Below are 56869 nucleotides of genomic sequence, written 5' to 3'. Positions count from 1 at the left end.
GCCGCCCGCGAGGTACGGCGTCATCGAGCCGCCGCCCGTCTCCGCGAGGCCCGCCTCCGCCGGTGCCCCCTGGGGCTTCACGTCCGGTGCCGGTGTGGGCGTCGCCGCCCGCGTCGTCGGCGCCTCGCACGTCGCCTTCGCCAAGGTCACCGTCCCCTCGACCTCCGCCACATTCAGGTCCAACGGGTTGACGGACACCTTGAGTTCGAGCGCGGTCGCGGCCGCCGTACGTGTCGTCGTCTCCGTCTGGGACAGGGCCAGCGTGACCTCGCCGACAGCCGGCACCTTCACCTCCACCGGCCCGCTCGGCGTCAACGTCACCTTCTTGCCCAGAGCCGTCACCGAGCCCAGGAGGTTGGCCGTGGCGACCGGCTTCTCCCCCGCCACGCAGGTCGCCTTCGACGTGACCTGCTCGACCTCGATCAGGGAGAGGAGCGGGAGGCCCGGGACGTGGAGTTTCGCGTGTGCGAGGGTCGTCGAAGCCTCTGACCTCCCCTCCGTCACCTTCGCCTTCGCCTCCGCGACCTCCGCCCCCAGCACCGTGAACGGCTTCCCCCCGTCCACGCCGTCCAACTTCGCGGTCAGCGCCGTCTGTTCGGCGCTCCGGGGTGCCTGCACCTCGTTGAGGGCGACCTCCAGCGGGACGTTCACACTCTTGTTGAGGAGGGACACGTTCAGCCCGGTGCGGAGGACGACCGCGCTCGCGCTGCCCTGGTCCTCCGTCGCGTGGGCCAGGCTCGCGGGACCGGCGGCCAGGGCCGTGGCCGCCGCGACGACGGCCAGACGGCGTGCGGGCAGGCGGAAGTTGTTGGCGTTCAAGGTTCGGGGACCCCTCGGAAGAGACACGCTTGGGACCCGGTAAGAATTACGTACAGGCGGTCAACGGTCAGCAATCTGACGGGACTTCACTCCTACGTGAGGTTTCCGCGCAGATCTTCGAATCGCACGGCACGTACGTTCTCCACATTCACCCCGGTGGCCGGTGTCACTCCCCGGCGTCAGCTCACGATCCGCCCGTTCAGGACCACCCTCAGCGGCGCCCCCAGCACCCGTACATCCGCCCGCGGATCACTCTCGTACACCACCAGGTCCGCCGCCGCCCCCTCCGCCAGCCCGGGCCGGCCCAGCCACTCCCGCGCACCCCACGTCGTCGCCGAGAGGGCCGCCCGCGCCGGAATGCCCGCCGTCACCAGCTCCGCGACCTCCGCCGCGACCAGCCCGTGCGGCAGTGTGCCGCCGGCGTCCGTGCCGACGTACACCGGGATGCCCGCGTCGTACGCGGAACGCACCGTGTCGTGGCGGCGTTCGTGGAGGCGGCGCATATGGGCCGACCAGTCGGGGAACTTGGCCTCGCCGGACGCCGCCAGGTTCGGGAACGTCGCGATGTTCACCAGGGTCGGGACGATCGCCACGCCGCGTGCCGCGAACAGGGGGATCGTGTCCTCCGTGAGGCCCGTCGCGTGCTCGATACAGTCGATGCCCGCCTCCACCAGGTCCCGCAGCGAGTCCTCCGCGAAGCAGTGGGCCGTGACGCGCGCGCCCAGCCGGTGGGCCTCCGTGATCGCCGCCTCCACGGCCTCGCGCGGCCAGCAGGCGGCGAGGTCGCCGGTACCCCGGTCCAGCCAGTCGCCCACCAGCTTGACCCAGCCGTCGCCGCGCCTGGCCTCCTGGGCGACGTACGCCACCAGGTCATCGGGCTCGATCTCGTGGGCGTAGCCCCGGATGTAGCGGCGGGTGCGGGCGATGTGCCGGCCGGCTCGGATGATCTTCGGCAGGTCCTCGCGGTCGTCGACCCACCGCGTGTCGGAGGGGGAACCCGCGTCGCGGATCAGCAGGGTGCCGGCCTCCCGGTCCGTCAGCGCCTGTTTCTCGGCGACATCGACGTCGACCGCGCCGTGCGGGCCCAGGCCCACATGGCAGTGCGCGTCGACCAGCCCGGGCAGCGCCCAGCCCGTCACCGTACGGATGTCACGGGCGCCGGGCGGACGGTCGTACGAGATCCGCCCGCCGACCACCCACAGTTCGTCCCGGATCTCCTCCGGGCCGACCAGCACCCGCCCCTTCACATGCAGCACCGTCTGCGTCTGCTCGCTCATGGACGGCACCCTAGTTCGGCCCCTCGGCTCGACCCTCCCCCGACTCCTCCTCCACCTCCGCCATCGCCGGGTCCAGCAGGCGGGAGAGGAAGTGGCGGGTGCGTTCGTGGCTCGGGGCGGTGATGACCCGGGCCGGGGTGCCCTCCTCGACGATCACTCCGCCGTCCATGAAGACGACCCGGTCGGCGACCTCGCGGGCGAACGTCATCTCGTGCGTGACGACCATCATCGTCATGCCCTCGTTCGCCAGTCTGCGCATCACCGCCAGGACGTCGCCGACCAGCTCGGGGTCGAGCGCCGACGTCGGCTCGTCGAACAGCATGACCTCCGGGCCCATCGCCAACGCCCTCGCGATGGCGACGCGTTGCTGCTGGCCGCCGGAGAGGGACGCCGGGTACGCGGTCGCCTTCTCGGACAGGCCCACGCGTTCCAGGTTCTCGGCGGCCACCTTCGCCGCCTCCGCCTTGTCCCGCTTCAGCACCCTGCGCTGGGGCAGCGTGAGGTTCTCCGTCACCGTCAGGTGCGGGAAGAGGTTGAACTGCTGGAAGACCATGCCGATCCGGCGGCGGACCGCGTCGATGTCGACGTCCGGGTGCGTGATCTCCGTACCGCCGACGAAGACCTGGCCCTTCGTCGGCTCCTCCAGCAGGTTCACACAGCGCAGGAGGGTCGACTTGCCGGAGCCGGACGGGCCGATGACGCACACGACCTCGCCCTGCCCGATCTCCAGGTCGATGCCGCGCAGCACCTCGTTGTCGCCGAACGACTTGTACAGGTCTCGGACCTGGATCTCCGGAACGATCGTGTCCTTCGTACCGTCGCTCATCTCGTCGCCTCCCCCGCCTTCGTCTCCAGCCGTCGTACGACGAAGCCCAGCGGCACCGTCACCAGCAGATAGCACAGGCCCGCCACCAGGATCGGCGTCGAGTTGGCGGTCTGGCTCGCCAAGTCGCGGCCGTACTTGGCCAGTTCGCGTTCGTCCAGGGTGACGCCGAGGAACAGCACCAGCGAGGAGTCCTTGAACAGGAGCACCAACTCGTTGGTGAGCGGCGGGATCACGATCCGGAACGCCTGCGGGATGATGATCGAGACCATGGCCCGCGCGTGCGAGAAGCCCAGTGAACGGGCCGCCTCCATCTGGCCCTTGGGCACCGCCTGGATGCCCGCGCGGATCGTCTCCGCCATGTACGCCGCCGACACCAGACCGAGGGCGAGGGCCACCTTGCCGTAAGTGCCGCCGGGGATCTCCGTGCCCGGGAAGGCGAGCGGTACCGCCACGCCCACGAAGATGAAGATCAGCAGGGCCGGCAGGCCACGGAAGATCTCGATGTAGATTCCCGCGACCCAGCGGTAGGGGCCCACCGGCGACAACCGCATCAGGGCGATGACCATCCCCAGCACCAGGCCGAAGACAAAGCCCGACAGGGTGTAGAGGACGGTGTTCTTGAGCGCCAGCGTGATGATGTCCGGGAACATCTGCTCGGCCAGGTCCGCCTGCGCGAACTGGTTCTGCAGCCGGTCCCAGTCGGCCGAGACCGCGAAGGCGACCACCGCCGCGACGAACAGCGCGTACTGGACGCCACGGGACAGCGCCCGCTTCTGGGTTCGGCTCAACCCCTGCTTGCGGGGCTGGAGTTGCTCGTCGGCGGTCCCGGTCATGACGCCGACGGGGAGGCCGCGGACTCGTCGTACGGGCCGATCCACTGCTCGTACAGCTTCTTGTACGTGCCGTCGGCCTTCGCGTCGGTGATCGCCTTGTCGATGGCGGCGAGCAGCTTGGTGTTGCCCTTCTTCACCGTGAAGCCGTACTGCTCACCGGTGTTGAGGTTGTCCACGACCGTGAAGGCGTCGGCGTTGGCCTTGTCCTTGAGCCAGCCCTGGACGACCGGGTAGTCGATGATCACGGCCTCGACCTGTCCGGTGCGCAGGCCGTTGAGGACGGCGTCGGAGGACTCGAAGGAGACCGGGTCGAGGCCCTTCTCCTTGGCGTAGTCCTCACCGGTCGTCTGCGCCTGGGCGCCGACCTTCTTGCCCTTGAGGCCGTCGAAGGAGGTGATGCCGCTCTTCTTGTCGACGAGGACGGCCTGGGTGGCGTCGAAATAGGGGTCGGAGAAGTCGACGTTCTTCTTGCGTTCCTCGGTGATGGTCATTCCGGCCGCACCGAGATCGCACTGGTCGGAGTTGAGGAAGGCGCCCGTCTTGAAGTTCTCGAAGGGGGTGTCGAGGATCTCCTGCTTCACGCCGAGGTTCTTGGCGACGAGGTCGACGAGCGACACGTCGAAGCCCTGCACCTTTCCGTCGATCTCCGACTGGAAGGGCGGGTAGGGCAGGTGGGTGCAGACGGTCAACTGCCCGGCCTTGACGACCTCGACCCCGCCTGCGGCGGTCTTGGCGGCACTGCCGCCGTCGTCGTCCGAGGAGCAGCCGGCCACGAGCAGGAGCCCGGCCGTCGCGGTGGTGGCGGCCAGGATGCGGGACCGTCGTCCGAGCACCGTGTTCACGGGGACCTCCTGTGGGGGGACTGTGGGTTCTGATTATAAGGAGACGTTTGACTCTCTCAAACCATTTCCATGGTCGTGGTGCCGTGCCACCTGTGGTTTCGAGGCCGGTCGGCCTCTCATCCCGCCAGGACGAGGGTCAGGGAGCTCTCCGGCCGGACAGGCCCTAGTCTCGACTCGGCTTACCTACCCCGCTATGCGAAGAGAGCACCACCGTGACCACGCATCCCTTCCTGGACCTGGCGCCCCTGACGGCCGCCCGCTTCGCGTCGATCGAGGACCGCGTGGCGCGGCTGCTCGGTACCGAGCAGGACGTCGTGATCATGCAGGGCGAGGCGCTGCTGCCGCTGGAAGGTGCCATCAGGGGTACCGCGGGTCCGGGCACGACGGCCCTCAACATCATCACGGGCCCCTACGGGCAGACCTTCGGCGACTGGCTGCGGGACTGCGGCGCGACGGTCGTGGATCTCGCGGTGCCGTTCCACGCGGCGGTCACGGCCGCGCAGGTCCGGGAGGCGTTCGCCGAGCACCCGGAGATCGACTTCGTCTCGCTGGTGCACGCGGAGGCGGCGACCGGCAACACCAACCCGGTCGCGGAGATCGGCGAGGCGGTACGGGAACAGGGCGCCCTCTTCTATCTCGACGCCGTCGCGTCGGTCGGCGCCGAGCCGGTGCTGCCGGACGCGTGGGGTGTCGACCTGTGTGTGATCGGGGCGCAGAAGGCGATGGGCGGGCCGGCCGGGGTGTCGGCGGTGTCCGTGAGCGAGCGGGCGTGGGCGCGGATGGCGGCGAATCCGGGGGCGCCGCGACGGTCGTACCTCTCGCTCCTCGACTGGAAGGAGCGGTGGATCGACGGCGGCCGACGGACACTCCTGCATGCTCCCGCCCAGCTGGAGATGCTCGCGCTGGAGGCGTGCGTCGAGCGGATCGAGGCGGCGGGCCTCGACGCGGTGATCGCCCGGCACACCGCCGCGGCGGCGGCCACCCGGGCGGGCGCGCTCGCGCTGGGAGGCGGTCTTGAGCCGTATGTGTACGAGGCGGCGGACGCGGCGCCGGTCGCCACGACCCTGCGGGTTCCCTCCGGGTTCGTCGCGTCGGAACTGGTGGTGAGCGCGCTGGCCGCCGATCCGACGCTGCCGCTGGCGGCGGGCGGGGGTGCGCTGGCCAAGGAGATGATCCGGGTCAACCACTACGGGGCCGACGCGACGCCCGAGGTGGTGCGACGGAGTCTGGCCGCACTGGGTGCGGCGCTTACCGATGCCGAAAATCGGTAATTGAATTCAGATTAGCTTCCCGTTTTCTTCTGCCCGGTTTTTCTCGACCTAAACACAAGGTTTTGCGAACGAATTAAGCAAATTTAACGAGTGTGATTCAACCAACAACAGAAAACCGCTTACGGCCATGCATTTTTGATTCTCGCTCGGTAAGTTTCATTTGCATGAGTGCCGCACTGACAGACCTGCAAATAGACCGCCCGGTGGTGGCCGACGGGGCCGCGCTGTGGCGGATCGCCAGGGACTCGAAAGTTCTCGACCTCAACTCGTCGTACAGCTATCTGCTGTGGTGCCGGGACTTCGCCGCCACCTCGGCCGTCGCGCGCGGCGCGGACGGGGTGCCGGTCGGCTTCGTCACCGGGTATGTCCGGCCGGACCTCCCGCACACCCTGCTCGTCTGGCAGGTGGCCGTCGACGCCGGCCACCAGGGGCGCGGGCTCGCCGGCACCCTGCTCGACGGACTGACCCGGCGGGTCGCCGGCGAGCAGGGGATCACCGCCGTCGAGACCACCATCACGCCGGGCAACACCGCCTCGGAGCGGCTGTTCACCTCGTTCGCGGAGCGCCACAGCGCCTACGTCGAACGCGAGGTGCTGTTCGACACGGGCCAGTTCCCGAAGGACGGGTCCCACGACCCCGAGGTCCTGTACCGCATCGGCCCCCTCTCCGGCTGACCCGCCGCCTCGCCGACTCTCCCCCCACCGCAAGGAGTTCACCGCCGTGACCATCACCCAGCCCGACCTGAGCGTGTTCGAGACCGTCGAGTCGGAGGTCCGCAGCTACTGCCGCAGCTGGCCCGCCGTGTTCGACCGTGCGCAGGGCAGCCGTATGTACGACGAGGACGGCCACGCCTACCTCGACTTCTTCGCGGGCGCCGGATCACTCAACTACGGCCACAACAACCCCGTACTCAAACGGGCGTTGATCGACTATCTGGAACGGGACGGCGTCACCCACGGGCTCGACATGTCGACCGCCGCCAAGCGCGCCTTTCTGGAGTCCTTCCAGGAGCTGGTGCTGCGGCCCCGTGAACTGCCGTACAAGGTCATGTTCCCGGGCCCGACGGGCACCAACGCCGTTGAAGCGGCACTGAAGTTGGCGCGGAAGGTGAAGGGGCGGGAGGCCATCGTCTCCTTCACCAACGCCTTCCACGGCATGTCCCTCGGGTCGCTCGCGGTGACCGGCAACGCCTTCAAGCGGGCCGGCGCGGGCATTCCCCTGGTGCACGGGACGCCGATGCCGTTCGACAACTACTTCGAGGGGACCGTCCCCGACTTCCTGTGGTTCGAGCGGCTGTTGGAGGACCAGGGCTCCGGTCTCAACAAGCCGGCCGCCGTGATCGTGGAGACCGTGCAGGGCGAGGGCGGCATCAACGTGGCGCGCCCGGAGTGGCTGCGGGCGCTGGCCGAGCTGTGCGCACGGCAGGACATGCTGCTGATCGTCGACGACATCCAGATGGGCTGCGGGCGGACCGGCGCCTTCTTCTCCTTCGAGGAGGCGGGCATCGTGCCCGACATCGTCACCGTCTCGAAGTCCATCAGCGGCTACGGACTCCCCATGTCCCTCTGCCTGTTCAGGCCCGAGCTGGACATCTGGGAGCCGGGCGAGCACAACGGCACGTTCCGCGGCAACAACCCGGCGTTCGTGACGGCCGCCGCCGCGCTGGAGACGTACTGGGCCGACGGCTCCGCCATGGAGAAGCAGACCCGCGCCCGTGGTGAGCAGGTCGAGGAGGCGTTGATCTCGATCACCGAGGAGAACCTCGCCGACATCAGGGAGTACCGGGGCCGCGGGCTGGTGTGGGGCATGGAGTTCCACGAGAAGGCGCGCGCCGAGCGGGTCGCGCGGCGGGCCTTCGAACTCGGGCTGCTCATCGAGACGTCCGGCCCGGAGAGCGAGGTCATGAAGCTGCTGCCGGCCCTCACGATCACGCCCGAGGAGCTGGACGAGGGGCTGCGGATCGTGGCCCGCGCCGTACGAGAAACCATTTGAGAGAGGGGTTGTTCAGCACCGTGATCGTCCGTTCGTTCAAGGACATCGAGGGCACCGACCGGCATGTGAGGTCGGCGTCCGGCACCTGGGAGAGCAAGCGGATCGTCCTCGCCCGGGAGCGGGTCGGTTTCTCGCTCCACGAGACGGTTCTGTACGCGGGTACGGAGACGTCGATGTGGTACGCGAACCATGTCGAGGCCGTCGTGTGCACCGAGGGCGAGGCCGAACTGACCGACGACGAGACCGGGATGACGTACACGATCACCCCGGGGACCATGTACCTCCTCGACGGGCACGAGCGGCACACGATGCGGATCAAGGAGGACTTCCGCTGCATCTGTGTCTTCAACCCACCCGTGACCGGCCGCGAGGACCACGACGAGAACGGCGTTTACCCCCTGCTCACCGAGGAGGCGTGATCCAGTGATGACCACTCTCACCGATCTGTACCCCACCCGTGGCGCCGCCGAGGTGTCCGTCCCTCGGCAGGACCCGGTGATCTGGGGTGCGCCGGACCAACCCGGACCGTTCGCCAAGGCAGAACTCATGGCGTACGAGCGTGATGGTTTCCGGGCGCTCGACCGGCTCCTCGACGATGACGAAGTCGCCCTCTACCGCGCCGAGTTGGAGCGGCTGATCGCCGATCCGGCGGTCCGGGCCGACGAGCGGTCGATCATCGAGCCGAAGTCGAAGGAGATCCGGTCGGTCTTCGAGGTCCACCGGATCAGCGAGGTGTTCGCACAGCTCGTGCGGGACGAGCGGGTCGTCGGGCGGGCCCGGCAGCTGCTCGGCTCCGACGTGTACGTCCACCAGTCGCGGATCAACGTCAAGCCGGGGTTCGGGGCGGGTGGCTTCTACTGGCACTCCGACTTCGAGACCTGGCACGCGGAGGACGGTCTGCCGAACATGCGGACGGTGTCCGTGTCGATCGCGCTGACCGAGAACTTCGACACCAACGGCGGCCTCATGATCATGCCGGGCTCGCACCGCACGTTCCTCGGCTGTGCGGGGGCGACACCCGAGGACAACTACAAGAAGTCGCTCCAGATGCAGGACGCGGGCACTCCGTCCGACGAGGCGCTGACCTCGCTGGCCGACGAGCACGGCATCAAGTTGTTCACGGGCGGGGCGGGTTCGGCGACCTGGTTCGACTGCAACTGCATGCACGGCTCCGGGGACAACATCACGCCGTTCCCGCGCAGCAACGTGTTCATCGTCTTCAACAGTGTCGAGAACGAGGCGGTGGAGCCGTTCGCGGCGCCGGTGCGCAGGCCCGAGTTCATCGGGGCGAGGGACTTCACTCCGGTGAGGTGACTCGCCTGAAACGGCTCATTCAGCTTCAGAGCCACGACAGGGAGGCCGCGCGCTCCAGTACGTTGCGTGCGGCCTCTCTGTCGCCGGTCTCGCCGCGCGGCACCTCGTCGGGTGCGTAGCGGCCGCCGACCAGCAGGCAGAAGTCGACCGGGTCCAGGACGAGTTCGGCCCGTACGGGCTCGTCCTCGGAGCCCAGCACCCACTCCTCCGCTCCGCCGGCGACGGCGAAGAGGACCGGGGGCGCGTCGGGCCCCAGGGCCGTGCCGAGGATACGGACGGCCAGGTGGACGAGCCGCCACAGGTGCGGCTCCGGCGGTGGCGGTACGGCGAGGCCGAGGGCGCGGCCGATGTCGTCGGTGTGGATCCACACCTCGAAGGCGCGGACCGTGAAGTGGTCGGCGACGGGCAGCCGGGCGCCCATCAACGTCGTTGCGATGGAGGCGAGTTCGGGGTCGCGGGCCTCGGGCGTGGCGAGCAGCGCGGCGGCCTGCGCGGCCCAGGCGGCGACGGTCTCCCGGGGTCCGCGGCGCTGTTCGTGGGCGATCACCTCGGCGGTGCGCACGGCCCAGGCGTCCGCCCAGTCGGCGTCCTCCGCGGCCGACGCGGCCGCCCCGGGGACGCGCGGGTCGAGGCCGAGCCGCAGCGCCAACGGCTCGTCGGCGGCGAGGAGATGGGCGACGGTGTCGTGCACGTCCCAGTCGTGGACGACGGGCGTGCCCCAGGCGCTGTTCCTGTGGCCGTCCTCTCCGTCCCCTCCGTCCAGTTCGCGCAGAAGTGCCTGGAGCCCGGAGACGGCGGCGGCGTAGGGGGCTGCGTACGGGGCGATGCCGGGCGCGGCGGCCGGGCGGCGGGAGCGGAGGGCGAGGGCGAGCACGCCGCCCGTCTCGGGCGCCCGGGCGGGGGCGTTCCCGTTCAGGGACACGGCGGAACCCTCCGACGGGACACCTTCGGACGAGACCCCTGAGGACGGCCCGTCCAGCAACCGCACGGTCTCTCTCAGCCGTTCCGCCTCCGCCGCGCAGCCGGCGCACTCGGCGAGATGCGGCCGGACCGCCTGCTCGTCGCCCGGTTGCAGGGCGCCGAAGGCCCAGGCGGCCAGCAACTCCCGTACACCCTCATGATCCGTGGTCACCCCGCACCTCCTCCTTCGCCCGCCATTGCCATCATGCGCCTCTTTCCAGTGCCGGATCGGGCGGCTCGGCCAAAGTCTCCGCCAAGGTACGAAGGGCCGTGCGCAGGCGGGTCTTGGCCGTGCCCTCGGGGATGCCGAGCTCGACGGCGGCCTGCCGGTAGGTGCGGCCGGCGAAGTAGGCGAGGTGCACGACCTCCCTCTGGGGCTGCGGGAGTTCGGCGAGGGCGGTGTGCAGCTGCAGGGCGCGCTCGCGGTGGACGACGGTCTCGTCGGGGCCGGGCGAGGCGTCCGGGATGGCGTGCAGCGCGGAGTCGTCGGCGCCGGCGTCCTTGCGGTGCCGGGCCTCGCTGCGCACCCAGTCGACGGCGCGCCGGTGGGCGAGCATCGACAGCCAGGTGCGCAGTGAGCCGCGGCCCGCGTCGAAGGCGTACGGCCTGGTCCAGAGCTGGGCGAAGACCTCCTGGGCGACGTCCTCGGCGGCGGCCGTGCTGTGCGTGACGCGTGCGGCGACGGCGCGCACCAGTCCGCCGTACGCCGTGTACGCCTCGGCCAGCGCGGACTCGTCCCCGTACACCAGCCGCCGATGCAGTTCCGCGTCGGCGGGCGGTCTCACGGACCTGACGGTCCTGTCTGGCGTCGACTCCACCGGCACCACCACCCCTTGGTGACTTTCCTAGCGCCCCTGGGGATCTCGCGCCACCGGTTCAGCCGGACAGGACGTCCAGAAGTCGGTCGACGTCCGAGGTCGTGTTGTAGAGATGGAAGGCGGCGCGCAGATTTCCGGCCCGGTCGGAGACCTCGACCCCGGCGCGGCTCAACTCGGGCTGGAGGTGGCCGAGTTGCGGAACGGACACGATGGCCGAGCCGGGTGCGGGTACGGGCTGGTGGCCGAGCCGGTCGAGTCCGGCGCGGAACCGGTCGGCGAGGGCGAGGTCATGGGCGCGTACGGCATCCACGCCCAACTCCTCGATGAGGGCGAGGGAGTGGCGGGCGCCGGCGTAGGAGAACAGGCTCGGGCTCTCGTCGAACCGGCGGGCGGAGTGGGCGAGTTCGCGCACCGGGCCGTAACAGCTGTCCCAGGGCTCCTCGCCCGCTACCCAGCCGGCGAACACCGGTGTCAGTCCGCCCAGGTCCTCCGGTACGACGAGGAAGGCCACGCCTCGTGGGCAGACGAGCCACTTGAAGGCGACGGAGGAGACGTAGTCGTAGGCGTCCGCGTCGACGGTCAGCCAGCCGGTGGCCTGGGAGGCGTCGACGTAGGTACGGGCCCCGTGTTCGCGCGCGGCCTCGCGGAGTGCGGGCAGGTCGACGATGCGGCCGTCGGCGGACTGGGCGGCGCTGACGGCGACGAGCGCGGTGCCGGGCCGGACGGATTCGGGGATCCGCTCCAGGGGCACGGTCCGTACCTTCAGGTCCCCTCGTACGTGGAACGGGTTGAGGACGGAGGTGAAGTCGTCCTCGGCGGTGAGGACTTCGGCGCCCGCGGGCAGCGAGGCGGCGATCAGCCCGCTGTAGACGGCGACCGAGGCGCCGGCCGCGACCCTGCGGTCGGAGACCCCGACGATCCGCGCGAAGGCGGAGCGCGAGGCCTCCACGTCGGCGAACATGTCCTGCGACTGGCCGTCGGCCACGGACTGTACGGCGGAGTGCATGGCGGCCACGGCGCGGGCGGGGAGGAGGCCGGTGCTCGCGGTGTTCAGATAGGTGTTCTTCGGGGCGAACTCGGCGCGGACGAGGTTGCGGAGGTTCTCGGAGGTCTCCATGCCACTACTGTGCGGCCGGAAGATCCCCTCGTCCATCGCCGAATTCTGCACGGCACTACGAAGGGCTGCTTATACATAAGCCCTGACCTGCGGTTTCTCGGTAGGCCCTACTTCTGGGGTACGGCACACCCGTCGGGTCCGCAGACCTCGGCGGCGCCATCGCCCTCTTCCGCCTGGACGATCTTGAGGGGTGCGGGTCGCTCGCCCCAGGCCTGGGTGAGGGCCTGGGCGAAGACCTCTGCGGGCTGGGCGCCGGAGACGCCGTACTTCCGGTCGAGGACGAAGAACGGCACGCCGTTGGCGCCCAGTTCGGCGGCCTCGCGCTCGTCGGCGCGCACGGCGTCGGCGTACGCGTCCGGGTCGGCGAGGACGCCCCGGGCGTCGTCGGCGTCGAGCCCGGCGGCGACGGCCAGCTCGACGAGCCGCTCGTCGTCACCGAAGACGGACTGCTCCTCGGCGAAGTTCGCCTGGTAGAAGAGCTGGATCAGCTCGTCCTGGCGGCCCTTGTCCTTGGCGAGGTGGAGCAGCCGGTGCATGTCGAAGGTGTTGCCGTGATCACGGTCCCGGGTCCGGTAGGCGAGCCCTTCGGCGGCGGCCTGCGCCCCCAGGTTCTCCTCACCGGCCTGCGCCTGCGCCTCGCTCATGCCGTACTTCTTGGTGAGCATCTTGAGCACGGGCTGGATGTCACCCTTGGCACGCCCCGGGTCCAGCTCGAACGACCGGTGCACCACCTCGACCCCGTCCCGATGCGGAAAGGCGCCGAGCGCCTTCTCGAAGCGGGCCTTGCCGACGTAGCACCAGGGGCAGGCGATATCGCTCCAGATCTCGACGCGCATGTCTTCGGCTCTCCAGGTCGTACGGGTACGGAAACAGGTGCGGAGACGCCCTCCGCATGAGTACGTGAACGTTCAAGCGGCCGTTTTGATTCCGTACCGCAGAAAGAGGTGGTGATCGCCCTCGGCGGGCGGGTTCTCCGGGTCCGGGACCCACCCGAGACGGCGGTAGAAGGCCTGGGCCCGCTGGTTGTCGACGTGCACGTCGAGGGTCGCGGCCAACTTGCCGTCGGCCCGCCACCGCTCGACACAGGCGGCGTGCAGGTCGGTGCCGATGCGAGCTCGCCAGCGGTCGGGATCGACGTGGAACTGGAAGAGCTTGACCGTGTCCGCGGGGGCGCCTTCGGCCGTACGGAAGGAAGCCACGCCGATGATGCGGTCCCCCTCGACGACGCACAGGACCTGGGCGTCGGGGCGCCCGATGACACCCTGCCAGAGCGCGACGTAGTCGATGTCGCCGCCCGGCACCCCGTCCGGGTAGTACGTGGACCGTGCGCGAACGTGCAGCTCCGCGACAGCGGCGGCCTCGGCGGGCAGCGCGGCCCTGATCACCCGGCTTCCGGTCGCATGGTCATTGATCATGCACCGGAAGACGTGGCGGGCGGCCGGAACGGTTCCGGCTCAGCTCCCGTCCCGCAGATCCTTGGGCCACTCCGGGCGGAATTCGATGTGGTCGTACGTCACCACGCACCCCTCCCCCATCGGGGACTGGGTCATGAAGCCGACCAGGGCCGCGTCCGTCTCCTTCTCGTCGCCGAGGGTGAACAGGCGGATGAAGGTCCACTTCTCGCCGTCTCGGGAGGCGTGGAAGGCGAAGGCTCGGCCGGTGCGGCTGATTCGGAGCCAGACGGAACTGCCGTCCACCGTGAAGGAGTTGGCGTCGTCGGAGTGTCCCCGGGTGACCACCGTGCAGACGGTGGCCACATCCGGGGAGTACTCCAGACAGAGCTTGGCCCAGGCCCGTTCGCCCACGTGGACGTACAGCACGCCCGCGTCGAAGGAGGCCGCGAACCCGACCGTGACCCGGGCGATCAGCTGAAAGTCCCCGTGCGGCGCGCCCAGGAGGCGCGGTGCGTCGGCCGCGGGGTCCAGCGCCTCCCCGGTGGGCGGCACGAACCGGTCCTGCCGGGGCCCGGCCCACCCGGTGAGCACCTCGTCCTCGTACGACCAGTGCCCATCGGGCCCATAAGTACGGAGGGGAAAGGGCAGCGGGGAAAGCTCCAAGTCCATTGCCTGATTATCGCAGCCCCAGAAGGGCGCGCCCCGACAGGGGCGGCCCTGATAGGGGCGCGGGGAACTGCGCGACAAGCCACAACGGACCCGCAGCCGCGAAATGCCACCGCACCCCAACGACGCTAGCGCTCCAGGCGACCATTGAACCGCCGGGGCAACCCCAGCGAATTCTCGTCCCGCAGCTCCACCGGCAGCAGCGCGACAGGCGTGTTCTGATAAGCCACCGGCCGCAACCACCGCTCGATGGCCGTCCCGCCGACCGACGTCGACGTCGACGTCGTGGCCGGGTACGGCCCCCCGTGCTGCTGGGCCGCGGCCACGGCAACCCCGGTCGGCCACGCGTTCACCAGCACACGCCCCGCGAGCGGCGTCAGCTCGGCCAGGATCTCCGCCCCACGCCCCTCCCCCGCGGCTTCCTCCGCCGAGAGGTGAACCGTCGCCGTCAGGTTCCCCGGCAGCCGCGAGAGCACCGCGTTCGCTTCCGCGTCGTCCGTGTAGCGGGCCACGACAGTGACCGGGCCGAAGCACTCCTCCAGGAGCAGGTCGTACGCCCCCTCCACCGCCAGCTTCTCCGCCGCCACCGTGAGGAACCCCGCGCTGACCGTGTGCTCCCCGCCCGAGCCCGGCGTCACCGGGGTCTCGACCTCGGGCAGCTCGGCGCGCTCGGCGACCCCGGCGACGAAGTTGTCGCGCATCCGGTGGTCCAGGAGGACACCGGCGTCCGTGTTGCTCACGGCGTCCGTGAGGGACTTCAGCAGGCGGTCGCCCGCCGCGCCCTCCGGCGCCAGCACCAGACCCGGCTTCACACAGAACTGGCCGACGCCCAGCGTCATGGAGCCCGCGAGCCCCGTACCGATCGCCTCGGCCCGCTCGGCGGCCGCCGCCTCCGTGATCACCACCGGGTTCAGGGAACCCAGCTCGCCATGGAACGGGATCGGCGTCGGCCGGGCCGCCGCCGCGTCGAAGAGGGCACGGCCACCGCGTACGGAACCGGTGAAGCCGGCCGCCGCCACCAGCGGGTGCTTGACCAGCTCGACGCCCGCCTCGAAGCCGTGGACCAGGCCGAGGACGCCGTCGGGGATGTCGTGCTGGGCCGCGGCCCGGCGCAGGACGGACGCGACCAGCTCGGACAGGCCCGGGTGGTCCGGGTGTGCCTTGACGACGACCGGGCAGCCGGCCGCGAGCGCGCTCGCGGTGTCGCCGCCGGGGACGGAGAAGGCGAAGGGGAAGTTGGAGGCCGAGTAGACGGCCACGACACCCAGCGGGATCTTGTAGCGGCGCAGGTCGGGGATGGGCGGGGTCGCGGTGTCGTCGGGGTGGTTGATGACGACGCCGAGGTAGTCGCCCTCGTCGACGATGTCCGCGAAGGCCCGCAGCTGGTAGCAGGTGCGGGCGAGTTCGCCGGTCAGCCGGACCGGGCCGAGCGCGGTCTCCGCGTCGGCGGCCTCGACGAGGTGGTCCTTGGCCGCTTCGAGCTGCTCGGCGGCGCTGCGCAGGAAGGCCGCGCGGACCGTGCGGTCGGCGAGGGCCGGGCGGGCGGCGTGCGCCGCGCGGACGGCGGCGTCCACCTCCTGGGCTGTGGCCTCGACCGCGACCTGCTCCCGCTGCTTCCCGGTACGGGGGTCGACACTCCAGACTGGTGCTGCTGCCACCGGGGGTCCCTCCAGATTGTGTTGCCATTGGTGATGCCGTTTTGTGATGCCGTTTGTGATGTGCATTCCCGCGTCATTCACCAGGCGCGTTCGATATGCTGAACAGCGTCTCTGATGATGAATATGCTGTTGGAGACTATTTCCCGTCGAACGAAGGGGTCAAGGGCGATGTCGGCAGCCGAGACAGGCGGCGGGGCGCAGGTCAAGTCCGCGGTACGGACCGTTGAACTGCTGGAATACTTCGCCGGACGTCCCGGCATGCACTCCCTGGCGGCGGTCCAGGAGGCCGTCGGTTACCCCAAGTCCAGTCTTTACATGCTGCTGCGCACTCTTGTCGACCTCGGCTGGGTGGAGACGGACGCCACGGGCACGCGGTACGGCATCGGCGTACGGGCACTGCTGGTCGGTACGTCGTACATCGACGGCGACGAGGTCGTCGCGGTGGCCCGCCCGACCCTGGACCGGCTCTCCGACGACACGACGGAGACCATCCACCTGGCCCGGCTCGACGGCACGAACGTCGTCTATCTCGCCACCCGCCAGTCGCAGCACTATCTGCGCCCCTTCACCCGCGTCGGCCGCCGGCTGCCCGCCCACTCGACCTCCCTCGGCAAGGCGCTGCTGGCCACCCACACCGACGAGCAGGTCCGCAAGCTGCTCCCGGAGACGCTGCCCGCGCTGACCGAACACACGATCACCGACCGGGAGAAGCTCATCGAGGAGCTTCGCCTGGTGCGCGAGCAGGGCTTCGCGGTGGACCGCGAGGAGAACACGCTGGGACTGCGCTGCTTCGGCGTGGCGATCCCGTACCGCACTCCCGCGCGGGACGCGATCAGCTGCTCGGTGCCGGTCGCCCGGCTCACCCCGGCCCATGAACAGATGGTCAAGGACGCCCTGTTCGACGCCCGCGACCGGCTGACCCTGGCCACCCGGAGGCTCTGAGCGATGCGCTACTCGGCTTCCACGGACGTGGAACTCCGCGAGGTCCACGACAGCGACCTGCCCGTCTTCTTCCGCCAGACCAACGACCCCGAGTCGCTGTGGATGGCCGCGTTCACGGCGAAGGACCCGACCGACCGGGACGCCTTCGACGCCCACTGGGAGCGGATCCGCGCCGCACCGGGCGTACTGAACCGCACGGTCCTCGTCGACGGCGACGTGGTGGGCAGTGCGGCGGTGTACGGCGAACCGGGCGAGCGCGAGGTGACGTACTGGATCGACCGCGCCTACTGGGGGCGCGGTATCGCGACGGCCGCGCTGCGGGCGCTCGTCGCCGAGGTCACGGAACGTCCGCTGCACGCGCGTGCCGCCGCCGACAACGCGGGCTCGCTGCGGGTCCTGGAGAAGTGCGGCTTCCGCGTCTCGGGGCACGACCGGGGGTACGCGAACGCCCGCCGGGCGGAGATCGACGAGGTCGTGCTGACGCTGGAGGCCTGAACCCCTAAGGGGCTCCATGAACGGCCCATGAGAAATCGGGCGGCGGGGAACGCACCTTCCAGTGCCGTTCGTCCTTCAGAGAGATGAACAAGACGATCAGGCGCGCCTCCGTCTTCTCGCTGCTGCTCGTGCTCTCTCTGCTGGTCAGGGCGACATGGGTGCAGTTCTACGACGGCCAGGCGCTCGCGGACGACAGCAAGAACCGGCGGAACGCGATCGCGTTGTACGCGAACCCGCTCGGGAACATCATCGTGGCCGGCGAGTCGGTCACCGGCTCGAAGGAGACGACCAGCGGGGATCTCAAGTACCAGCGGACGTATACGGACGGCAAGCTCTACGCGGCCGTGACCGGGTACAGCTCGCCCCTGTTCGCGCCGACGCAGTTGGAGGGTATATACAAGGACGTCCTCGACGGCTCGGACAGCAGACTGACGACCGTCATGGACACCGTCACCAACGAGCACACCACTCCGGGGAACGTGATCACGACGATCGACCCGGACGTGCAGAAGGCGGCCTACGCGGCGCTCGGCGACAAGAAGGGCGCGGCCGTCGCCATCGACCCGAAGACCGGCCGGATCCTCGCCATGGTCTCCACGCCGTCCTACGACCCGTCGACGATCACCGGGGCGAGCGACGGCGACACGTGGACCGCACTCAACAAGGACCCCGACAAACCGCTGGTCAACCGGGCGATACGGCAGCCGCTGCCGCCGGGTTCGACGTTCAAGCTGGTGGTCGCGGCGGCGGCTCTGGAGGACGGGCTGTACGGGTCGGTGGACGACCGTACGGACAGCCCGGACCCGTACACGCTGCCGGGTACGACCCGTGAGCTGTCGAACGAGAACCCGAACGCGCCCTGTGAGAACGCGACGATCAGGGTGGCGCTCCAGTACTCCTGCAACAACGTCTTCGCGAAGATGGCCGTCGACCTCGGGCAGGACAAGGTGAAGGCGATGGCGGAGAAGTTCGGCTTCAACGACGAGTCGCAGGACGTGCCGGTGCGGGCGTATCCGAGCGTGTATCCGTCGGACATGGAGAAGTCGCAGACCGCGCTGACGGGGATCGGGCAGTTCGATGTCACGGCGACGCCGTTGCAGATGGCGATGGTGTCGGCGGCGATAGCCAATGGCGGCAAGTTGGTGTCGCCGCACATGGTGTCGCAGGTGGTTACCTCCGGTGGGGATGCGTTGGAGGATCTTGACAGTTCGGCGTCGACCAAGGAGGTCATCAGTTCCGGGACTGCTGAGCAGTTGCAGTCGGCGATGCAGACGGTTGTCTCCGACGGTACGGGGACGAACGCGCAGATATCGGGCGCCACGGTGGGGGGTAAGACGGGGACGGCTCAGCATGGGGAGAACAACAGTCAGACGCCCTATGCCTGGTTCACCTCCTATGCGAAGTCTGAGACCAATGGGAAGGAAGTTGCGGTGACTGTTCTCGTTGAGCAGTCAGGGGCAGCCCGGTCCGAGGTGAGTGGGAATGGGCTGGCGGCGCCCGTTGCCAAAGCGATGATGCAGGCTGCGTTGGCTGGGTGAGTTGGTTGGGTGCTGCGCCGTCGTGGCTGATCGCGCAGTTCCCCGCGCCCCTAAAAAGACAAAAGCGGCGCGGGGAACCTCAGCCCCCGTCTACTTCGTACCGAAGAGCTGCTGAATCGGGTCGATCGCGAAGTAGATCAGGAACAACGCGCTTGTGCCCCACAGGAGCCAGTGGACCTCCTTCGCCTTGCCCACGACCGTCTTGATGAGGACGTAGGCAAGGAAGCCGGCGCCGATGCCGTTGGTGATGGAGTACGTGAAGGGCATCACGGCGATCGTCAGGAACGCGGGGATGGCTATCTCGTACTTGTCCCAGTCGATGTGCTTGACCTGGGTCATCATCAGGAAGCCGACCGCGACCAGGGCGGGGGCGGCGGCCTGCATCGGGACGATCGTCAGGATCGGGGTCAGGAAGAGCGCGCAGGCGAACAGGCCGCCGGTGATCAGGTTCGCGAAGCCGGTGCGCGCGCCCTCGCCGACGCCCGCCGCCGACTCGATGTACGAGGTCGCCGAAGAGGACGAACTCGCGCCGCCCGCCACCGCCGCCGCGCCGTCGATGAGCAGGACGCGGCCGAGGTTGGGGACGTTGCCGTCCTTGTCGAGCAGGCCGGCCTCGGCGGTGATGCCGACGACCGTGCCCATGGTGTCGAAGAAGTCCGACAGGATCAGGGTGAAGATCAGCAGGACGACGGTGATCACCGTGGTCTCGCCGAACGCGCCGAACAGGCTGAAGTTGCCGATCAGCCCGAAGTCGGGGGTGTCCGCTATCTTGTCGGGCCAGGCCGGTGTGGTCAGGCCCCAGCTCTTGATGTCGGCGATCGAGTTGATGATCAGCGCGACGAGCGTCATCGTGACGATGCTGATCAGGATCGCGCCCTTCACCTTGCGCGCGATGAGGCCGATGGTCAGCAGGACGCCGAGACAGAAGACCAGGACCGGCCAGCCGCTGAGCGTGCCGGTGCCACCGAGCTGCACGGGGACCGTCGTGCTCGCGACGTCCGGGATACGGGTGACGAAGCCCGCGTCGACGAAGCCGATGAACGCGATGAACAGGCCGATGCCCACGCCGATCGCCGCCTTGAGCGGCCCCGGGATCGCGTGCATGATCGCTTCTCTGAGGCCGGTCACCACAAGGACGCAGATCAGCAGGCCCTCCAGGACGACCAGGCCCATCGCGTCGTCCCAGCTCATCAGCGGGGCGATCTGGAAGGCGACCACCGCGTTGAGGCCGAGGCCCGCGGCGAGGGCGAGCGGGAGGTTGCCGCCGACACCCATGATGATCGTCATCACCGCGGCCACCAGGGCGGTGGCGGTGACGAGTTGGACGCTGTCGAGCTGGTGCCCGAACTTGTCCTTGGCGCTGCCCAGGATGATGGGATTCAGGACAAGGATGTAGGCCATCGTGAAGAACGTGGCGAAGCCGCCGCGTATTTCACGAGCGAAGGTGGATCCCCGCTCGGAGATCTTGAAGAAGCCGTCGACGCTGTTCGCCGCGGGGGGCGCGGCGCTCGGCTGGTCGGCCACCTTCTGTGGTTCGGACATGGCGGTTACTCCTCGTTGCCTGAATGATCTGTGTGCGGATGCAGGCTGGATTGTTCCTGCGTTGAACGGTTTTCAGGTTTTCTCCGTGTTACAGAATCGGGCTCGACCTGTCGTACGACACTCGAAGGGCCGTGCGCATGCCTGATACTCTCTCGGCTCTCGCGCCAAACGATCACCACCTCTTCACCGGCGCACCACAGTGGCCGTATACGCAGACGCCCGGCTTCGGTCGGCAGCCGCCGCTGGCCAGGGAAAACTCAGCGAACGTAAGGGGGAGAGGTCGCCCGTGGGCACTGTTGTCGACGACGCAGCCTCCGTCGAGTTCCATGCCTTCTTCGAGCGGCACTACGCCGAACTCGCGCGCCTGGCCCACCTGCTGACGGGTGAGGCGGACGCCGCCGACGACCTGGCGGCCGACGCGTTGCTCGCGCTGTGGCACCGCTGGGACCGGGTACGGGCCGCCGATCATCCGGTGGCGTACGCACGTGGCGTGGTGGCGAATCTGGCCAAGACCCGTATCCGCAGCGCGGTTCGGGAGCGCCGAAGAATCACCTTGTTCTGGTCGCAGAGAGAAGAAAAGACGGAGAATCCCGACATACCTGGCGTCATAGATGTCCAGGAGGCCTTGCGTCGGCTGCCGTTCCGTAAACGGGCGTGTGTGGTGCTGCGGCACGCTTTCGACCTCTCGGAGAAGGACACCGCGCTCGCGCTGGGAGTTACTGTCGGTACGGTGAAGAGCCAGACGTCCAAGGGAATGGCCGAACTGCAGCGGCTCCTTGGCACCGACGAGGCCCCGCTTCGAATGCGTACCCCTGTGCGTACCCCTGGCGGAGCGGGAGGAACGAACCGATGAGGACGCCGCACGACGAGCTGCGTGCCGGGCTGCGCGAAGCGGCCGAGGCGTACGAGCCCGACCGCGCGCGCATCCTCGCGCGGGTCGAGCGCGGTATGGCCGCCGGCACCGAGAAGAAGCGCGCCCGGCGCCGGGCCACGCTCCCTCCGCTAGTGGGCTGGGCGCGGGTCGCCGGTGCGACCGCCGCGGTCTCCGGGATTCTCGCGATGGGCGGGTACGCGCTGGCCTCGGTGGTGAAGAGCGACGAGACCCCGGCCGATCCGACCGTCTCGGTCTCGCCCCTGCCGACCCCGTCGCCGGACGCGACGAGCCGCGCGCCGATCGTGCCGGCCCCGGAGCCCTCGGGCGACAACGCCCAGAACGAGAAGCCGAGTTCGACGCCGACCCCGACGCCCACTCCGACACCGAAGGCCTCGAACACGGTCGCGGCGCCGGTCGCCGAGGGCACCGAGGACGGGCCGCTGTGGTCGGACGGCTCGGTCGATCCGCACAGCAACGACTTCTGGGCGCAGAGCAACGTCACCATCAAGACCTCCGAGGAACTCACCGCGCTCACCGTCGAGTTGAAGGTCGCCCAGACCGGCGGGGTCACCTCCGCGGGTGCCTGGCGGTCGGCTCCGGAGGACGACTTCGCGCTGACGGTCGCCGAGAAGGACGGCTTCCTGGTCTACACGTGGGTGCTCAAGGATGGCCACACGGTCTGGCCGGGCGAGTGGGTCTTCGCGGGCCAGTACGACCACACACGCGGTGGCCGGGACGCGAAGGACGACTCGTACACGGTGACGGCGAAGACGAAGGCGGCGGGTCAACAGCTCGCCGTGAAGGGCGACTTCGCAGGTCAGGACAGCGACGACGAGTCCGACGACGGCGATTCGTGAAGCCTTAGCCCCAACTCGTGAAGCTGCGGCCCCGACTCGTAGAGAAATTCCGCAGACTCGGCAACCCTTTCCGCACGGGTGGCGACCAGGAGACGCACACATCTCCTCACCACCCAAGGAACACGGTTCATGACTGCACGAGTCGAACAGCGCGTCCGCCATCGCCGTCGGGTCACCGGACGGCGGGCCGTGATCGCCGGTACCGCCGCTCTCGGCATCACGGGGGCGGCGGTTCTGACCACGACGCTGCTGTCCTCCGCCGGTGCCGCCGCCACCTGGCCGACGGCCAAGGGCAGCAAGGGCGTGTCGTCGACGATCAAGGTGTCGGGCACGTACGACGGCAAGCTGCAGAAGTTCTTCGGCAGCGGCGCGCTCGGCAGCGGCAGCCAGGACGAGGGCCAGGACCCGGTCTTCGAGCTGGCGGACGGCGCGGTCCTGAAGAACGTGATCATCGGCACCCCTGGCGCGGACGGCGTGCACTGCACCGGCTCCTGCACGCTGGAGAACGTGTGGTGGCTGGACGTCGGCGAGGACGCCGCCAGCTTCAAGAGCAAGAAGTCGACGGCCGTGTACAAGGTGGTCGGCGGCGGCGCGAAGTCGGCCTCCGACAAGGTGTTCCAGTTCAACGGGGCCGGCAGGCTCAGCATCACCGGCTTCCACGTCGAGAACTTCGGCAAGCTGGTGCGCTCCTGCGGCAACTGCAAGACGCAGTTCAAGCGCACGATCGTGATCAGCGACATCGACGCGACCGCGCCGGGCAAGGTGCTGGTCGGCGTGAACGCGAACTACGGGGACACCGCGACGCTGAGCAAGATCCGTATCTACGGCGACACCAAGAAGAAGATCAAGCCGTGTGTGCGCTTCAACGGCAACAACACCGGCAAGGAGCCGACCGAGATCGGCAGCGGCGCCGACGGAACCACCTGCAAGTTCTCGCCATCTGACATCACGTACAAGTAAGTGAGTCTTCAAGTACGACGGAGCCAGGACCCTTGAGCACCCACAAGAGACACCTCAGTCGCCGCAGGCTGCTGGCCGCTTCCGCCGTCGGCGTGGCCGGTACGGGCGCGGCGGTGGCGGCCGGCAGCGGCCTGCTGTCGTCCGCGTCGGCGGCTGTTTTCGGCCACACCGACGACGGCTCCAACTACGTGATCAACACAGGAGCCTCGCTCGTCTTCAAGGTCTCCAAGTCGACCGGCGACCTCACGTCGCTGGTCTACCGGGGCAAGGAGTACGAGGGGTACGGAGGCAAGCACTCGCACGTGGAGTCGGGCCTCGGCACGTCCACGGTGACGATCAAGCAGTCGGGCTCGACGATCCTGGTCAAGGTCGTGCACGGGGCGATCACCCAGTGGTACGCGGCGCGCAGCGGCCAGAACAACGTCTACCTGTGGACGAACAAGGCGGACGCCTCGTTCACGGCGACCCGTTTCCTCGTCCGCCTCAAGCCGGGGCTGTTCCCGAACGAGGGGTCGGACTCCTGGATCGAGGCCTCCGACAAGGTCATCGAGGCCGGGGACGTCTGGCAGCGCGCGGACGGCACCACGCACTCCAAGCACTACTCGGGCAAGCGGGTCGTCGACTACGACCACATCGGCTTCACCACCGGTTCGGTCGGTCTGTGGATCGTGCGCTCCAACCACGAGAAGGCGTCCGGCGGCCCGTTCTACCGCTCGCTGCTGCGCCACTCGAACGACAAGGGCGCGGGACTGTACGAGATCCTGCACTACAACCAGGCCCAGACAGAGGCGGAACGTTTCGGCTTGCAGGGTCCGTACGTCCTCGCGTTCACGGACGGCGGCGCTCCCTCGTCCTCCCTCTCCGCCGCCAACCTGGACACCTCCTGGGTGGACGGGCTCGGCATCACGGGCTGGGTGGGGGCGGCCGGGCGCGGCAAGGTGGCCGGCGTCGGCATCAAGGGGATGGACGCGAAGTACCCGTACACCGTGGGTTTCGCGAACGCCGACGCCCAGTACTGGACGAAGGCCGCCTCGGGCACCGGTGCCTTCTCCTGCAAGGGGATGCTGCCGGGGACGTACACGCTGACCGTGTTCAAGGGCGAACTGGCCGTGCACACGCGGCCGGTGACGGTGAAGGCGGGCGGCGCGACCGCGCTGAACAGCATCACCGTCACCGGGGATCCGTCGGCCGCGAAGACGATCTGGCGGCTCGGGGACTGGGACGGCACGCCCGGCGGGTTCAAGAACGCCGAGCTGATGACGTACGCGCATCCGTCCGACGCCCGCGCGGTGAAGTGGACGGGGAACGTGACGATCGGCGGAGGCGCGGAGGCCGCGTCGGCGAGCTTCCCTGCGTACATGTGGAACGGCGTCAACGACGGCGTCCTCGTGTACTTCAAGCTGACGGCCGCCCAGGCCGCCGCCGCGCACACCCTGCGCATCGGCGTGACGGACGCCTTCTCCAACGGGCGCCCGCGCGTCACGGTGAACGACTGGGTGTCGCCCATCCCCGCGGCACCCTCGCAGCCCTCGACGCGCTCTCTCACCACGGGTTCGTACCGGGGGAACAACCGTTCGTTCACCTACAGCGTCCCTAGTAGTGCGTGGCAGACGGACGTGAGTCAGTACAACGTCCTGAAGATCAGCATCGTCAGTGGTTCGAGCGGCACGGCGTTCCTCAGCCCGGGCACCTCGTTCGACTGCCTGGATCTGCTGGCCTGAGCCCCCCTCGGCCAGTCAGAAAAGAGCGCCCCCGCCGGTGACGACCGGCTGGGGCGCTCGCGCCCCGCCAGGGGCGCGGGGAACTGCGCGACCGGCCCCCACCGGCCCGCAGTCACTCAACGACCCGCCCTTCACGCTCAGTTCATCGTCGACCCGATAACCGTGGAGTCCACCGCCAGGAACGTGGTCGCCGGCAGCGACCCGTTCGACTGACGCGCACCGTACGCCGTAGTCGCATCCGTGGACTTGAACGCCGGCGCAGAAACGCCACTGTCCCAGTTGTTGGCCGCCGAGACAGCGGACGAGCCAAGCTTGGCCAACCCCGCCTTGTTGCCCACCGCCAGATTCCTCGCGAGCCGTGCCTTGCCCGTCGCGAAGTAGAACCCACTCTGCGCATTGGCATACGCCGTGTTCCGGTTGAGCAGGATCGCCCCGGTGTTGGAGTTCTCCGTGAACCCATGCAGGTTGTTGTCCCACGCCGCGTTGTTGTTGACGACATGCGCGACCGACGCACCGCCCCCACCCAACTTGAACCCGTTGCCGTTGCCCTCGAACGCCGAGTCGTTCCAGCGGTTCTTGCCGTTGCCGAAGGCCCAGCTGTGCTCGATGGTGACGGGCGTGGAGAACTGCCAGAGGTCGAGCCCGTCATCCGCGTTGTTGTAGAGGCGGGCCCCGGTGATCCTGTTCCCCGTCCCGGAGCCGAACTTGATGGCGATGCCGTCGGCGTTCTGGCCGTGGCCCGCGGGGTCGTAGTTGAGGTAACTGTCCAGGTTCTGCACGAGGTTGTCGGTCGTGCCGTCGCCGCGCAGGGTGAAGCCGGAGTCGCCGTTGCTCGCGGTGACGAGGTTCTTGAAGATCCCGCCGACCGATGACGTGACGACGAAGCCCTGGGCTGGGGAGTTCTGGAAGGTGAGGTTCTGGACGGTCCAGTAGTCGCCGTAGATCCCGGCCAGCCAGGAACCGGCGGGCAGCTTGGAACCGTCGATCTTCACCTTCTCGCCGCCGTACGCCTGGAGCGTGATCCGGGCCGAACTCGTGCCGTTGGCCGTCGACTTGAGGGTGGCCGTCGGGTAGTACGTGCCGGCGCGCACCTGGATGACCGTACCGGCCGCCGCGTTCTTCACCGCGGACTCCAGCTGGGCGGTGCTGGAGACGGTGACCGTGGTGGTGGCGGCGCTGGCGCCATCGGTCGAGAAGCCGAGGTAGGCGCCGCCCGCACCGGAGGCAAGGGCCACCGCGGCGGCGATGGAGAGGGTGCGGGTTCTGCGGTGACGACCGGTGCCGATGCGCACGGAACGTTCCTTTCCTCAGGGCTGGGGACGGAACCGGGCTGCGGCCTCGATGAGGTGGGGCCGCAACCCGGTTCTGCTGTCTTGTCGCCGCCCGGCTGAAAAGGGTTGCCGTGGTCCGTACGAAAGCGATCGAAAACTTTCGGTACCACCGGCCTCGTACGCACCGATTGACGCACCGCTCCCCCGCTCGCGAGACTCCGAGGATCATCACCCAACAGAAACCATCAGACTCCCACAGGATGTGTCATGCGCCCCCACCACGCCCGCACCTTCCTGCTCCCCCTCATCCCCTTGGCAGCCCTTCTTCTCGCCCTGCTCGCCGCCCCACCCAGCCCCGCCGCCTCAGGAGCACCACCCATGACGCAGCAGACCGAGTCCAAGTCGGCGCAGAAGTACGCCGGTTACCTCTTCGCCTACTTCACCGGTGAGGGCACGGCCGACGGCGAGCAGATCCGGTACGCCCTCAGCCGAGGCAACGACCCGCTGCACTGGCGGGAGTTGAACGCGGGCAAGCCGGTCCTCACCTCCACCACCGGTGAGAAGGGGCTGCGCGATCCGTTCGTGATCCGCTCCCCCGAGGGCGACAAGTTCTACATGATCGCGACCGATCTGCGCATGTACCAGAACAGCAGCGGCAGTTGGGACTACGTCCAGCGCCACGGCAGCAAGTCCATCATGGTCTGGGAGTCCACCGACCTGGTCCACTGGACCGATCAGCGACTGGTGAAGGTCTCCCCCGACTCGGCCGGCAACACCTGGGCGCCGGAGGCCTATTACGACGACACGCTCGGCGAGTACGTCGTCTTCTGGGCGTCGAAGCTGTACGCCGACGACGACCCCGAGCACACCGGCTCGACGTACAACAAGATGATGTACGCGACGACGAAGGACTTCCGCGCCTTCAGCGAGCCGAAGGTCTGGGACGACCCCGGCTACTCGGTGATCGACTCAACTGTCGTGGAGCACAAGGGGACTTACTACCGCTACACGAAGGACGAGCGGGACCCCACCTCCTCCAGCCCCTGCTCGAAGTTCATCACCGCCGAGAAGTCGACCTCGCTCACGGACACCTCGTACGACTTCGTCTCCGACTGCATAGGCAGCGGGTCGATCGACCGGGGTGAGGGGCCGACGGTCTTCAAGTCCAACACCGAGGACAAGTGGTACCTGTTCATCGACGAGTACGGCGGTCGCGGGTACGTCCCCTTCGAGACCACCGATCTCGACTCGGGCAGGTGGACGATGTCCGCCGACTACCAGCTGCCCGCCAGCCCCCGCCACGGCACGGTGATGCCGGTGACGCAGGCGGAGTACGACCGGCTCCTCGCCGCCTACCCGGAGACCCCGACGTCCGTCGTGGACGCGACAGCCGGTGGGCAGAAGGGGTACGCGGTCGTCACGGAGGCCGCCGCCAAGGTCGTGCTGCCGATGCGGCCGGACGCCGAACTGTCGCGTCTGGCACCGAAGTTGTGGGTCGGCGAGGGCGCGAAGGTGAGCCCCGCCTCCGGTACGCGGCGCGACTTCCGCAAGCCGCAGAAGTACACGGTGACAGCGGCCGACGGGACCAGTCGCACCTGGACAGTGGAAGCCGTGCCCACCCGCAGCCCGGTCCTGCCGGGCCTGTACGCCGACCCCGACATCCAGTATCTGGACGGCCGTTACTGGATCTACCCGACCACCGACGGTTTCCAGGGCTGGAGCGGCACGCGGTTCAAGGCGTTCTCGTCGAAGGACCTGGTCCACTGGACCGACCACGGCGTGATCCTCGACCTGGGCCCGGATGTGTCGTGGGCGGACAAGAACGCCTGGGCGCCGGCAATCGCGACGAAGAACGGCAAGTACTACTTCTACTTCTGCGCCGAGCAGGCGATCGGCGTGGCGGTGGCCGACTCCCCGGCGGGCCCGTTCAAGGACGCGCTCGGCAAACCCCTGGTGGCGAAAGGGCAGTTGAGCGGCCAGATGATCGACCCGGCCGTGTTCACGGACGACGACGGTCAGGCGTATCTCTACTGGGGCAACGGGCACGGATACGTCGTGCCGCTGAACGACGACATGGTGTCGTTCGACCCGACCAAGGTGAAGGACATCACCCCGGACAACTTCCGCGAGGGTTCCTTCGTGGTGAAGCGGCACGGGACGTACTACTTCATGTGGTCCGAGGACGACACCCGCAGCGAGGACTACCACGTCGCCTACGCGACCGGACCGTCCCCGCTCGGCCCGTGGACCAAGCGGGGGACGATCCTGTCCAAGCGCCCCGAGTACGGCATCAAGGCCACCGGCCACCACTCGGTGGTGAACGTGCCCGGCACCGACGACTGGTACATGGTGTACCACCGGTTCGCCCTCAACGGCCCCGGAAAGGCGGGCGGTGACGGCATGCACCGGGAGACCACCATCGACCGGATGCGGTTCGCGGCCGACGGGACGATCCTGCCGGTCGTACCGACCCTGGAGTCGATCAGGCCCGTACGAAACCAGTGACGGCTCAGCTCACGAAGTACGTCGGGTTCGGGAACTTGTACGTCTTGTCGGCGTAGCCGCCCTGGAGGTCCGAGTACTGGTCGCCGAAGTTGGCGATGATCTCGTACCCGAGGTCCTGCTCGATGTGCTTGCGGGTGCCGGACTTGTACTGCACGGTCGTGCAGGTCCAGGTGCCGGCCGTGGCACAACTGCTCAGGTACGCGGGCGGGTTGGCCGCGTCCTTGAGGAACATGTGGTCGGCGTCGAGGTTGATGTCGGCGCCGACCTTCTTCAGGTTCGCGACGGCCGCCGCGCGCTGCGACTCCTTCAGGCCGGAGTTGTAGAACACCTCGACGCCCTTGGCCTCGGCGTAGGCGACCAGCGCGGGCGTGCCGAAGACGGCCGGACGGTCGGCCTTGGCCACGTACTCGGCCCAAGTGGCCGAGTTGTAGGTGTAGTTGGTCTTCTTCTCGTAGTCGAGGGAGAGCAGCAGCGTGTCGTCGACGTCGAAGACGACCGCGGGCTTCTCACCCTTGTGCAGCGCCTTGCGCGCCGCCTTGTCGATGTCCTTCTTGGCCGCGGACTCGATACGCGCCAGGTCCTTGGCGTACGGGCTGGTGGCGGAGGCCTGGTAGACACCGGCGCTGTCGAGCGTGGTGCCGTAGTAGGTGTCGATCTCCTGGACCAGGAGCCCGATGTTGTGGGGCTCGTGGGTGGAGTTCGCCGTGGACTGGCCGGCGGTGGCCGCGCCGGTGCCGTACAGGGCGGCGCCCGCGACGGTACAGACAACGGCGAGCGCCGCGAAGCGGAATGGCTTATGCATGACAGGTTTCTACGCGCGTCACCCCTGTGAGCGCAAGACCGGTTCCTCCCTTTGTGTAGATCATTCGTGAACGGTTCGCGTAGCGAGTGCGAATGCGAGCACACCGTAAAGGATGACTTGAAGCAGCCTTGGTCAAAACTTCAACTCCGCCCCCAGAACGCCGTGTTAGGTTCCAAATCCCCGATGATCAAGCTTGTGGCATCGGGACAACGGGGTACAACGGGAGGAAAACAAGTGAATCGAAAGCTGGCTGTCGGTGCGCTCGCGACCGGGCTCTTTCTGACAGGGATGGGGACAGCGTTCGCGTCCGCAAGTCAGGAAACGGGAACTGTCCAGGCGGCTGCCGCCTGGAAGACGATCCCCACCCTGAAGAGCGGCGGGGTCAAGTTCTACGACGGCAAGTACAAGTTCGAGCCGTCGGGCACGAACCGCGGGGCCTTCCACTGGAAGGGCAAGCTCCAGGACACCTCGAAGACGGACGGCAACAACGTCTACATGCAGGTCCGGGTCGAGGGGTACAGCTGGAACCGGTTCAACGGCAAGCAGAAGAAGACCGTGGCACTGGACAAGCTGACCTACGACGGCGCCGCCCTTCGCACGAACAAGGCCTGGATACGGGCCTGCCGCGACCGGGGTTCGCTGCACCCCGACAACTGCTCGGTGACCAAGCACTACACGCGCTGACGCAGACCAGCAGTTCGAGCAGCACAGGCGCCACCAGCAGTACACCTTGGGCCCCGGTCTCACCGCCGGGGCCCTCCGGCTCCCCGGGGGACACCATCAGCACCGCCACCACACCCGACCCGACCGGCGTCTCGGACCACGCGCCCGTCCTGTCCGCGACCGGCGTCGACCTCTCCTACGGCGATACGCCCGCCGTGCGCGACGCCCATCTCTCGCTCGCCAGGGGCGAGGTCGCCGCGATCACCGGAGCCAGCGGTTCCGGCAAGTCGTCGCTGCTCTACTGCCTCGCCGGGGTGCTGCCACCGGCCAGGGGGCGCATCCGGTTCGAGGGGCGCGCCTTCGCCGACCTCGACGACGAGGAGATCAGCGCACTGCGCCGGGAACGCTTCGGATTCGTCTTCCAGTACGGCGAGTTGCTGCCCGAGCTGACCGTCGAGGAGAACACGGCCCTGCCGCTGCGCCTCGCGGGCGTACGCAAGCGCCCCGCGCTCAAGGCCGCCGCCGAGGTCCTCGACCGGCTGGGCATCGCCGACCTGCGCGAACGGCGGCCCTCCCAGGTGTCCGGCGGCCAGAGCCAGCGCGTCGCCGTCGCCCGCGCCCTCGTGCACAGGCCCGCCGTGGTCTTCGCGGACGAGCCGACGGGCGCGCTCGACAGCGCCAACGCCAGTGCCGTACTGAAGGAGTTCCTGGATCTGGCCCGTTCGCAGGGCACCGCCGTCCTCCTGGTCACGCACGATCCTGCGGTGGCCGCCCGCGCCGACAGCCGCTACACGATGGCCGACGGAGTCCTCACCCCCACGGGAGCGGCGGGATGAGGGAGTTCCTGCTCGGTCTGCGACTGCTGTTCGGGTCCGGGCGCGGCACCCGCGTACGGTTCCTGCTGATGACGCTGGGCGGCTCCCTGGGCGTCTGCGCGCTCGCCCTTGTGCTCACGATCCCGGCGATCCTCGCCGCCCACGACGGCCGGTCCGCCGCCCGCGACCCCCAGGTGTACCCGGGGGGCACCAAGGCCGCTGGGCACGCCCTGGTCCTCCAGCGCTCGGACCCGCACGGCTCCAAGCCGTTCGGCCGCGTCTTCCTCGCCCCGGGCACCGACGACACCCCGGCCCCGCCGCCCGGCCTGAGCCGACTGCCCTCCCCCGGCGAGGTGTACGTCTCCCCCGCGCTGCACGACCAACTGCGCCGCGAACCGGGGCTGAAGGGCCTGCTCCCCGGTACGGAGAAGGGCGTCATCGGCGCGGCCGGACTGACCGACCCGAACGAGCTGTACGCCTACATCGGCACCGCCCGGGACACGATCGGCACCGACGCGCGGGCCCTGCGGAGCTTCGGATCGGCCTATCCGCCCACGACGGCCGTCGACTCCTCCACCCTCGACATCATCCGCTTCACCCTGGCCGCCCTGGTCCTGCTGCCGCTCGGCGTCTTCCTCTCCGTCTGCGCCAAGCTCTCCGCCGCCAGCCGCAACCGCCGGCTCGCCGCCCTGCGCCTGCTGGGCCTGAGCGCGAGGGGCACCCAGCGGGTCAACGCGGCCGAGACCGTCGTGGCGGCGCTGCTCGGCGCGGTGCTCGGGCTGGGCGAGTTCTGGCTGCTCAACCAGATCATGGCCCGCACGGGTCTGCCGGGGCTCAAGTGGTATCCGGGCGACGGCGCCCTGTCCGCGTCCACCGTCGCCGTCTGTCTGCTGGGCTGTCCGGCGCTGGCCTGGTTCGTCGGCCGGGCGAGCGCCCGCGCCGCCGCGACCAACCCGCTCAGCACCCGCCGTACGGCAGCGCCCCGGTCCCCCCGGGTCTGGGGCGCCCTGCTCCTGGTCACCGGCCTGGGCGTGGTCGTCGGCTACTGCGCCACCGGCCTCACCGCGCACCCCGCCCAGAGCGACGGCGTCAACGCCCTGCTCGTCCCGGCCGGGGTGCTGCTGACCGGCCTCGGTCTGGTCCTGACGCTGCCGCTCCTCTCGTACGCCCTCGCCAGGCGGCTCGCCCGCTCCGGCAACCTCACCCTCAATCTGGCCATGCGGCGCAACGAGGTCGAGCCGGGCAGTGCGATGCGGGTGGTCACCGGACTGGTCCTGCTGGTGTTCTGCGCCTCGCTCGCCCAGGGCGTCCTGGTCGAACTGGACCAGGTCTCCCGCAGTGACTCGCCGACGCAGGAGTACGGTCTGTCGCTGTCCGCGCTGAGCACGGACCAGCAGCGGCGGCTGCGCGAGATTCCGGGCGTGGACACCGACGTACTCGTCATGCACCACGTCGACGACCTCCAGAGCGACACCGACGACGACCAGGCCGACGCGCTCGTCGCGACCTGTGCCCAACTCGCCGCGCTGGTACGGCGGGTGGAGGGCTGTGTCGACGGCGAGGTGCTGGCGATGTCCGACCCGAACGCGCCGGTCACGCCCTTCACCGCGTCGACGTACACGCTGGAGAAGGACGGTCGGCGTACGTCGTTCAAGGTCGCCGTGCCGAAGGCCCAACTCCTGTACTCGGGGCAGGAGGTGACGAACGTCGGCGACGCGTCACTGATCATCCCGCCGGGCAGACTCCCCGCCGGCGCGGTGCCCGCGTCCGCCACGCTGGTGCTCGCCTCCAGCTCCGACCCGTCCGTCGTACGTTCCGTCCTTGACCGGATCGGGGCCGTCGCGCCGACCGCCGACGTCGACCCGACCGGCGTCAACGTCGAGGCGCTGCAACAGATCGCGGTGGTCGAGACCCTGCTCGCACTCGGCATGGTGATGGGGCTGGTCATCGGGGTGGCCGCGTTCCTCGTCTCGGTCACCGACCGGGCCGTCGAACGCCGCCCGCAGGTCACGGCCCTCGCGCTGATCGGCGCCCGGGCGCGCACCCTGCGGACCGTCCAGTGCCTCCAGGTCGTGCTGCCCCTCGCGGTCGGTCTGCTGCTCGCCCTGGTGGCGGGCAAGCTGTCCGAGTCCGCGTATCTGGTGACCGGCGGCGGCGAGGTCTTCTGGGACGGCGCGGGCGTACCCCTGCTGCTCGCGGCCACGCTGGGCGTGCTGGCGGTGGCGATCGCGGGGACGCTTCCGCTGGTGGGCCGACGGATCGATCCGGAACTGATCCGCCGGGACTGACCGGCGTACGAGAGTGAGGGGTGCGGCTCGTTGCGAACCGCACCCCTCAACTCATGTCACCGGGCGGTCAGTTCATGGTCGCCCCGATGGTGCTGCTGCCCGTCGTCAGGAACGTGGTCGCGGGCAACGTCCCGTCCGCCGCACGGGAGTTGTACGTGGTCGACGCGTTCGTGGACACGAAGGACGGGGTCGATATCCCCGAGTCCCAGTTGTTGCCGGCCGAGACGACGGACGAACCCTTGCTCACCGAGCCCGAACTGTTGCTGACGGCAAGGTTCTTGCCGAGCCTGGCCGCGCCGGTGGCGAAGTAGTAGCCCCACTTGGCATTGGCGTAGGCGGTGGTGCGGTTGATGACGATGGCCCCGGTGTTGCTGTTCTCGGTGAAGCCGTTGCCCGCGTTGTCCCAGGCGGCCGAGTTGTTGATGACGTGGGCGACCACCTCGCCGTCGCCGCCGAGCTTGTAGCCGTTGCCGTCGCCCGCGAAGGCGGAGTCCGACCAGCGGTTCCTGCCGTTGCCCATCGCCCAGGTGTGCTCGACGGTGACGGGGGACGAGAAGGACCAGAAGTCCAACCCGTCATCCGAGTTGTTGTAGAGGCGGGCCCCGGTGATGAGATTGCCGGTGCCGGAGCCGTACTTGACGGCGATGCCGTCGGCGTTCTCGCCGTGGTTGGCGGGGTCGTAGTGACCGTACGAGTCGAGGTTCCTCACCGTGTTGTTGGTGGTGCTGTCGCCGGTGAGGGTGAAGCCGGAGTCGCCGCCGTTGATGGTCTTGATGTTGCTCCAGACCGTCGAGGCGCAGGACTGGCAGACGACCGCGCTGTCCGGCGAGTTCTGGAAGGTGATGTTGGAGACGGTCCAGTAGTCCGCGGTCAGCTTGAAGATCCAGTCGCCGTCGGGCAGGTTCGACCCGTCGATCTTGACGGTCTCCGAGCCGTACGGCTGGAGGTAGATCCGGCTGGCGGAGGTGCCGTTGGCCGTCGACTGGAGGGTGGCCGTCGGGTAGTACGTCCCGGCGCGCACCTGGATGATCGTCCCGGCGGTGGCGCCGGAGATGGCGCTGCTCAGCTCGGCGGAGGTGTCGACGACCACGGTCGCGGCCTGGGCGGGGGTGGGGAGCACCGCGAGACCGACACCGGCGGTGGCGACGGCGAGAGCGGTGAGCGAGCTCTTGACGCTGGTGGAGCGGGTGATACGACGCATGACGTGCGGGTCCTTTCGTCGTAACGGGGAGGGGAGTTGGGGACTGCGGAAGGGATTCGGCTACGGGCACCAGTCCCCGAGATACGTGTGCCGCGTATGTTCGTCGGCCTCTGGGGCGGTCAGTTGCGGCCGGTTCTCGGGCACCGAAATCACCGCGCCCGGACCGGAGTTGCCGTACTCCCGGAAGCGCATGGTCTGCCAGGGGTAGGCGTCCCGCATGTTGATGTACGGGGTCACCGCGTCGATGCCCGGGCCGAGCCAGGTGTCCCGAACCACCAGTGAGGGCCAGGCGGTTGTCTCGTACGACGGGACCCAGGGACGGGCGATCTTGTACGCGCCGTCCTCCGCGCCCGAGGTGACCAGGCCGCGCACGGCCAGGAAGCCGTACGGGTTGGCGCGGGCCGTGGCGGGGGCGAAGACCATGCCCTCGGGTTTGAAGGCGACGTCCCGGTCGAGGGTGTGGAAGTGGCAGTGCTCGAAGACGGCCCGCGCCCGTCCGAAGACGAAGTCGACGTCGCCCTCGATGTAGCAGTCGCGGTAGTAGTGGCGGTCGAAGGAGGTCAGTGCCGTCGTGTCCGCGAACAGGGTGTCCTGGTGGGCGAGCAGCCGGACGCAGGTGAACTGCGTGCGGTCGCCCGTGACATAGGCCGCGACGGCCTGCGTGCCCGTGATCTCGGGGTGGTCGGCGCGCAGCCAGTCGTTGGCGAGGGTCAGGTCGCGTACGGTCAGGCCGGGCGCCGCCGAGGTGAAGGTGGCGGAACCGGCGGTGCCGTAGGTGCCCGAACCGTCGGGTTTCTGGGTGCCGTTGGCGTTGTCGTAGACGATGACGGTGTCGCGCGGGTCGTGGGTGGCGCCGCGCAGGGTCAACTCGGCTGCCTGGGCGGGGATGTTGACGACTTCGCGGTATGTCCCGGGGTGCACAAAGACCGTCCAGCCGGTGCCGCCCCTCGCCACCACCTTGTCCACCGCCGCCTGGACCGACCCGCCGGGGCGGACATGCAGGACGCGGTGGGCGGCGGACGCGAACGCGGGTGCCGTACCGGCGGCGATCAGTCCTCCGGCGAATCCGGTGAGCAGAGCACGTCGGTGCATCTCAGCACCACCGCCCCTGCCAGGGTGTCCAGTCGCCCAGGTAGGTCTCGCGGGTCGCCGACTCGGCTTCTACGGGGGTGAGTTGGGGCCGGTTCTCCGGCACCGAGATCACCGCGCCCGGACCCGTGTTCCGGTACTCGGCGAAGCGCTGGCTCTGCCACGGGTAGGTGTCCGACATGTTGGTGTAGGGCGCGACCGCGTCGATACCGGGGCCGAGGTGGGTGTTCCGGACGGTGAGCATCGGGCGGGCGGTGGTGTCGGAGCTGGGTACCCAGGGGCGGGCCAACTTGTAGTAGGCGTCCGGGGATTCACTTGTCACACGACTGTTGGTCACCAGGTATCCGCGCGGGTTCGTGCCGACCGTGGAGGGCGCGAAGACGAAGCCGTAGGGGGCGCCGGTGAGGTCGGTGCGGTCGAGGGTGCGGAAATGGCAGTGCTCGTACACTGCGGTGGCCCGGCCGAAGACGAAGTCGACGTCTCCTTCGGCGTAGCAGTGCGCGAAGTACTGGCGGGCGTACGCGTCACGGTTCATCGAGTCGGCGTACAGGGTGTCCTGGTGACCGAGGAACCGGCAGTGGTGGAACGCCGAACGGTCGCCCTGCACCTTGATGGCGACGGCCTGGGTCCCGGTGATCCCCGGGTGGTCGGCGCGCAGCCAGTCGTTGGCGAAGGTGATCCAGCGGGCCGTGAAGCCATCGGCCTGGACGAGGGTGGTGGCGGAGCCGGTGGTGCCGTAGGTGCCGCCACCGGGCTTCGGGGTCCCGGCCGCGTTGTCGTGGACGATGACGACATCGCGCGGGTTCTCGGAGGCGCCGATCCAGGTCAGCTCCGTACGGGTGATGTCGACGGCGACGGTCTCGCGGTAGACGCCGGGAGCGATGACCAGCGTGAATCCGGTGCCGCTGACGGCGGTTACCGCCGCCTGGACGGTGGTGAAGTCGCCGGTGCCTGCCGCGTCGACGTACAGGGTCCGGTCGTTGAGGCGGCGGGACGGGGAGCCGTAGCGGCCGAAGCGGGTGCGGCCGGCCGCGTGGGCGGGGGTCGCGAACCCCAGGGCCAGGGCGGCCCCGGTGCTCGCGACGAGGAACAACCGTCTGCTCGACGGGACTTGGGAGCCGGCCATGATCAGCAGACCTTGCCCGCGCCCGCACCCCGGCCGACGACGTACGGCACGGCCCGCGGTGAGTCGACCTTCGTGCGGAGGGTGGGCGTCCAGCCGGCGCCCGACTGGAGGATCTCGGCGGGGATCTCGGCGTTGTGGACGGCGATCAGGTCGGTCTGTTTGCCGTTGACGTAGTTGTTCTCGGCGGTGAGCGGGGACTCGTTCCACTTCTTCAGCACCTTGCCGACCTTGGCGGCGGCCGGCAGCGAGATCGCGTTGTCGCTGGCGTAGAGCTGGGACGAGATGCCGACGCCGAAGAGGTAGTAGTCGGACGCCTGTTCCTCGGCCACCACGTAGTGGTTGTTGTAGACGTCGACCTGGCCGAAGCGCACGCGCGGGGAGCGCTGGAGGATCCCGTCGAACTCGTTGTGGTGCATGGTGACCTTGAGCTTGCCCGCGTCGGTGGTCGCGGTGCTGTCGCTGTTCCCGATCAGCATGTTCTTGTCGTGGTCCTTGAACGAATTCCAGGACACGGTCACGTAGTTGGCGCCGCGCACGATGTCGGTGAGTCCGTCGTGCTGCTGGAAGACCTTGCCGAAGTAGCTCGGCCGCTCGCTGTCGGGGTAGCGGCCGTCGCTGAGGGTGTTGTGGTCGATCCAGACGTGGTCGGTGCCGTAAACGACCACGGCGTCGTACTCGGAGTTCCAGTTGCCGGTGTTGTTGTCGTCGGTCGGGTCCCACTTCGGGAAGCAGTCGAGGGGGGCCTCGATGGTGAGGTTGCGCAGGATGACGTTCGAGACGCCCTTGATCTGGAGGCTGCCGCCGAGGATGCCGGAGTTCTTGCCGACGCCGACGATGGTGGTGTTGCTCGGGATGTTGGCCTTGATGACCGAGTCCTGGTTGGCGGCGGACGCGACCCGCGCGTCCTCCTGCGGCCCGCTGGCGACCTCGTCGTTGCCCCAGACGGCCGGGTCGTAGTCCTTCAGGTACTGCTGGAGGTCGTACCCGCCGGTGACGAAGGCCTCGCAGCCCTCGGACACGGCGTCGATCATGCCCTTGACCTTGATGATCTTGGGCGCGGTGCCGCCCGCCTTCAGTGCGGCCTTGAACTCCGCCCAGGTGGTGACGGTGTAGACGTGCTCGGCGTCGGCGGCCGAACCGCCGGTCGTGCCACCGGCGTCGGAGCCCCAGCCGTCACCGGCGGTGAGGGTCTGCCGGCCGAGGTCACGGGCCTGAGGCGCGGCGGCCTGGGCGGCGACGGGTCCGGTGACGGTCAGGACGAGGGCGGTGCAGCCGAGCAGGACGGCGGCCTTCGTGATGGCATGATCATGACACACGCGAGCGTTCATGGTGCGGCTCTCCTTCTGGAGGAAGTGATGGGGGAAGGTCGGGAAGCGGATCAGGCCGACTGGGCGGCGGCGGGGGGCCAGGTGATCCAGGACTCCGGAATGACGTCGTCGAGGCGGCGCACGTCCCGGTGCGCCAGCACCCGGCGCCGTACCAGCCCGGCGGCGACGAGCCGGGCCACGGCGATGGCACCCGGCGGATTGAAGTGCGTGTTGTCCTGCTCGGTCCCGGTCCAGTTGAAGTACTTCTTCGTCTCCTCGACCCCCAACTCCTGCCAGAGCGCGATCGACTGGGCCTGGATGTCGAGCAGCGCCACGTGTTCCTCCTCGGCGAGCGCACGCATCGCCGCCGGGTAGTCGCCGTGGGTCGGCACCGCGTTGCCGCCCGAGTCGAACTTTCTCCGCTCGACGGAGGTGGCCAACACCGGCCGCGCCCCACGGGCCCGCGCACCGTCGACGTACAGCCGCAGATAGTCCTGGTAGGTCGACCAGGGCTCGGTGTACCGAACGGGATCGGCGATCTTCTCGTCGTTGTGCCCGAACTGGATGAGGAGAAGGTCACCGGGCGCGATGACTTCGAGAACGGCGTCGAGCCGCCCTTCATCGAAGAAGCTCTTGGAACTACGCCCGTTCACCGCATGATTGGAAACACCGATCCCCTTCCCAAGAAAGAAGGGAAGCGCCATTCCCCACCCGGTCTCGGGCGCGGCATCGGCGAACTTCTGGGCGGCGGTGGAATCCCCGGCGATATAGAGGGTGCGCACAGGCCGAGACCTTCCGTAGGAAGGAGCGACCATAGGCACGGCGGCAAGAGCGGCGAAGGCGACTTGTCGACGGCTAAGAGACACGAACAGTTCCTTTCAGGAAAGGGGACAGGGCCCCCGCGCCGCTTTTAGGGGCGCGGGGAACTGCGCGACCAGCCACGGCGATACCCGCGGCCAACCACCGACCTAACCCATCTGCTCATTCCACTCAGCCTGAGCAGCATTAAGCTGCTCAGCCAACGTGTCCAGGAATTCCTTCGCACTCATCTTCTTCAGCAACACCTTCTGGAAGTTCGGCTCGTTGTCCGCCTTCGAGATCGTGTTCCAGTCAGGCAGGTAGTACGGCAACTGCACGATCTTGATCGTGCCGCTGTTCAACGACTCGGCGGCAAGCTTCGTAGCCTCCGCCGACTGGATCCACGGATCCTTCGCCGCCTCCGTGTTGGACGGAATCGCCCCCGCCGACTCGTTCCACTTGCTGTTCGACGCGTGCGACACCGCGAACTCGATGAACTTCCACGAGGCCGTCTTGTTCTTGCTGGACTTGAACAGACCGAGCCCGTCAACCGGGTTGGAGACCTGAACCCGCGTACCGTCGTCCTGCGTCGGGTTCGGAATTCCCCGGAACTTGCCGTCCAGCGCCTTCAGATGGTCCTGGTACGACCCGAGATTGTGGCTCAGCATGCCGATGTCGCCGCTGTCCCACTGCGCGACCATCTTCTTGAAGTCGTTGTTGACGTCGGCGGACGGCGTGTCCTTCTTGTACAGCGCGGTGTACTTCTCCAGCGCCGCGACGTTCTTCGGGTCGTTGACGGTGGTCTTCTCGTCCTTCCAGAACGAGGTGATGCCGGACTGCCCGTACATCGCGTCGAGAGCCTGGGCGATCGACCCCTCACCACCGCGAATGGTGTAACCGAACTTGTTCTTGTCCGCGTCGGTGAGCTTGTCGGCGGCGGCGTAGAACTTCGACCAGGTCGTCGGCGCCTCCAGCTTCGCCGCCTCGAACAGGTCGGTGCGGTACCAGAGCGTGCCGTTGTTCGCGGAGGTCGGGACGGTGAACAGCTCGTCGCCGCCGCCCGCGCTGCGCACACTGTCGATCATGCCCGGGGTCAGCTTGCCGTTCAGCGAACTGCTCGCGAGCCGGTCGTCCAGCGGCTCCAGGGCGTTCTGGGCGGCGATGCCGGCGAGCATGGCCGCCCCGACCCCGCCGACATCGGGCAGGCCACCACCCTGGATCGCGGTGTCGTACTTGGACTGGATGCTCTCGGACGGTATCCCGACGTACTTGACCTTGATGTCGGGGTTGGCGTTCTCGAAGTCGGCGATGATCTCCTTCCAGACGTCGGTTCGCACACCGCCGTTGTTGTCCCAGAAGGTGATCTCGCCCTTGCCCGAGCCCTCGTTGCCCTTGTCCCCGCCCGCTCCGCTGCCGTCGTCGCCGCAGGCGGTGGCGGTCAGCGCGAGCACGGAACCCAGGGCGACCGCGATGGCCGCGCGCCTGCTTCTGCGGATGCTGATCTTCATTGGTCGGCACTCTCTCTTCTGGATCAGACGGAACTGTGAAGTTGTGGGGGGTCAGCGGCGGGCGTAGGGAGCCCAGCCATCGGTACCGCGCAGATAGTCGGCGACGGTGAACGAAGAAGCGTCGCTCGCGCTCAACTGCGGTCGGTCGACCGTCACTTGGGCACCAGGCCCGTACGTCCGGTACTCGGCAAAACGCGCGTCGCGCCACGAGAAGCCGCTCATGTCGGTCCACGGCGAGGCCTTGACCGCGGCGGGCAACTCGGTGTCCCGGAACAGGACTTGGGCCACGGCGTTGGGCTCGCCGCCCGGGTGCCAGGGCCGGCCGAGGTGGAAGGAGTCGGCGGGCGCGTCGCTCACCACCTTGGACCGCGTGATCAGGAACCCGTACGGATTGCCCGTCCACGTCGAAGCGGCCGTGATGTAGCCGTTGTTGGTGGCGGAACCACGGCTCAGCGCGCGGATCACCGACCGCTCGATGACGGTCGTCGCGCGCCCGTAGATGAAGTCGACGTCGCCCTCGATGTACGAGTCGCGGACATAGACCCTGCTGATGACGTCCAGCTTGGGGCTGTCGGTCATCAGGGTGTCCTGGTTGCCGAGGAAGGCGGTGTTGTCGAAGACGATCCGGTCGCCGGTCGTCTTCATGGCCAGGGCCTGCTCGCCGTTCAGCTCGACCGCGGCCTCGTCGAAGTCGTTGCTGAAGGTGAGGTTGCGGGCGGTGACGTCGTTCGCGGCGATCCGGACCGTCGCGCTCCCCGTCGAACCTCCGTACGCGGCAGGCGTGTCGTAGACGATGACGATGTCGGAGCGGTCTCGGCCCGTCCCCTGGAGCAGGATGTTCGGCTTGGTCGCCGGGATGAAGACCTTCGCGCGGTACGTGCCCGGCGCGACGGCGATGGTCACGGGACCGGTGTTCCCGTCGGGCACGGCGTCGACAGCGGCCTGGACGGTCGGGTAGTCGGCGGGGACATGCAGCGTCACCGCGTCGCCGATCCGCCGCTGCGGCCCGGAGAAGCGCTTGACCAGCGCGGGTACGGCGGCGGCCGGGTCGAGCCGATAGGCGTAGAAGTCACGGGGTTCGAAGGCGGTGCCCCACGTGTCCTGGCGGCCGCTGACGTTCTTCAGGATCGACCCGCGCTGCACCAACTCGGCGGTGGCGTCGGCCTGGTAGGGGTGCTGAACACCGTCGAAGTAGCTGTTCTCGATGACCATCTTGGTCTTGCCGCGCGACCAGTTGCCGTACGTCCAGACGGGATCGCCGTCGGCGACCTGCGCCGACACGTAGTTGTTGTAGAGGTGCGCGTAGGCGCAGTTGTCGGCGGACGGGTTGCGCTGCTTCGTCCCCGTGAACCAGTTGTGGTCGATGGTGATCTGGGTCAATACATTCGACGTCCAGCCGATCCCGAACGCCTTGTTGTGGTTGGCGAATTGGTTGTTGGAGACGGTGATGTACTGGCTGTCCTTGCGGATGTCGAGCAGTCCGTCGCCCATGTGCGTGAAGCGGTTGTGGTCGATCCAGACGTGGTCGACGGTGTCCATCTGGATGGCGTCGAAGTCGGTCGTCTTGCCGTCCCAGTCGCCCTCGACGTACGAGTCGCGGATCGTCAGATTGCGGATGATCACGTTGCCGGTACCGGGGTTGAGATGCAGCTCCCCGTGGACGATCTCGCCGGAGTCTCCGACGCCGATGATCGTCTTGTCGGAGGCCACGACGACGTCCGCCCCGAACGGCGCCACGGCGATCGAGCCCGCGACCCGGATCACGTACGGCTCCTCGGCCGCCGCGTACTTCACCAGCGAGGCCTGATCGCTGACCGTCACGACCTTGCCGCCCGCACCGCCGGAGGTGCCACCGGCGAGGGAGGCGAAGCCGTGCGGTCGATCTGTCCAACGGGGAGCGGCAGACGCCGAGTTGGTGGCGGCGGCCTGGGTCTCTCCGACCGCCCCCACGACAAGGGCGGCCACCAGCCCCACGACGGCGGCCAAGGTTCTGCCGACACCGACCCCCGGTCTCGGCAAGCGCTTGCTAGGGAAGTGCGTCATTGCGGCTCCCAACAGGCATACGAATAAGGCGAGTTACAAAGGACTGACCCTGAACTGTGTGAACGTGGCCGCGCCGGCGTGTCCCCCGCCGACGGGCGCGAGCGCGAAGAGCCCGAGCAGGGCGCCGACCCAGCGCCACGGCGTGGCCGCGAACACCGGCCCGGACGACTCCCAGCCGTCCCCGGCCCCGAGGTCGTACGAGAACCGGCAGCGCGCCCCCGCCCCGATCCGGATCCGCAGGCGGACCCGCCCCTCCGGAGCCGGCCTCGGCCGATCGGCGTCCCGCTCGCGCTCGGCGACGGACTCCGCGAACCGGTGGACGAGCCGGACCGTCCCGTCGTCCGCCCGCTCAAGTCCGATCCAGCCGAAGGAGTCCCCCAGCACGGCGAGCCCGGCCCGCGCCCCCGGCTCCTCGCTGTCGAGCCGCAGCTCCACCTCGACCGCGCAGGGGATGCCGGGCAGCCGCTGGGTAAGGACGTTCGGGAGTTTCCGCAGGTCATGAGCGTCGGACCGGCGTACGCAGCTCAGTCGCAGCCCGTCGCCCGAGTGCTGGGTGGCCCAGCCGTCCTGCGGGTTGGCCGTCCACTGCCACTGTCGGCCGTACCGTCCGCCGGGGAAGTCGTCGTCGGTGGCGGGCGCGGCGGGCGGCTGCACGGGCAGATCGGGCTTGCGGTGTACGGCGACGGGGGCACCGGCGTCGCCCATGACGGGCCAGCCGTCCGCACCGTCAGCGCCCCAGCTCATCGGCTGAAGGTGCACGACACGGCCGTACGGGCCGCGCTGCTGGAAGTGGAGGAACCAGTCCTCGCCGGTCGGCGTGCGCACCCAGCCGCCCTGGTGGGGGCCGTTGACGTCGGTGTCCCCCTGCTCCAGGACGATCCGTTCCTCGTACGGCCCGAAGAACTCGCGGGAGCGTAATGCGCCCTGCCAGCCGGTCTCGACTCCCCCGGCGGGCGCCAGGATCCAGAACCAGCCGTCGTGCTTGTAGAGCTTGGGGCCCTCGATGGTGAACCAGCCGGGGATGCGGTCGCCGTCGACGATCACCTTGCCCTCGTCCAGAACTCCCGTGCCCTCGGGGTGCATTCGGTGGCCGGTGAGCCGGTTCTTCACGCCCGACCGGGACTTGGCCCAGGCGTGCACGAGATACGCCTCGCCGGTCTCCTCGTCCCACAGCGGGCAGGCGTCGATGAGCCCCTTGCCCTCCTTGACGAGGTGCGGGAGGGTCCAAGGGCCGCGTATTTCCGGGGAGTTGACCTGGAAGATGCCGTGGTCGGGGTCGCCCCAGAAGATCCAGAAGCGGTCGTCGTGATACCTCAACGAGGGTGCCCAGACACCGCAGTCGTGGCGCGGGACCCTGAACTCGTCCGCCGGTCGCAGGCGTTCGAGGGCATGGCCGACGAGGGTCCAGTTGACGAGGTCGCGGGAGTGCAGGAGGGGCAGGCCCGGCGCCCGGCCGAAGCTGGACGCGGTGAGGTAGAAGTCGTCGCCGACGCGGACGACGTCCGGGTCGGACCAGTCGGCGTTCAGGACCGGGTTGCGGTAGGTCCCGTCGCCGAGATCGGCGCCGGCGATCACAGGCTCACCGCCTTGCGTACGAGGGCCGCGGCCTCGCCCCGGTCGAGCCGCCCGTCGGCGACGACGGTGACGATCCGGCGTACGGCGGTCTCGCCCGGCCCGATCGGCAGCCGGTCGTCGAACGCGAGGGACGAACCGACCCCCGGGTACTCCTCCGCCCGGACGAACCACGGGTCGCGGCGCGTCTGCTCGGTGGCACCGGCGAAGACGAGCGTCCAGGTGGTACCGGCCAGGGCGACCCAGTCGGCGCGGCTGCCGTGGACCGCCGACTCGCCCTCCGTCGAGGCCGTGAAGACGTCGGGGGCCGTGGCCTCCTTCCGTGCCCGCCAGAAGAAGCCGCCGTAGGCCGCTCCCGGACGGCCGTTCGTGGCCGGGCTGCCGATGGAGAGCGGGGCGGCGGTGGTGTTGGTGAGGGAGAAGGTGAAGTCCAACGCCCAGGCCGCGCTGGTCAGTTCGGTGGCGGCGACCGTTCGGCGCTCGCGCAGCAGTTCGGCGCCGCCGACCATCCAGCGCAGTTCCTCGACGAAGCCGTCGGGGTCGCGGAGCTGGTAGGCGATGTGCCGCTGGGTGCCGTGGTTGTCCAGCTCGGTCGGCCCCTGGTCCCGTACATAGGTGCGCCCGCCCCAGAAGTTGTGCCCCTCGACGTCGGGTATGGCGACACCGACGCCGAGGTGGTGGGTGTGGTCGGCGGGGCCGAGTTCGGTGACGGCGGTGCCTGCCAGGGTGGTCACGGGGTGCAGATACGGGCGGGGCGCGTGGCGGAGCGGCAGCTCCGGCCGGCCGGTGTAGCGGCCGACCGGGCGGCCGGCGGCCCGCAAGACCAGCGACTCGTTGGGCATCTGGTTCATCTGGGTCATCAGGTGCTCACCTCTTTGGGGAGCGCCCAGGAGGCGCCCAGCTCGGAGTAGAGGGAGAGGGTGTCGGCGGCTGCGGCGACGAGGCCGTCGATGCCGGGGACCACTCGGCGGCGGACACTCCCGTCCTCGCCGGGCGCGAACTCCCATGCGTCCGCGGGGAGTTCGACCGGGTCGGGGGCCTGCCGGATCGCCTCGACGACCCGCATGAAGGCACCCGTCGCGTCGGGCTCGACGAGCAGTTCGGCGCCCTCGGTGAGGTGGTCGACGAGGTTCTCCAGCAGGTCGGTGCGGTCGTACTCGTACTCCTCCGGGCCGTGTCCCGAGCGCTGGAGGAGGACGCGGTCCTGCTTGTACCAGAAGGTGATCCGGCCGCTGCTGCCGTGCACGAGGACGTACGGGTCGTCCGGGTGTTCGGCGCACAGAGTGGCGGCGACGGTGACCGGGACGCCGTTCGCCGTGCTGACGCGGACGCACGAGGTGTCGTCGGACTCGATGTCGTTGGCGCGCAGCAGCTCGGTCTCGATGCCGGTGACATCCTCGGCGCGGGTGCTGCCGCCGAGGGCGAGGCCGGTGGCGACGGCGTGCGCGAGCGGGTTGGTGAGGGCGCCGTCGATGACGTCCACGCCGTTCAGCCTGCGCTTGCCCGCCCAGGGCGCGCGCCGGTAGTACGCCTCGTCGCGCGCCCATGCGCCGGCCCCGCCGACGCCGGTCACCGTGCCGATGGCACCCTCGGCGATCAGTTCCCGGATCGCGGGCACGGCGCCCGAGCCCAGCGACTGGAACCCGATCTGGCAGACGACCCCGGCCGCCGCGACCCCGTCGGCCATCCGGCGGAACTCGGCGTACGACGGCGCCGGCGGCTTCTCCAGGAGCAGGTGCACGCCCTTGGCGGCGGCGATCAGCGCGAGGTCGGTGTGGGTGGGGATCGGCGTGCAGATGACGGCGATGGCGGCACCGGTGGAGTCGAGGAGCGCACCGAAGTCGGCGGACTGCTCGGGCGTGCCGAGGCCCTCCAGCTCCTCGTCGGTCAGCGGGGTCAGCTCGCAGACGCCTGCCAGCCGTACGAGCCCCTTGTCCTGGAGCCTGCGGATGTTCGCGAGATGCCAGTGGCCGTGCCCGCGCGCTCCCGCGAGGACCACCGGAACCGGCGTCGTCAGGTGTGTCGTGTTCATGTGTGCCTCCCTGCGCCCGCGCCGCGTGCCACCTCTCGGTCGGCCGTGTCGGCGCTGTCGATCTTTGTGTGCAGGGTAGGCGTCCAGCCGACGTCGGCCGTGAGGTCGCGCTCGCTGCCCGAGTTGTAGGCGTTGTAGATGGTCAGAAGATCGACGGGGAAGCCGTTGAAGAGGGTGCCGGTCTGGTGCAGGGCGGTGCCGTTCCAGCTCTTGACCAGGTCGGCGACCTCGACGTGCCCCGGGGCGGTGAAGGCGTTGTTCTCGGCGTACACGGCGGACTCGGTGGAGACGCCGAGCGAGTAGCGGTAGTCGTCGCCGTGGTCGATCAGGTAGCGGTTGTTGTAGACGTGCACCTGGCCGAAGCGGACGCGCGGGGCGCGCTGGGTGACCGAGCGGAACTCGTTGTGGTGCAGGGTGACGCGAAGTTTTCCGCGGTCGCCGACAGCCGCGTCCCCGCTGCCGATGAGCATCGCCTTGTCGTGGTCGGCGAACCGGCTCCAGGAGACGGTGACCAGGTCGGAACCGTTGGTGATGTCCAACAGGCCGTCGTGACGCAGGTAGTTGCGGGCGAAGTGGGTGGGCTCGTCGGCGTCGGCGTGCCCCTTGTCGGAGGCGGTGACGTGGTCGACCCACACATGGGTGGCGCTGTTGAGCCAGATGTTGTCGTACGCCGTCTTCCAGTCGCCCAGGCCACCGGAGTTGGGCTGCCAGACGGGGAAGCAGTCGTAGGCGTCGCGGAGTTCGAGGTTGCGGAGGATCACGTTGTCCGCGTTCTTGACCTGAAGGCTCGCACCCTTGAGAACGGCACCCGAACCGAGCCCGACGATCGTCGTGTTGGACCCGACGGCCAGCACGACCCGCTCGGCCTGCCGGGCGGCAGCCGACTGCCGGGCCTCCTCCTGGACTCCGCTCGGCCTGGCGGAACCCCAGGTGCGGGGGTCGTAGGCGGCGAGGTACTTCCGCAGGCTGTACCCGGAACCGTCCGAGTAGTCCCCGCAGCCCAACTTCCCACCGTCCTCAGCGGTGTTGGCGTCGATGGTCCCCACAACACGGATGATCTTCGGGGTGGCGCTGCCGCCGTCGAGAGCCCGGACGAGTTCACCGCGGCTGCGTACGGTGAAGACGTGCGCGTCGTCGGCGGTCGCACCGCCGGTGGTGCCACCGTCGGCGGCGGCCCAGCCGTCGTTCGTGGGCAGGGTGTCGCGGCCGAGGTCGCGGGCGTCGGCACCGGCGGGCGTACTGAGCACGGCACCCAACAGGCCGACCACGGACGTGACTTGAAGAAGGCGTCTCATCCCTTCACCGCCCCCGCGCTGAAGCCGGTGATCAGCCACTTCTGGATGAAGGCGAAGACGATCACCACGGGTACGGCGGCGATGATGCCGCCCGCCGCGAGGGCGCCCAGATCGACACTGTCCGCGCTCATCAGGGTGTTGAGGCCGACCGGGATGGTCTGCTTGCCCTGGTCGCTGAGGAACATCAGGGCGAACAGGAAGTGGTTCCAGGAGTGCACGAAGGCGAAGGAGCCGACGGCGATCAACCCGGGCCGCAGCAACGGGAGTACGACGACCCGGAACGCGGTGAACCGGTTGCAGCCGTCGACCCAGGCGGCCTCCTCCAGCGAGTACGGCACGTTCTTGATGAACCCGCTGATCAGGATCATCGACAGCGGGAGCTGGAAGACCGTCTCGGCGATGATGACGCTGCCCAGCGAGTTGATCATCTGGAGTTCGGCGAAGATCTGGAACAGCGGCACCAACAGCAGGGCGCCCGGCACGAATTGGGAGCAGAGCAGGGCCAGCATGAAGGCGCGCTTGACCTTGAAGTCGAAGCGGGCGAGGGCGTAGCCGCCGGCGAGGGCGACGAGCGTCGTCATCAGCAGCGTGGCGACGCCGACGAGGATGCTGTTCTGGAAGTACGTGCCGAAGGCCCGCTCGGTCCACACCTTCTCGAAGTGGTCGAGGGTCATCGGCCAGGGCACGAGGGAGGTCGAACCGGCCGGACGCAGCGCGAACAGCAGAATCCAGTAGAAGGGGATGAGGGTGAAGACGAGATAGATGCCGAGGGGGAGGTAGATCTGCCAGCGCGGGGCCTCGTCCCAGGCGCGGCGCCGCTTCCTGTGCGGGCGCGGCGGCTCGGGGATGTCGTCCACGGGCGTGGGCACGATCACGGTGGCTTCCTTGGTGATCACTTGTTCTCCCCTCCGAACTTGCTCAGCCGCAGGTAGACGATCGAGAAGAAGAGCAGGATCACGAACGCGACCGTGGTGAGGGCGGAGGCGTAGCCGAAGTTGTGGGCGTCGACGCTGGTGTTGGCGATGTAGAGCGGGAGGGTCGTGGTCTCGCCGGCCGGTCCACCGCCGGTGAGGGTGTAGAGCAGGTCGACGTTGTTGAACTCCCAGACCGCGCGCAGCAGCGTGGACAGGACGATGGCGTCCTTGAGGTGTGGCAGCGTGATGTGCCAGAACTGCTTGATCCGGCTGGCCCCGTCGACCTCGGCGGCCTCGTACAGATCCTTCGACACGGACTGGAGGTCGGCGAGGATGAGGATCGCGAAGAAGGGCACGCCTCGCCACAGATCGGCGACGATCGCCGCCGGGAACACGGTGGAGGTGTCCGACAGCCAGCTCGTGCCGTACGTCCCGATGCCCGCGTCGGCGAGGTAACGAGTAATGCCTGTCTGGGAGTTGTAGAGCAGCACCCAGATCGCCGACGTCAGTACGCCCGAGACGGCCCAGGGCGAGAAGACCAGCGCGCGGCCGATCGACCGCCCCACGAAGGTCTGGTTGACGATGAGCGCGAGCGCCAGACCGAACATCAGCTGCAGGCCGACCTCGACGACGACCCACTTCCCGCTGAAGATCAGTGTGTCCCAGAACTGGGGGTCGTCGGTGAAGGCGTGCGTGAAGTTGTCGAAACCCGCGAAGCCGTTGCGCCACGGCTTGGTGGGGTTGAAGTTCTGCAGGCTGTAGTAGAAGACGCTGATCACCGGGTAGGCGATGAAGCTCAGCATGAGCAGGGCGGCCGGTGCGATCAGCAGATACGGGAGCCTGCGCGGCGTCGCGGAGGCACGTCGCCGCCGGGGTGGCGCGGGCGGTTTCGCCACGGCTGCGGCTTGGGCCATGACTGTTCTCCGTTCAGTACGTCGTGCGTGCGTCGTGCTTGCGTCGTACGGGAAGCGCTTTCTCCTGGTGCAGGGGTGTGCGGGTGCTACAGGGGCGTGCGAGTGGTGCAAGGCCGTACGAGGTCGTGCGAGGTCGTGCTCTGCTTGCGGTCAGCCCGCGTACGGGTCGTGCACTTTGCCCGGCCGGGCCAGGAACTCGAAGTCGCAGCCGGTGTCAGCCTGCGTGATCTGTTCGTTGTAGAGCGCGCCGTAACCGCGCTCGTACCGCTCGGCAGGCGGCGTCCAATCCGCCCGTCGACGCGCCAACTCGCTGTCGTCCACGTTGAGTTGAAGCGATCGTCCCTCGACGTCGAGGGTGATGGAGTCGCCGGTGCGGACGAGCGCGAGGGGCCCGCCGACATGGGACTCGGGCGCCACGTGGAGCACGCACGTGCCGTAACTGGTCCCGCTCATCCGGGCGTCGGAGATCCGCACCATGTCCCGTACGCCCTGCTTGAGCAGGTGGTCGGGGATGGGCAGCATCCCGTACTCGGGCATGCCAGGACCGCCCTTGGGGCCGGAGCCGCGCAGCACCAGAACGGTGTCGGCGGTGATGCCCAACTCCGGGTCGTTGATGGTGCGTTGCATGGTCCTGTAGTCGTCGAAGACGACCGCGCGCCCGGTGTGCTTGAGCAGGTGCGGCTCGGCGGCGATGTGCTTGATGACGGCACCGTCGGGGCACAGATTGCCGCGCAGAACGGCGACCCCGCCCTCACTGGCGACCGGCTTGTCGCGCGGCCGGATGACCTCGTCGTTGTGCACCTGGGCACCGTCGAGCTGCTCGCGCATGCTGTCGTACGAGACGGTCGGCCGGTCGAGATGCAGCAGATCGGTGATCCGGGAGAGGAATCCGGGCAGGCCACCGGCGAAGTGGAAGTCCTCCATGAGGTACGTCTGTCCGCCCGGCCGTACGTTGGCCAGCACCGGCACGGTCCGCGCGATGCGGTCGAAGTCGTCGAGGGTGAGCCGGACTCCGGCTCGGCCCGCCATGGCGATCAGATGGATCACGGCGTTGGTGGAGCCGCCGAGGCCGAGCACGGTGGTGACCGCGTCGGTGAAGGCGTCGACGGTGAGGATGTCGCTCAACTTCCGGTCCTGGTGGACCAGTTCGACGATCCTGAGGCCGGAGGCGGCGGCCATCCGGTCGTGCCCGGAGTCGACGGCGGGGATGCTGGACGCCCCCGGCACGGTCACCCCGAGTGCCTCGGCGGCGGCGGTGAGCGTGGACGCCGTACCCATGGTCATGCAGTGCCCGGGCGAACGGGCGAGCCCACTCTCCAGCTCCGTCATCTCGCAGTCGCCGATGAGCCCGGCGCGCTTGTCGTCCCAGTACTTCCACATGTCGGTGCCGGAGCCGAGGATCTCGTTGCGCCAGTGCCCCGGAAGCATGGGCCCGGCGGGCACGAAGACGGCGGGTAGGTCGACGGAGGCAGCCCCCATGAGGAGGGCGGGCGTGGACTTGTCGCAGCCGCCCATCAGGACGGCACCGTCGACCGGGTACGAGCGCAGCAGCTCTTCCGTCTCCATGGCGAGGAGGTTGCGGTAGAGCATGGGGGTCGGCTTCTGAAAGGTCTCGCTGAGTGTGGAGACCGGGAACTCCAGGGGGAATCCGCCCGCCTGCCAGACTCCCCGTTTCACGGCCTGCGCCCGGTCACGGAGGTGTACATGACAGGGATTGATGTCCGACCAGGTGTTGAGAATCGCGATGACGGGCTTGCCGAGGTGCTCTTCGGGAAGGTAGCCGAGCTGACGGGTACGGGCCCGATGGCTGAAGGAGCGGAGCCCGTCGGTCCCGTACCACTGATGACTTCTGAGATCCTCGGGCCGCTTCTTGCCCTTCTCCCCGGTCATATGGACCACCCGGAGGCTATGGCGGCGACCTCGGCGCGTTCGTCCTCGGGCAGAGCGCGACTCGGCGGCCGGACATCGCGCCGGCACAGTCCCAGCGAGGCGAGGGCCTCCTTGACGACGGTCACGTTGTTCGCGGAGGCGTTGGCGCCGCGCAACTCCTCGAAGCGGCGGATCTGCTCCCAGACCTTCATGGCGGCCGGGTAGTCGCCGGATCGAAGCGCTTCGATCATGTTCAGCGAAACGGCCGGGGCGACGTTCACCAGCCCGGAGGTGAAGCCGGTGGCGCCGGCGGAGAAGTAGGAGGGGGCGTAGGGCTCGGCGAGCCCGGCGACCCAGACGAAGCGTTCGAGCCCGGCGTCACGGGCGAAGGCGGCGAATCGAGCGGCATCGGGAACGGCGTACTTCACACCGATGACGTTGGGACAGACATCGGCGAGTTCGGCGAGCCGCAGACCGCTGAGCGAGGCGTTACGGATGTAGGGCACAAGCCCGAGTTCGGGCACGGCCTCGGCGATGGCCCGGTGATAGTCGACCCATCCCCCCTCCGAGACATACGGATGGATGGGCTGATGGACCATCACCATCGAGGCGCCGCTGTCGCGGGCGTGCCGGGCGGCGGCCACTGCGGTCGGTACGTCGTGTCCGACGCCGACGAGGATCGCGGCCCGGTCGCCGACCTCGTCGAGGGTCAACTCGGTGACGAGGAACCGCTCTTCGGGGGTGAGGGTGTAGAACTCGCCCGTATTGCCGTTCGGCGTAAGGGTGTTGATGCCTCCGTCGAGCAGCCGGCGCAGCAGGGCCCGGTGGGCGGGCTGGTCGACGGTGCCGTCCTCGGCGAACGGGGTCACCGGGATCGCCACCACGTCGGCCAGGGCCGCACGTTGGGTCTCGAACGCCACGCCGCTCATTCCTGACCGTCCTCTCCCTGGACCTCGGACTCCCCTGCGGGGTAAGCCCGTTGCACGAACGACTCGATATGGGCGTGCAGGGCACGCGCCGCGCCGTCGGCGTCCCCGTCGAGGGCGAGCCGCAGGATCTCCCGGTGCTCGTCGGCCTCCCGCTCCCAGGAGGGGTTGGCGGCCCAGGCGACGGCGGAGACCAGGGCGGCCTGGTCGCGCACCTCGTCGAGCATCCGGCCGAGCAGCGGATTGCCGCACCGGACGTAGAGCGAACGGTGGAACTCCCGGTTGGCCAGGGAGCGTTCGGCGGTGTCGGCGGCCTGATCGGCGCGGGTCAGCGCGTCACGGGCGGCATCGAGCGAGGCTCCCCTCCGCACGGACCGCCTGAGGGCCTCCGGCTCCAGGAGCAGCCGTACGTCGTAGACCTCACGCGCCATGTCCGCGTCCACCATGCGCACCGTGACGCCCTTGTACTGGTTCATCACGACGAGCCCGGTACCGGCCAGCGTCTTGAGCGCCTCGCGCACCGGGGTCTTCGACACCCCGAACTGTGCGGCGAGTTCGGTCTCGACCAGGGCCTGCCCCGGGGTCAACTGCCCGGTGAGGATGCGGTGCTTGATCCCCTCCAGCACGAACTGGGTGCGGGACGGGATCGGCATGGGCACAGAGGTCATGCGCGCCTCTCGAATATCTCACATATCGCGTCTCATATATGACGTACGAAGTACGACGGGTTGAAGGTAGGAGTGGCTGTGTGTTTCGTCAACGCTTCTGACAAAGGAAGTTGACAGAGGGGGCAGGGGAAACAGAGGGAGCCGAGAGGAGAGGGGCGATCAGATGATCTTGGTCGTGCCCTCGTACGCGGTGTCGGTGGGCCCGCCGAAGACGGCTGCGGCGCGCTCGGTCGCGATGTCGGGGGTGAGGGTGGGCCCGACGTGGGTGATGAGCAACGAAGCGGCGCCCTTCGCGTACGCGCCCGCGTCCTCCGGGGTCAGATGCACCTGTTCGCCATCGCGATCGCCATGCCGGTCGATGTCGGCCTCGCACAGGAACAGGTCGGCGCCGCGGGAGAGTTCGGCGAGCGCGTCGCAGGGTCCGGTGTCACCGGAGTACGCGAACACCTTGCCCTGCGACTCGGCGCGCAGCCCGTACGCCTCGGTGCCGTGGGAGACCGCGCGGGTGGTGAGGCGCAGGTTCCAGTGCCGGACGGTGTGGCCGTCGTACAGGGGCCTGAAGTCGAGGATTCCGCTGAGGAACGAGGTGTCGGCCCGCCCGAAGAAGCCGGCGAGGCGGAGGGCGCAGGAACGCGGGGCGTAGACGGGGATGGGCGCGGGCGGGGTGAGCCCGCCGTACGCGAACCCGTACACGGCGGCAAGCAGATCGGCGTTGTGATCGGCGTGGAGGTGGGAGATCCAGATCGCGGTGAGCCGGGCGGGGTCGGTGTGCCGTTGCAACTCCGCGAAGGTTCCGGGCCCGGCGTCAACCCAGATCTCGGCACCGCCGCCGCGCAGCAGGTAGCCGGAGCAGGGGCGTCCTGGCGTGGGGTGGGGGGAGGCGGTGCCGAGGACGGTGAGGCTCAGGGGCATGCGGGGAGCGTACGGGGCGGTGCGGGCGGGCGTACGGGGAATGGAAGGCCGTGCAGGCAGGGGCCGCCGCCCACGCCCCCGCACACGTCACCGCACTCACCTCGCTCCCCGCACACGTCACGCCATTCCCCCGGGACGGCCGGCCTGGTAACCGCCGAGCAGGGGGAGCACGCCGCTCCCGTCCAGCACCGCGACGGCGAACGGCCGGTCGAGGCGCACCGGGACCGTCCGCAGCAGTTGTCCGGGGCCGTCGAAGTGGTTCCGGTCCGCCTGGTTCGCCCAGGGCCGGTCCTCGACCGTGCTACCCGCGGTCCCGGAGGACATGCCCTCCTCGCCGAACCGTACGGCGCAGCTCTGGACGACGCCTTCGCAGTGGACGGGCTCGGAGAACATGCGGGGAAGTTCGGCCGACGCCGAGAAGACGCGTTCCACGCCCAGCGCGGTCAGATGGGGCGTCACATCGATGTCGCCGGACATCCGGAGACGTGGCAGCTCCAGAAGCACCGCCTCGGGGCGTCCCCCGGCCCGACTCCCACGGAGCGCCTTCCCGTGAGCGGCCGGGGCCCATGCCGCCGCCAGCACCTGCGCGGGCGGGACCTGCCGGTTCTCGCCCAGTGCGAAACGCACCCTGACGGGTCCCGCGGCGGGCACCGCTCCCCCGCCCGCCGCACGGGCCCGCAGTTCGACCACCATGACCCGGCCGCCCGGCCGTACGAGGGTCCAGGCGTCCTCGACCGGCACTTCCGCGACCATGGCGGGCACGGGGTGGGCCACTCCCCCCGCATCGGTGAACAGGAGTTCTCGTGTGAAGGACGGCTCGAAGGGCTGCTCCCACTCGGCCGCCAGCGCGACCGTGCCGACAAGCAGGGCACAGCGCGCGGGATCGGCACACCGCGCCACCCGGCCGAGCGGGGTGTCCGTGCCGTGCGCCCACCGGTGGAGCCCACTCGGGCCGTCGGAGCCGGGCCGCCCGACCGTGATGCCGTACGGGCGGGTGAATTCCGGCCGCGCCGGAACCTGGCTCAGCACCCGCGCCGCGGTCACGAACACGCCGTCGCGACCGAGTTCGCGGACCACTGTGTCCTGCGCGCCGACCGGGCCGACGACTCCGCGCAGTTCGTCGCGTGTGGCCCCGTCCGCGCAGGCCGCCAAGGCCGTCAGTGCCAGCCACAGAGCGGCGGGCGAGCAGATCACATCACGTCCGCCGTGGGTCGCCGGATCGTCGAAGAGCGACTCCAGCCACAGCTCGGCCAGCGCGGAGACCGTCCGCGTGCCGTCGCTCTCCACTTGCACCATCGCCCCACTCCGTTCCCCTGCGGACAACCGGTGCGATCCGGGCCAGTGGCCGAAATACCGCCTGTGATCCATAATTTGGGCCACGTTGAGCCATTACGGCAAGGGGGGACGTTCCATGGAACCGAGAGCAATAGCGGTAGCTGCGCAGGAAGTTGAACTCGGCACTCTCGGGGGTCTGGTGGAGAACGACCCCAAGCGTCGCGAATGGGCGGCGATCGTTCCCCTGTCGCTCGTCGGCCTGGGCGCGTTCGCCTTCGGCATCGCGATCGCCGTCGAGAACCAGCGCCAGGACGGCACTTGGTACTTCGGACTGCCCATGCTGGCGGTGGCGGCGCTCGCGCTGGGGCTCGCCTGCTGGTTCCTGCTGCGTGCCAGGCCGCCGAAGACCTGGGTCGCCTGGTACGAGGACGGCGTCGTGCGTCAAGTCGCCGACCTGGAGCCCGAGGCGTACGGCTGGGACGAGATCGACATGGTCGCCAGGCAGGACATCAAGGTGGTCAAGCAGTTCGGCAGCTATATGCAGTACCGGCTGCTGGTGATACCGGAGGCCGGTGGCCTGATCGTCGTGGACAACACGTACCCCGGCGTCCTCGCGTTCGTCGAGGGACTGACCGACGCCTTCAGCAACTCGCGGGTGAGGAAGGACGCGGCCCGGCTCAACGCGGGTGAGCGCGTGGACTTCGGTGGCCTCGTCGACATCAACACGGGAGGCGTCGGGAAGGACGGTCGGCGGCTCGGCTGGCGCGAGGTCGAGCGGATCGACGTGAAGCACGGCGGCCTGCAGATCCACCGGCGTGGCGACCCGAAACCCTGGATGGTGCTGCCCGCGGTCGGCTTCCCCAACCTGCTGGTCTTCCTCACTCTCTTCGACGCGCTGCAGAGCCAGGACGGCGCATGACATACGCACCCCGTCCGTTCCGTTTCCAAGGCACCTGCTTCTAAGGCACCTGCCCGATCCCTCCCCCCACCCCTTAGCCCCACGATGACCAGGCATGACGACTCGAACCTGGTCCGTTGTCCGTGTCCTGCGCGACCGCGACGCCGGCCTGTATCTCGCCGGAGTCGTGGTCTCCGGCTTCGGTACGTCGGCGCTGTGGCTGGCGTCCGGCATCTGGGTCAAGGACCTCACCGGCTCGGACGGCCTGGCCGCGCTCTGTCTGTTCGCGATGTGGGCACCGAGCCTGGCGGGCCCGCTCCTCGGCACGCTCGCCGACCGTACCCGTCGCAAACCACTCCTGATCTGGACGAACCTGACCCTGGCGGCCCTCCTGCTGACCCTGTTCGCGGTCGACTCCGCGGACCGCCTGTGGATCCTCTTCTCCGTCCTGCTGGTGTACGGCACGGCGGGCGTCGTCCATGACGCGGCCGAGGCGGCGCTGGTCGCCACGGTGGTCGACAAGTCGCTGCTGGGTGACTTCAACGGTCTGCGCATTACGGCGAACGAAGGCATGAAACTGGTCGCCCCGCTGGCCGGCGCGGGCCTCTACGCGGCGTACGGCGGCCCGAGCGTGGCCCTCCTGGACGCGGTCACGTTCGTCCTGGCCGCCGTCCTGTGCGCCTGTCTGCGCGTCCGCGAGACCGCCCCTCGGACCACAGGAACCGGTTCAGGCACCGGCACCACCGAGGGCGCCCGCTTCCTGTGGCGGCACGACCACCTGCGCCCGCTCGTCCTGGCGGGCGGCACGACGATGCTCCTGTCGGGCCTGAGCTCCGCCACCCTCTACGCCGTCATCGAGGGGCTCGGCCACTCCCCCGCGTACGCCGGTCCGCTGTACGTCCTCCAGGGCGTCGGCTCGGTCACGGTCGGTCTGGCCTCGGGCCCGCTGCTGCGGCGCCTCGGGGAGCGCCGGTTCGCCGCGTACGGGATCGCCCTGACGGCCACCGCCACGGCACTGCGGGCGGTCCCGGCCGACCCCGCGGTCCTCGCGTCGGCCGTCGCCAACGGGTTCGGCCTGCCCTGCGTCCTGATCGCGGCCCTCACCGCCGTACAGCGCGAGACCCCGCAGGAGCTGCTCGGCCGTACGGCGGCGACCGCCAACACCCTGATGTTCGCGCCGACGGCGATCGGTCTGGCCGTGGGCGCGGCGCTGGTCGAACAGGTCGACCACCGAGCGCTGTTGCCGACGCTGGGCCTGGCCCTACTCCTGACCGCGGCACCTCTGTTCCGACCTGCCCCAGCCAACCAGAAATCACAGGACCGACCCGCACCCTCCAGCCCGTCCGGCGCTTGAGGACAAGGCCCGTTCAGGCCGACCATCCCACCCCCCCCCCGCCCCCCCCCCCCCCGCCCGCGCGTGGGGGGCGGGGGGGGGGGGGCGCCCCCCCCCCCCCCCCCGGCC

The 56869-nt window shown here is 69.1% G+C and carries 51 protein-coding genes (1 of these 51 cut by a window edge); 18 read left to right on the top strand and 33 right to left on the bottom strand.

Going from position 1 to position 56869, the window contains the following annotated elements; translation table 11 throughout:
* From ACFYXF_RS50045 to ACFYXF_RS50025, 5 genes are all read right to left on the bottom strand, one after another.
* Positions 1–819, bottom strand: partial view of an SCO1860 family LAETG-anchored protein gene (locus ACFYXF_RS50045; protein WP_389360760.1) — the 5' portion only. Its footprint begins 63 nt before the window's first position; 819 of the gene's 882 nt are visible here — the first part of the coding sequence; it begins with the start codon at positions 817–819; its stop codon lies off the left edge, out of view.
* A gap of 179 nt (positions 820–998) precedes the next feature.
* Positions 999–2096, bottom strand: coding sequence for an amidohydrolase family protein (locus ACFYXF_RS50040; RefSeq protein ID WP_389360758.1), 1098 nt, complete (start codon positions 2094–2096; stop codon positions 999–1001).
* 10 nt (positions 2097–2106) lie between these two features.
* Positions 2107–2922 carry an amino acid ABC transporter ATP-binding protein gene (locus ACFYXF_RS50035; protein ID WP_389360756.1) on the bottom strand — a complete coding sequence of 272 codons (816 nt, stop codon included), beginning with the start codon at positions 2920–2922 and terminating at the stop codon, positions 2107–2109.
* Entirely contained in the window at positions 2919–3755 is an 837-nt protein-coding gene (locus ACFYXF_RS50030; RefSeq protein ID WP_389360754.1) for an amino acid ABC transporter permease, read from the bottom strand. Before ACFYXF_RS50030 ends, ACFYXF_RS50035 begins: the two co-directional genes overlap by 4 nt.
* The gene (locus ACFYXF_RS50025) at positions 3752–4597 is read right to left on the bottom strand and encodes a transporter substrate-binding domain-containing protein (RefSeq protein WP_389360752.1); all 846 of its coding nucleotides are present in this window, start codon (positions 4595–4597) and stop codon (positions 3752–3754) included. Before ACFYXF_RS50025 ends, ACFYXF_RS50030 begins: the two co-directional genes overlap by 4 nt.
* 212 nt (positions 4598–4809) lie before the next feature.
* Between ACFYXF_RS50025 and ACFYXF_RS50020 the strand changes: the two genes are divergently transcribed.
* From ACFYXF_RS50020 to thpD, 5 genes are all read left to right on the top strand, one after another.
* Positions 4810–5868 carry a pyridoxal-phosphate-dependent aminotransferase family protein gene (locus ACFYXF_RS50020; protein ID WP_389360750.1) on the top strand — a complete coding sequence of 353 codons (1059 nt, stop codon included), beginning with the start codon at positions 4810–4812 and terminating at the stop codon, positions 5866–5868.
* A gap of 164 nt (positions 5869–6032) precedes the next feature.
* Positions 6033–6542, top strand: a complete 510-nt coding sequence (ectA, locus tag ACFYXF_RS50015) for a diaminobutyrate acetyltransferase (protein WP_389360748.1) — start codon at positions 6033–6035, stop codon at positions 6540–6542.
* Positions 6543–6588: 46 nt separating this feature from the next.
* The gene (ectB, locus tag ACFYXF_RS50010; RefSeq protein ID WP_389360746.1) at positions 6589–7860 is read left to right on the top strand and encodes a diaminobutyrate--2-oxoglutarate transaminase; all 1272 of its coding nucleotides are present in this window, start codon (positions 6589–6591) and stop codon (positions 7858–7860) included.
* A gap of 20 nt (positions 7861–7880) precedes the next feature.
* Positions 7881–8279 carry an ectoine synthase gene (locus ACFYXF_RS50005; RefSeq protein WP_105975034.1) on the top strand — a complete coding sequence of 133 codons (399 nt, stop codon included), beginning with the start codon at positions 7881–7883 and terminating at the stop codon, positions 8277–8279.
* A gap of 7 nt (positions 8280–8286) precedes the next feature.
* Positions 8287–9174, top strand: a complete 888-nt coding sequence (gene thpD / locus ACFYXF_RS50000) for an ectoine hydroxylase (RefSeq protein ID WP_389360743.1) — start codon at positions 8287–8289, stop codon at positions 9172–9174.
* 25 nt (positions 9175–9199) lie between these two features.
* On the opposite strand, the gene ACFYXF_RS49995 is transcribed toward thpD, so the two are convergent.
* From ACFYXF_RS49995 to ACFYXF_RS49965, 7 genes are all read right to left on the bottom strand, one after another.
* Positions 9200–10306, bottom strand: a complete 1107-nt coding sequence (locus ACFYXF_RS49995) for a maleylpyruvate isomerase family mycothiol-dependent enzyme (protein WP_389360741.1) — start codon at positions 10304–10306, stop codon at positions 9200–9202.
* 31 nt (positions 10307–10337) lie between these two features.
* Positions 10338–10964, bottom strand: coding sequence for an RNA polymerase sigma factor (locus ACFYXF_RS49990; RefSeq protein ID WP_389360739.1), 627 nt, complete (start codon positions 10962–10964; stop codon positions 10338–10340).
* Positions 10965–11010: 46 nt separating this feature from the next.
* The gene (locus ACFYXF_RS49985) at positions 11011–12105 is read right to left on the bottom strand and encodes an aminotransferase class V-fold PLP-dependent enzyme (protein ID WP_389360737.1); all 1095 of its coding nucleotides are present in this window, start codon (positions 12103–12105) and stop codon (positions 11011–11013) included.
* Between the two features lie 71 nt (positions 12106–12176).
* Complete coding sequence (locus tag ACFYXF_RS49980; RefSeq protein ID WP_369033803.1) at positions 12177–12905, bottom strand: DsbA family oxidoreductase; 729 nt, start codon at positions 12903–12905, stop codon at positions 12177–12179.
* Positions 12906–12977: 72 nt separating this feature from the next.
* Positions 12978–13484, bottom strand: a complete 507-nt coding sequence (locus tag ACFYXF_RS49975; protein WP_389360735.1) for a GNAT family N-acetyltransferase — start codon at positions 13482–13484, stop codon at positions 12978–12980.
* 39 nt (positions 13485–13523) lie between these two features.
* Positions 13524–14132, bottom strand: a complete 609-nt coding sequence (locus tag ACFYXF_RS49970; RefSeq protein ID WP_389360733.1) for a DUF1349 domain-containing protein — start codon at positions 14130–14132, stop codon at positions 13524–13526.
* A 125-nt stretch (positions 14133–14257) separates the two neighbouring features.
* Positions 14258–15787 carry an aldehyde dehydrogenase (NADP(+)) gene (locus ACFYXF_RS49965; protein ID WP_389360731.1) on the bottom strand — a complete coding sequence of 510 codons (1530 nt, stop codon included), beginning with the start codon at positions 15785–15787 and terminating at the stop codon, positions 14258–14260.
* Between the two features lie 168 nt (positions 15788–15955).
* Between ACFYXF_RS49965 and ACFYXF_RS49960 the strand changes: the two genes are divergently transcribed.
* The 3 genes from ACFYXF_RS49960 (at position 15956) to ACFYXF_RS49950 (ending at position 18762) form a co-directional block, all read left to right on the top strand.
* Positions 15956–16729, top strand: coding sequence for an IclR family transcriptional regulator (locus tag ACFYXF_RS49960; protein WP_369033807.1), 774 nt, complete (start codon positions 15956–15958; stop codon positions 16727–16729).
* A 3-nt stretch (positions 16730–16732) separates the two neighbouring features.
* Positions 16733–17224, top strand: a complete 492-nt coding sequence (locus tag ACFYXF_RS49955) for a GNAT family N-acetyltransferase (protein ID WP_389360729.1) — start codon at positions 16733–16735, stop codon at positions 17222–17224.
* A gap of 83 nt (positions 17225–17307) precedes the next feature.
* Complete coding sequence (locus ACFYXF_RS49950) at positions 17308–18762, top strand: peptidoglycan D,D-transpeptidase FtsI family protein (protein ID WP_389360727.1); 1455 nt, start codon at positions 17308–17310, stop codon at positions 18760–18762.
* A gap of 90 nt (positions 18763–18852) precedes the next feature.
* Here ACFYXF_RS49950 and ACFYXF_RS49945 read toward each other — a convergent pair whose 3' ends face one another.
* On the bottom strand, positions 18853–20304 hold the full coding sequence (locus ACFYXF_RS49945; protein ID WP_389360725.1) for an NCS2 family permease: 1452 nt from the start codon (positions 20302–20304) through the stop codon (positions 18853–18855).
* A 286-nt stretch (positions 20305–20590) separates the two neighbouring features.
* Here ACFYXF_RS49945 and ACFYXF_RS49940 point away from each other — a divergent pair, with 286 nt between their 5' ends.
* The 4 genes from ACFYXF_RS49940 to ACFYXF_RS49925 all read left to right on the top strand — a co-directional run bounded on the left by ACFYXF_RS49940 (position 20591) and on the right by ACFYXF_RS49925 (position 24716).
* Positions 20591–21157, top strand: a complete 567-nt coding sequence (locus ACFYXF_RS49940; RefSeq protein WP_369036967.1) for a SigE family RNA polymerase sigma factor — start codon at positions 20591–20593, stop codon at positions 21155–21157.
* On the top strand, positions 21154–22035 hold the full coding sequence (locus ACFYXF_RS49935) for a hypothetical protein (protein ID WP_389360723.1): 882 nt from the start codon (positions 21154–21156) through the stop codon (positions 22033–22035). The genes ACFYXF_RS49940 and ACFYXF_RS49935 overlap by 4 nt, the downstream gene beginning before the upstream one ends.
* Before the next feature lie 129 nt (positions 22036–22164).
* The gene (locus ACFYXF_RS49930; RefSeq protein ID WP_389360721.1) at positions 22165–22995 is read left to right on the top strand and encodes a pectate lyase; all 831 of its coding nucleotides are present in this window, start codon (positions 22165–22167) and stop codon (positions 22993–22995) included.
* Positions 22996–23027: 32 nt separating this feature from the next.
* Positions 23028–24716: a rhamnogalacturonan lyase B N-terminal domain-containing protein gene (locus ACFYXF_RS49925; protein WP_389360719.1), complete on the top strand. Its 1689-nt coding sequence runs from the start codon at positions 23028–23030 to the stop codon at positions 24714–24716.
* Positions 24717–24853: 137 nt separating this feature from the next.
* On the opposite strand, the gene ACFYXF_RS49920 is transcribed toward ACFYXF_RS49925, so the two are convergent.
* A complete protein-coding gene (locus ACFYXF_RS49920; protein WP_389360717.1) occupies positions 24854–26008 on the bottom strand; it encodes a right-handed parallel beta-helix repeat-containing protein in 1155 nt (384 codons plus the stop codon).
* 246 nt (positions 26009–26254) lie between these two features.
* Here ACFYXF_RS49920 and ACFYXF_RS49915 point away from each other — a divergent pair, with 246 nt between their 5' ends.
* Complete coding sequence (locus ACFYXF_RS49915) at positions 26255–28492, top strand: family 43 glycosylhydrolase (protein ID WP_389360715.1); 2238 nt, start codon at positions 26255–26257, stop codon at positions 28490–28492.
* Positions 28493–28496: 4 nt separating this feature from the next.
* Here ACFYXF_RS49915 and ACFYXF_RS49910 read toward each other — a convergent pair whose 3' ends face one another.
* Positions 28497–29294 (bottom strand): HAD family acid phosphatase, encoded by a 798-nt coding sequence (locus ACFYXF_RS49910; protein WP_389360713.1) that lies wholly within the window; start codon positions 29292–29294, stop codon positions 28497–28499.
* A gap of 234 nt (positions 29295–29528) precedes the next feature.
* Between ACFYXF_RS49910 and ACFYXF_RS49905 the strand changes: the two genes are divergently transcribed.
* The 3 genes from ACFYXF_RS49905 to ACFYXF_RS49895 all read left to right on the top strand — a co-directional run bounded on the left by ACFYXF_RS49905 (position 29529) and on the right by ACFYXF_RS49895 (position 33060).
* Complete coding sequence (locus ACFYXF_RS49905; protein WP_389360711.1) at positions 29529–29978, top strand: hypothetical protein; 450 nt, start codon at positions 29529–29531, stop codon at positions 29976–29978.
* 194 nt (positions 29979–30172) lie between these two features.
* Positions 30173–30793, top strand: coding sequence for an ABC transporter ATP-binding protein (locus ACFYXF_RS49900; RefSeq protein ID WP_389360709.1), 621 nt, complete (start codon positions 30173–30175; stop codon positions 30791–30793).
* A complete protein-coding gene (locus tag ACFYXF_RS49895; protein ID WP_389360707.1) occupies positions 30790–33060 on the top strand; it encodes an ABC transporter permease in 2271 nt (756 codons plus the stop codon). Before ACFYXF_RS49900 ends, ACFYXF_RS49895 begins: the two co-directional genes overlap by 4 nt.
* A gap of 67 nt (positions 33061–33127) precedes the next feature.
* On the opposite strand, the gene ACFYXF_RS49890 is transcribed toward ACFYXF_RS49895, so the two are convergent.
* The 18 genes from ACFYXF_RS49890 to ACFYXF_RS49805 form a co-directional block, all read right to left on the bottom strand.
* Positions 33128–34261 (bottom strand): pectate lyase, encoded by a 1134-nt coding sequence (locus tag ACFYXF_RS49890; RefSeq protein WP_389360705.1) that lies wholly within the window; start codon positions 34259–34261, stop codon positions 33128–33130.
* Positions 34262–34321: 60 nt separating this feature from the next.
* Positions 34322–35353: a pectinesterase family protein gene (locus ACFYXF_RS49885; RefSeq protein WP_389360703.1), complete on the bottom strand. Its 1032-nt coding sequence runs from the start codon at positions 35351–35353 to the stop codon at positions 34322–34324.
* A 1-nt stretch (position 35354) separates the two neighbouring features.
* Positions 35355–36476, bottom strand: a complete 1122-nt coding sequence (locus tag ACFYXF_RS49880) for a pectinesterase family protein (protein WP_389360701.1) — start codon at positions 36474–36476, stop codon at positions 35355–35357.
* A 2-nt stretch (positions 36477–36478) separates the two neighbouring features.
* Positions 36479–37804: a polysaccharide lyase family 1 protein gene (locus ACFYXF_RS49875; protein WP_389360699.1), complete on the bottom strand. Its 1326-nt coding sequence runs from the start codon at positions 37802–37804 to the stop codon at positions 36479–36481.
* A gap of 50 nt (positions 37805–37854) precedes the next feature.
* Positions 37855–38649 carry a rhamnogalacturonan acetylesterase gene (locus tag ACFYXF_RS49870; protein WP_389360697.1) on the bottom strand — a complete coding sequence of 265 codons (795 nt, stop codon included), beginning with the start codon at positions 38647–38649 and terminating at the stop codon, positions 37855–37857.
* A gap of 102 nt (positions 38650–38751) precedes the next feature.
* Positions 38752–40089 carry an ABC transporter substrate-binding protein gene (locus tag ACFYXF_RS49865; RefSeq protein WP_389360695.1) on the bottom strand — a complete coding sequence of 446 codons (1338 nt, stop codon included), beginning with the start codon at positions 40087–40089 and terminating at the stop codon, positions 38752–38754.
* 51 nt (positions 40090–40140) lie between these two features.
* Entirely contained in the window at positions 40141–42132 is a 1992-nt protein-coding gene (locus ACFYXF_RS49860; protein WP_389360693.1) for a pectinesterase family protein, read from the bottom strand.
* 33 nt (positions 42133–42165) lie between these two features.
* Positions 42166–43707 carry a glycoside hydrolase 43 family protein gene (locus tag ACFYXF_RS49855; RefSeq protein WP_389360691.1) on the bottom strand — a complete coding sequence of 514 codons (1542 nt, stop codon included), beginning with the start codon at positions 43705–43707 and terminating at the stop codon, positions 42166–42168.
* Complete coding sequence (locus tag ACFYXF_RS49850) at positions 43704–44555, bottom strand: PmoA family protein (protein WP_389360791.1); 852 nt, start codon at positions 44553–44555, stop codon at positions 43704–43706. Before ACFYXF_RS49850 ends, ACFYXF_RS49855 begins: the two co-directional genes overlap by 4 nt.
* A gap of 8 nt (positions 44556–44563) precedes the next feature.
* The gene (locus ACFYXF_RS49845) at positions 44564–45736 is read right to left on the bottom strand and encodes a Gfo/Idh/MocA family protein (protein ID WP_389360689.1); all 1173 of its coding nucleotides are present in this window, start codon (positions 45734–45736) and stop codon (positions 44564–44566) included.
* Positions 45733–47031: a polysaccharide lyase family 1 protein gene (locus ACFYXF_RS49840; RefSeq protein ID WP_389360687.1), complete on the bottom strand. Its 1299-nt coding sequence runs from the start codon at positions 47029–47031 to the stop codon at positions 45733–45735. Before ACFYXF_RS49840 ends, ACFYXF_RS49845 begins: the two co-directional genes overlap by 4 nt.
* The gene (locus ACFYXF_RS49835) at positions 47028–47927 is read right to left on the bottom strand and encodes a carbohydrate ABC transporter permease (RefSeq protein ID WP_389360685.1); all 900 of its coding nucleotides are present in this window, start codon (positions 47925–47927) and stop codon (positions 47028–47030) included. Before ACFYXF_RS49835 ends, ACFYXF_RS49840 begins: the two co-directional genes overlap by 4 nt.
* Positions 47924–48859: a carbohydrate ABC transporter permease gene (locus ACFYXF_RS49830; RefSeq protein WP_389360683.1), complete on the bottom strand. Its 936-nt coding sequence runs from the start codon at positions 48857–48859 to the stop codon at positions 47924–47926. The genes ACFYXF_RS49835 and ACFYXF_RS49830 overlap by 4 nt, the downstream gene beginning before the upstream one ends.
* Positions 48860–49009: 150 nt before the next feature.
* Entirely contained in the window at positions 49010–50749 is a 1740-nt protein-coding gene (gene araD, locus ACFYXF_RS49825) for an L-arabinonate dehydratase (RefSeq protein WP_389360681.1), read from the bottom strand.
* Positions 50746–51657 (bottom strand): dihydrodipicolinate synthase family protein, encoded by a 912-nt coding sequence (locus tag ACFYXF_RS49820; protein WP_389360679.1) that lies wholly within the window; start codon positions 51655–51657, stop codon positions 50746–50748. Before ACFYXF_RS49820 ends, araD begins: the two co-directional genes overlap by 4 nt.
* Positions 51654–52322: a GntR family transcriptional regulator gene (locus tag ACFYXF_RS49815; RefSeq protein ID WP_389360677.1), complete on the bottom strand. Its 669-nt coding sequence runs from the start codon at positions 52320–52322 to the stop codon at positions 51654–51656. The genes ACFYXF_RS49820 and ACFYXF_RS49815 overlap by 4 nt, the downstream gene beginning before the upstream one ends.
* Positions 52323–52481: 159 nt before the next feature.
* Positions 52482–53234: an MBL fold metallo-hydrolase gene (locus ACFYXF_RS49810; RefSeq protein WP_389360675.1), complete on the bottom strand. Its 753-nt coding sequence runs from the start codon at positions 53232–53234 to the stop codon at positions 52482–52484.
* A 117-nt stretch (positions 53235–53351) separates the two neighbouring features.
* On the bottom strand, positions 53352–54530 hold the full coding sequence (locus ACFYXF_RS49805) for a serpin family protein (RefSeq protein ID WP_389360673.1): 1179 nt from the start codon (positions 54528–54530) through the stop codon (positions 53352–53354).
* Between the two features lie 115 nt (positions 54531–54645).
* Between ACFYXF_RS49805 and ACFYXF_RS49800 the strand changes: the two genes are divergently transcribed.
* Both ACFYXF_RS49800 and ACFYXF_RS49795 read left to right on the top strand, forming a co-directional pair.
* On the top strand, positions 54646–55428 hold the full coding sequence (locus tag ACFYXF_RS49800; RefSeq protein WP_389360671.1) for a DUF6585 family protein: 783 nt from the start codon (positions 54646–54648) through the stop codon (positions 55426–55428).
* Positions 55429–55522: 94 nt separating this feature from the next.
* The gene (locus ACFYXF_RS49795; protein WP_389360669.1) at positions 55523–56761 is read left to right on the top strand and encodes an MFS transporter; all 1239 of its coding nucleotides are present in this window, start codon (positions 55523–55525) and stop codon (positions 56759–56761) included.
* Positions 56762–56869: the final 108 nt, after the last annotated feature.

This window comes from Streptomyces sp. NPDC002680, assembly GCF_042889145.1.
Classification (GTDB): Bacteria; Actinomycetota; Actinomycetes; order Streptomycetales; family Streptomycetaceae; genus Streptomyces; species Streptomyces adonidis.
This window is presented reverse-complemented; position numbering and strand designations above follow the sequence as displayed.

What these genes read in the sequence shown, in the direction of transcription:
- ACFYXF_RS50040 (WP_389360758.1), bottom strand. Translation starts at nt 2,096, where the DNA reads ATGAGCGAGCAGACGCAGACGGTGCTGCATGTGAAGGGGCGGGTGCTG.
- ACFYXF_RS50035 (WP_389360756.1), bottom strand. Translation starts at nt 2,922, where the DNA reads ATGAGCGACGGTACGAAGGACACGATCGTTCCGGAGATCCAGGTCCGA.
- ACFYXF_RS50030 (WP_389360754.1), bottom strand. Translation starts at nt 3,755, where the DNA reads ATGACCGGGACCGCCGACGAGCAACTCCAGCCCCGCAAGCAGGGGTTG.
- ectA (WP_389360748.1), top strand. Translation starts at nt 6,033, where the DNA reads ATGAGTGCCGCACTGACAGACCTGCAAATAGACCGCCCGGTGGTGGCC.
- thpD (WP_389360743.1), top strand. Translation starts at nt 8,287, where the DNA reads ATGACCACTCTCACCGATCTGTACCCCACCCGTGGCGCCGCCGAGGTG.
- ACFYXF_RS49985 (WP_389360737.1), bottom strand. Translation starts at nt 12,105, where the DNA reads ATGGACGAGGGGATCTTCCGGCCGCACAGTAGTGGCATGGAGACCTCC.
- ACFYXF_RS49980 (WP_369033803.1), bottom strand. Translation starts at nt 12,905, where the DNA reads ATGCGCGTCGAGATCTGGAGCGATATCGCCTGCCCCTGGTGCTACGTC.
- ACFYXF_RS49975 (WP_389360735.1), bottom strand. Translation starts at nt 13,484, where the DNA reads ATGATCAATGACCATGCGACCGGAAGCCGGGTGATCAGGGCCGCGCTG.
- ACFYXF_RS49970 (WP_389360733.1), bottom strand. Translation starts at nt 14,132, where the DNA reads ATGGACTTGGAGCTTTCCCCGCTGCCCTTTCCCCTCCGTACTTATGGG.
- ACFYXF_RS49960 (WP_369033807.1), top strand. Translation starts at nt 15,956, where the DNA reads ATGTCGGCAGCCGAGACAGGCGGCGGGGCGCAGGTCAAGTCCGCGGTA.
- ACFYXF_RS49955 (WP_389360729.1), top strand. Translation starts at nt 16,733, where the DNA reads ATGCGCTACTCGGCTTCCACGGACGTGGAACTCCGCGAGGTCCACGAC.
- ACFYXF_RS49950 (WP_389360727.1), top strand. Translation starts at nt 17,308, where the DNA reads ATGAACAAGACGATCAGGCGCGCCTCCGTCTTCTCGCTGCTGCTCGTG.
- ACFYXF_RS49945 (WP_389360725.1), bottom strand. Translation starts at nt 20,304, where the DNA reads ATGTCCGAACCACAGAAGGTGGCCGACCAGCCGAGCGCCGCGCCCCCC.
- ACFYXF_RS49935 (WP_389360723.1), top strand. Translation starts at nt 21,154, where the DNA reads ATGAGGACGCCGCACGACGAGCTGCGTGCCGGGCTGCGCGAAGCGGCC.
- ACFYXF_RS49930 (WP_389360721.1), top strand. Translation starts at nt 22,165, where the DNA reads ATGACTGCACGAGTCGAACAGCGCGTCCGCCATCGCCGTCGGGTCACC.
- ACFYXF_RS49915 (WP_389360715.1), top strand. Translation starts at nt 26,255, where the DNA reads ATGCGCCCCCACCACGCCCGCACCTTCCTGCTCCCCCTCATCCCCTTG.
- ACFYXF_RS49910 (WP_389360713.1), bottom strand. Translation starts at nt 29,294, where the DNA reads ATGCATAAGCCATTCCGCTTCGCGGCGCTCGCCGTTGTCTGTACCGTC.
- ACFYXF_RS49895 (WP_389360707.1), top strand. Translation starts at nt 30,790, where the DNA reads ATGAGGGAGTTCCTGCTCGGTCTGCGACTGCTGTTCGGGTCCGGGCGC.
- ACFYXF_RS49890 (WP_389360705.1), bottom strand. Translation starts at nt 34,261, where the DNA reads ATGCGTCGTATCACCCGCTCCACCAGCGTCAAGAGCTCGCTCACCGCT.
- ACFYXF_RS49885 (WP_389360703.1), bottom strand. Translation starts at nt 35,353, where the DNA reads ATGCACCGACGTGCTCTGCTCACCGGATTCGCCGGAGGACTGATCGCC.
- ACFYXF_RS49880 (WP_389360701.1), bottom strand. Translation starts at nt 36,476, where the DNA reads ATGGCCGGCTCCCAAGTCCCGTCGAGCAGACGGTTGTTCCTCGTCGCG.
- ACFYXF_RS49875 (WP_389360699.1), bottom strand. Translation starts at nt 37,804, where the DNA reads ATGAACGCTCGCGTGTGTCATGATCATGCCATCACGAAGGCCGCCGTC.
- ACFYXF_RS49865 (WP_389360695.1), bottom strand. Translation starts at nt 40,089, where the DNA reads ATGAAGATCAGCATCCGCAGAAGCAGGCGCGCGGCCATCGCGGTCGCC.
- ACFYXF_RS49860 (WP_389360693.1), bottom strand. Translation starts at nt 42,132, where the DNA reads ATGACGCACTTCCCTAGCAAGCGCTTGCCGAGACCGGGGGTCGGTGTC.
- ACFYXF_RS49850 (WP_389360791.1), bottom strand. Translation starts at nt 44,555, where the DNA reads ATGAACCAGATGCCCAACGAGTCGCTGGTCTTGCGGGCCGCCGGCCGC.
- ACFYXF_RS49845 (WP_389360689.1), bottom strand. Translation starts at nt 45,736, where the DNA reads ATGAACACGACACACCTGACGACGCCGGTTCCGGTGGTCCTCGCGGGA.
- ACFYXF_RS49840 (WP_389360687.1), bottom strand. Translation starts at nt 47,031, where the DNA reads ATGAGACGCCTTCTTCAAGTCACGTCCGTGGTCGGCCTGTTGGGTGCC.
- ACFYXF_RS49830 (WP_389360683.1), bottom strand. Translation starts at nt 48,859, where the DNA reads ATGGCCCAAGCCGCAGCCGTGGCGAAACCGCCCGCGCCACCCCGGCGG.
- araD (WP_389360681.1), bottom strand. Translation starts at nt 50,749, where the DNA reads ATGACCGGGGAGAAGGGCAAGAAGCGGCCCGAGGATCTCAGAAGTCAT.
- ACFYXF_RS49820 (WP_389360679.1), bottom strand. Translation starts at nt 51,657, where the DNA reads ATGAGCGGCGTGGCGTTCGAGACCCAACGTGCGGCCCTGGCCGACGTG.
- ACFYXF_RS49815 (WP_389360677.1), bottom strand. Translation starts at nt 52,322, where the DNA reads ATGACCTCTGTGCCCATGCCGATCCCGTCCCGCACCCAGTTCGTGCTG.
- ACFYXF_RS49810 (WP_389360675.1), bottom strand. Translation starts at nt 53,234, where the DNA reads ATGCCCCTGAGCCTCACCGTCCTCGGCACCGCCTCCCCCCACCCCACG.
- ACFYXF_RS49805 (WP_389360673.1), bottom strand. Translation starts at nt 54,530, where the DNA reads ATGGTGCAAGTGGAGAGCGACGGCACGCGGACGGTCTCCGCGCTGGCC.
- ACFYXF_RS49800 (WP_389360671.1), top strand. Translation starts at nt 54,646, where the DNA reads ATGGAACCGAGAGCAATAGCGGTAGCTGCGCAGGAAGTTGAACTCGGC.
- ACFYXF_RS49795 (WP_389360669.1), top strand. Translation starts at nt 55,523, where the DNA reads ATGACGACTCGAACCTGGTCCGTTGTCCGTGTCCTGCGCGACCGCGAC.